This window comes from Mycolicibacterium sp. XJ879, assembly GCF_053483935.1.
In genome coordinates, this window is sequence record NZ_JBEFTH010000002.1 from 340,753 (window position 1) to 398,423 (window position 57,671).

General features: G+C 66.9%; 49 protein-coding genes, 2 pseudogenes and 1 riboswitch (2 of these 52 only partly in view). Of the genes and pseudogenes, 25 read left to right on the top strand and 26 right to left on the bottom strand.

Going from position 1 to position 57,671, the window contains the following annotated elements; genetic code table 11:
• Nucleotides 1-229, bottom strand: a pseudogene (locus tag ABQF13_RS05385) (ATP-binding protein) (its annotated part extends 74 nt beyond the left edge of the window); the annotation flags it as partial.
• Between the two features lie 273 nt (nt 230-502).
• Here ABQF13_RS05385 and ABQF13_RS05390 point away from each other — a divergent pair.
• The 5 genes from ABQF13_RS05390 to ABQF13_RS05410 all read left to right on the top strand — a co-directional run bounded on the left by ABQF13_RS05390 (nt 503) and on the right by ABQF13_RS05410 (nt 4,831).
• Nucleotides 503-898, top strand: a complete 396-nt coding sequence (locus tag ABQF13_RS05390) for an STAS domain-containing protein (protein WP_448391692.1) — start codon at nt 503-505, stop codon at nt 896-898.
• A gap of 100 nt (nt 899-998) precedes the next feature.
• Nucleotides 999-1,307: a hypothetical protein gene (locus tag ABQF13_RS05395; RefSeq protein WP_448391693.1), complete on the top strand. Its 309-nt coding sequence runs from the start codon at nt 999-1,001 to the stop codon at nt 1,305-1,307.
• Between the two features lie 58 nt (nt 1,308-1,365).
• Nucleotides 1,366-2,928 carry a S53 family peptidase gene (locus tag ABQF13_RS05400; RefSeq protein ID WP_448392021.1) on the top strand — a complete coding sequence of 521 codons (1,563 nt, stop codon included), beginning with the start codon at nt 1,366-1,368 and terminating at the stop codon, nt 2,926-2,928.
• Nucleotides 2,925-4,106 (top strand): zinc ribbon domain-containing protein, encoded by a 1,182-nt coding sequence (locus tag ABQF13_RS05405; protein ID WP_448391694.1) that lies wholly within the window; start codon nt 2,925-2,927, stop codon nt 4,104-4,106. The genes ABQF13_RS05400 and ABQF13_RS05405 overlap by 4 nt, the downstream gene beginning before the upstream one ends.
• Nucleotides 4,103-4,831: a hypothetical protein gene (locus ABQF13_RS05410; RefSeq protein ID WP_448391695.1), complete on the top strand. Its 729-nt coding sequence runs from the start codon at nt 4,103-4,105 to the stop codon at nt 4,829-4,831. The genes ABQF13_RS05405 and ABQF13_RS05410 overlap by 4 nt, the downstream gene beginning before the upstream one ends.
• 104 nt (nt 4,832-4,935) lie before the next feature.
• Here the strand turns inward: ABQF13_RS05410 and ABQF13_RS05415 are convergent, their stop codons facing one another.
• The 3 genes from ABQF13_RS05415 to ABQF13_RS05425 all read right to left on the bottom strand — a co-directional run bounded on the left by ABQF13_RS05415 (nt 4,936) and on the right by ABQF13_RS05425 (nt 8,108).
• A complete protein-coding gene (locus ABQF13_RS05415) occupies nt 4,936-7,125 on the bottom strand; it encodes an elongation factor G-like protein EF-G2 (RefSeq protein WP_448391696.1) in 2,190 nt (729 codons plus the stop codon).
• An 82-nt stretch (nt 7,126-7,207) separates the two neighbouring features.
• Nucleotides 7,208-7,615 (bottom strand): TIGR03668 family PPOX class F420-dependent oxidoreductase, encoded by a 408-nt coding sequence (locus ABQF13_RS05420; RefSeq protein ID WP_448391697.1) that lies wholly within the window; start codon nt 7,613-7,615, stop codon nt 7,208-7,210.
• Nucleotides 7,616-7,628: 13 nt separating this feature from the next.
• On the bottom strand, nt 7,629-8,108 hold the full coding sequence (locus ABQF13_RS05425) for a hypothetical protein (RefSeq protein WP_448391698.1): 480 nt from the start codon (nt 8,106-8,108) through the stop codon (nt 7,629-7,631).
• An 88-nt stretch (nt 8,109-8,196) separates the two neighbouring features.
• Here ABQF13_RS05425 and ABQF13_RS05430 point away from each other — a divergent pair, with 88 nt between their 5' ends.
• Complete coding sequence (locus ABQF13_RS05430) at nt 8,197-9,321, top strand: ABC transporter substrate-binding protein (RefSeq protein ID WP_448391699.1); 1,125 nt, start codon at nt 8,197-8,199, stop codon at nt 9,319-9,321.
• A 115-nt stretch (nt 9,322-9,436) separates the two neighbouring features.
• On the opposite strand, the gene ABQF13_RS05435 is transcribed toward ABQF13_RS05430, so the two are convergent.
• Nucleotides 9,437-9,934, bottom strand: coding sequence for a MarR family winged helix-turn-helix transcriptional regulator (locus tag ABQF13_RS05435; RefSeq protein ID WP_448392022.1), 498 nt, complete (start codon nt 9,932-9,934; stop codon nt 9,437-9,439).
• An 80-nt stretch (nt 9,935-10,014) separates the two neighbouring features.
• Here ABQF13_RS05435 and ABQF13_RS05440 point away from each other — a divergent pair, with 80 nt between their 5' ends.
• Together ABQF13_RS05440 and ABQF13_RS05445 are read left to right on the top strand one after the other, a co-directional pair.
• Nucleotides 10,015-10,545 carry a copper chaperone PCu(A)C domain-containing protein gene (locus ABQF13_RS05440; protein ID WP_448391700.1) on the top strand — a complete coding sequence of 177 codons (531 nt, stop codon included), beginning with the start codon at nt 10,015-10,017 and terminating at the stop codon, nt 10,543-10,545.
• Entirely contained in the window at nt 10,542-10,991 is a 450-nt protein-coding gene (locus ABQF13_RS05445) for a hypothetical protein (RefSeq protein ID WP_448391701.1), read from the top strand. Before ABQF13_RS05440 ends, ABQF13_RS05445 begins: the two co-directional genes overlap by 4 nt.
• Nucleotide 10,992: 1 nt before the next feature.
• Here ABQF13_RS05445 and pyrE read toward each other — a convergent pair whose 3' ends face one another.
• Nucleotides 10,993-11,562 carry an orotate phosphoribosyltransferase gene (pyrE, locus tag ABQF13_RS05450; RefSeq protein ID WP_448391702.1) on the bottom strand — a complete coding sequence of 190 codons (570 nt, stop codon included), beginning with the start codon at nt 11,560-11,562 and terminating at the stop codon, nt 10,993-10,995.
• A 15-nt stretch (nt 11,563-11,577) separates the two neighbouring features.
• Nucleotides 11,578-12,378, bottom strand: a complete 801-nt coding sequence (locus tag ABQF13_RS05455) for a HugZ family pyridoxamine 5'-phosphate oxidase (RefSeq protein WP_448391703.1) — start codon at nt 12,376-12,378, stop codon at nt 11,578-11,580.
• 80 nt (nt 12,379-12,458) lie between these two features.
• Between ABQF13_RS05455 and treS the strand changes: the two genes are divergently transcribed.
• Both treS and ABQF13_RS05465 read left to right on the top strand, forming a co-directional pair.
• Entirely contained in the window at nt 12,459-14,261 is a 1,803-nt protein-coding gene (gene treS, locus ABQF13_RS05460) for a maltose alpha-D-glucosyltransferase (protein ID WP_448391704.1), read from the top strand.
• The gene (locus ABQF13_RS05465; RefSeq protein WP_448391705.1) at nt 14,258-15,640 is read left to right on the top strand and encodes a maltokinase N-terminal cap-like domain-containing protein; all 1,383 of its coding nucleotides are present in this window, start codon (nt 14,258-14,260) and stop codon (nt 15,638-15,640) included. The genes treS and ABQF13_RS05465 overlap by 4 nt, the downstream gene beginning before the upstream one ends.
• Nucleotides 15,641-15,658: 18 nt before the next feature.
• On the opposite strand, the gene ABQF13_RS05470 is transcribed toward ABQF13_RS05465, so the two are convergent.
• A complete protein-coding gene (locus ABQF13_RS05470) occupies nt 15,659-16,732 on the bottom strand; it encodes a cellulase family glycosylhydrolase (protein WP_448391706.1) in 1,074 nt (357 codons plus the stop codon).
• 169 nt (nt 16,733-16,901) lie between these two features.
• Nucleotides 16,902-17,462 (bottom strand): TetR/AcrR family transcriptional regulator, encoded by a 561-nt coding sequence (locus tag ABQF13_RS05475; RefSeq protein ID WP_448391707.1) that lies wholly within the window; start codon nt 17,460-17,462, stop codon nt 16,902-16,904.
• A gap of 301 nt (nt 17,463-17,763) precedes the next feature.
• Between ABQF13_RS05475 and ABQF13_RS05480 the strand changes: the two genes are divergently transcribed.
• The gene (locus ABQF13_RS05480) at nt 17,764-18,120 is read left to right on the top strand and encodes a hypothetical protein (protein WP_448392023.1); all 357 of its coding nucleotides are present in this window, start codon (nt 17,764-17,766) and stop codon (nt 18,118-18,120) included.
• Between the two features lie 3 nt (nt 18,121-18,123).
• On the opposite strand, the gene glgX is transcribed toward ABQF13_RS05480, so the two are convergent.
• Entirely contained in the window at nt 18,124-20,235 is a 2,112-nt protein-coding gene (gene glgX / locus ABQF13_RS05485) for a glycogen debranching protein GlgX (RefSeq protein WP_448391708.1), read from the bottom strand.
• A 100-nt stretch (nt 20,236-20,335) separates the two neighbouring features.
• A riboswitch (cobalamin riboswitch) is annotated at nt 20,336-20,542 on the top strand.
• A 112-nt stretch (nt 20,543-20,654) separates the two neighbouring features.
• Between glgX and metE the strand changes: the two genes are divergently transcribed.
• Complete coding sequence (metE, locus tag ABQF13_RS05490) at nt 20,655-22,928, top strand: 5-methyltetrahydropteroyltriglutamate--homocysteine S-methyltransferase (RefSeq protein WP_448391709.1); 2,274 nt, start codon at nt 20,655-20,657, stop codon at nt 22,926-22,928.
• Here metE and ABQF13_RS05495 read toward each other — a convergent pair.
• From ABQF13_RS05495 to ABQF13_RS05560, 14 genes and pseudogenes are all read right to left on the bottom strand, one after another.
• Nucleotides 22,921-23,472 (bottom strand): isochorismatase family protein, encoded by a 552-nt coding sequence (locus ABQF13_RS05495; protein WP_448391710.1) that lies wholly within the window; start codon nt 23,470-23,472, stop codon nt 22,921-22,923. The two genes, metE and ABQF13_RS05495, sit on opposite strands and share 8 nt — an antisense overlap.
• Before the next feature lie 18 nt (nt 23,473-23,490).
• A complete protein-coding gene (locus tag ABQF13_RS05500; RefSeq protein ID WP_448391711.1) occupies nt 23,491-24,789 on the bottom strand; it encodes a hypothetical protein in 1,299 nt (432 codons plus the stop codon).
• On the bottom strand, nt 24,786-25,205 hold the full coding sequence (locus ABQF13_RS05505; protein ID WP_448392024.1) for a hypothetical protein: 420 nt from the start codon (nt 25,203-25,205) through the stop codon (nt 24,786-24,788). Before ABQF13_RS05505 ends, ABQF13_RS05500 begins: the two co-directional genes overlap by 4 nt.
• Nucleotides 25,199-25,360 carry a hypothetical protein gene (locus tag ABQF13_RS05510; protein ID WP_448391712.1) on the bottom strand — a complete coding sequence of 54 codons (162 nt, stop codon included), beginning with the start codon at nt 25,358-25,360 and terminating at the stop codon, nt 25,199-25,201. The genes ABQF13_RS05505 and ABQF13_RS05510 overlap by 7 nt, the downstream gene beginning before the upstream one ends.
• A 4-nt stretch (nt 25,361-25,364) precedes the next feature.
• The gene (locus tag ABQF13_RS05515) at nt 25,365-27,206 is read right to left on the bottom strand and encodes a hypothetical protein (RefSeq protein WP_448391713.1); all 1,842 of its coding nucleotides are present in this window, start codon (nt 27,204-27,206) and stop codon (nt 25,365-25,367) included.
• 87 nt (nt 27,207-27,293) lie between these two features.
• Nucleotides 27,294-28,778 (bottom strand): aminotransferase class I/II-fold pyridoxal phosphate-dependent enzyme, encoded by a 1,485-nt coding sequence (locus ABQF13_RS05520; RefSeq protein WP_448391714.1) that lies wholly within the window; start codon nt 28,776-28,778, stop codon nt 27,294-27,296.
• A gap of 18 nt (nt 28,779-28,796) precedes the next feature.
• Nucleotides 28,797-29,975, bottom strand: a complete 1,179-nt coding sequence (locus ABQF13_RS05525) for a zinc-dependent alcohol dehydrogenase (RefSeq protein WP_448391715.1) — start codon at nt 29,973-29,975, stop codon at nt 28,797-28,799.
• 234 nt (nt 29,976-30,209) lie between these two features.
• On the bottom strand, nt 30,210-31,859 hold the full coding sequence (locus ABQF13_RS05530) for a DUF222 domain-containing protein (protein ID WP_448391716.1): 1,650 nt from the start codon (nt 31,857-31,859) through the stop codon (nt 30,210-30,212).
• Between the two features lie 81 nt (nt 31,860-31,940).
• Nucleotides 31,941-32,765, bottom strand: a complete 825-nt coding sequence (locus tag ABQF13_RS05535; RefSeq protein ID WP_448392025.1) for an EspK C-terminal domain-containing protein — start codon at nt 32,763-32,765, stop codon at nt 31,941-31,943.
• Nucleotides 32,766-33,818: 1,053 nt separating this feature from the next.
• A pseudogene (locus tag ABQF13_RS05540) lies at nt 33,819-34,145 on the bottom strand (WXG100-like domain-containing protein); the annotation flags it as partial.
• A 6-nt stretch (nt 34,146-34,151) separates the two neighbouring features.
• Entirely contained in the window at nt 34,152-35,096 is a 945-nt protein-coding gene (locus ABQF13_RS05545) for an ESX-1 system-associated protein (protein WP_448391717.1), read from the bottom strand.
• 164 nt (nt 35,097-35,260) lie between these two features.
• Nucleotides 35,261-36,079, bottom strand: coding sequence for a PE domain-containing protein (locus tag ABQF13_RS05550; RefSeq protein WP_448391718.1), 819 nt, complete (start codon nt 36,077-36,079; stop codon nt 35,261-35,263).
• Between the two features lie 718 nt (nt 36,080-36,797).
• A complete protein-coding gene (locus tag ABQF13_RS05555) occupies nt 36,798-37,655 on the bottom strand; it encodes an LLM class F420-dependent oxidoreductase (protein WP_448391719.1) in 858 nt (285 codons plus the stop codon).
• A 20-nt stretch (nt 37,656-37,675) separates the two neighbouring features.
• The gene (locus ABQF13_RS05560; RefSeq protein ID WP_448391720.1) at nt 37,676-39,172 is read right to left on the bottom strand and encodes a potassium/proton antiporter; all 1,497 of its coding nucleotides are present in this window, start codon (nt 39,170-39,172) and stop codon (nt 37,676-37,678) included.
• Nucleotides 39,173-39,313: 141 nt separating this feature from the next.
• Between ABQF13_RS05560 and ABQF13_RS05565 the strand changes: the two genes are divergently transcribed.
• The 12 genes from ABQF13_RS05565 (at nt 39,314) to ABQF13_RS05620 (ending at nt 54,850) form a co-directional block, all read left to right on the top strand.
• Nucleotides 39,314-40,009: a potassium channel family protein gene (locus ABQF13_RS05565; RefSeq protein WP_448391721.1), complete on the top strand. Its 696-nt coding sequence runs from the start codon at nt 39,314-39,316 to the stop codon at nt 40,007-40,009.
• A gap of 90 nt (nt 40,010-40,099) precedes the next feature.
• A complete protein-coding gene (locus ABQF13_RS05570) occupies nt 40,100-40,435 on the top strand; it encodes an ArsR/SmtB family transcription factor (RefSeq protein ID WP_448391722.1) in 336 nt (111 codons plus the stop codon).
• Nucleotides 40,432-40,911 (top strand): NADH-quinone oxidoreductase subunit B family protein, encoded by a 480-nt coding sequence (locus ABQF13_RS05575; RefSeq protein WP_448391723.1) that lies wholly within the window; start codon nt 40,432-40,434, stop codon nt 40,909-40,911. Before ABQF13_RS05570 ends, ABQF13_RS05575 begins: the two co-directional genes overlap by 4 nt.
• Before the next feature lie 68 nt (nt 40,912-40,979).
• Nucleotides 40,980-42,872 (top strand): proton-conducting transporter transmembrane domain-containing protein, encoded by a 1,893-nt coding sequence (locus ABQF13_RS05580; RefSeq protein WP_448392026.1) that lies wholly within the window; start codon nt 40,980-40,982, stop codon nt 42,870-42,872.
• A gap of 5 nt (nt 42,873-42,877) precedes the next feature.
• Nucleotides 42,878-43,831: a respiratory chain complex I subunit 1 family protein gene (locus tag ABQF13_RS05585; protein ID WP_448391724.1), complete on the top strand. Its 954-nt coding sequence runs from the start codon at nt 42,878-42,880 to the stop codon at nt 43,829-43,831.
• Nucleotides 43,828-44,490 carry a hypothetical protein gene (locus ABQF13_RS05590; protein WP_448391725.1) on the top strand — a complete coding sequence of 221 codons (663 nt, stop codon included), beginning with the start codon at nt 43,828-43,830 and terminating at the stop codon, nt 44,488-44,490. Before ABQF13_RS05585 ends, ABQF13_RS05590 begins: the two co-directional genes overlap by 4 nt.
• On the top strand, nt 44,490-45,956 hold the full coding sequence (locus ABQF13_RS05595; RefSeq protein WP_448391726.1) for a proton-conducting transporter transmembrane domain-containing protein: 1,467 nt from the start codon (nt 44,490-44,492) through the stop codon (nt 45,954-45,956). The genes ABQF13_RS05590 and ABQF13_RS05595 overlap by 1 nt, the downstream gene beginning before the upstream one ends.
• The gene (locus ABQF13_RS05600) at nt 45,953-47,434 is read left to right on the top strand and encodes a hydrogenase large subunit (protein ID WP_448391727.1); all 1,482 of its coding nucleotides are present in this window, start codon (nt 45,953-45,955) and stop codon (nt 47,432-47,434) included. Before ABQF13_RS05595 ends, ABQF13_RS05600 begins: the two co-directional genes overlap by 4 nt.
• Before the next feature lie 41 nt (nt 47,435-47,475).
• Nucleotides 47,476-48,051, top strand: coding sequence for a TIGR03086 family metal-binding protein (locus tag ABQF13_RS05605; protein WP_448391728.1), 576 nt, complete (start codon nt 47,476-47,478; stop codon nt 48,049-48,051).
• Nucleotides 48,052-48,068: 17 nt separating this feature from the next.
• Complete coding sequence (locus ABQF13_RS05610; protein WP_448391729.1) at nt 48,069-49,073, top strand: PHP domain-containing protein; 1,005 nt, start codon at nt 48,069-48,071, stop codon at nt 49,071-49,073.
• A 406-nt stretch (nt 49,074-49,479) separates the two neighbouring features.
• Nucleotides 49,480-54,360, top strand: a complete 4,881-nt coding sequence (locus ABQF13_RS05615) for an Ig-like domain-containing protein (RefSeq protein ID WP_448392027.1) — start codon at nt 49,480-49,482, stop codon at nt 54,358-54,360.
• A gap of 58 nt (nt 54,361-54,418) precedes the next feature.
• Nucleotides 54,419-54,850 carry a hypothetical protein gene (locus tag ABQF13_RS05620; RefSeq protein WP_448391730.1) on the top strand — a complete coding sequence of 144 codons (432 nt, stop codon included), beginning with the start codon at nt 54,419-54,421 and terminating at the stop codon, nt 54,848-54,850.
• Here ABQF13_RS05620 and dinB read toward each other — a convergent pair.
• On the bottom strand, nt 54,847-56,055 hold the full coding sequence (gene dinB, locus ABQF13_RS05625; RefSeq protein WP_448391731.1) for a DNA polymerase IV: 1,209 nt from the start codon (nt 56,053-56,055) through the stop codon (nt 54,847-54,849). The genes ABQF13_RS05620 and dinB overlap by 4 nt on opposite strands.
• Nucleotides 56,056-56,085: 30 nt before the next feature.
• The gene (locus ABQF13_RS05630; RefSeq protein WP_448391732.1) at nt 56,086-56,733 is read right to left on the bottom strand and encodes a TetR/AcrR family transcriptional regulator; all 648 of its coding nucleotides are present in this window, start codon (nt 56,731-56,733) and stop codon (nt 56,086-56,088) included.
• A gap of 75 nt (nt 56,734-56,808) precedes the next feature.
• Here ABQF13_RS05630 and ABQF13_RS05635 point away from each other — a divergent pair, with 75 nt between their 5' ends.
• On the top strand, nt 56,809-57,671 hold the 5' portion of the coding sequence (locus ABQF13_RS05635) for a flavin-containing monooxygenase (RefSeq protein WP_448391733.1). The gene runs 607 nt beyond the window's last position; 863 of the gene's 1,470 nt are visible here — the first part of the coding sequence; its start codon is at nt 56,809-56,811; the stop codon falls past the right edge of the window.

A 57,671-nucleotide genomic window follows, 5' to 3' on the forward strand; every position in this document is an offset into this window, starting at 1 on the left:
GGTCCATCAGCCTGCTGGCTCCCGGCAGGCCCAGCCCCAACCCGCGGGCCGTGGAGTAACCATCCTCCATCGCGCGTTCGACGCCGGCGATTCCGGGCCCGTCGTCCTCGGCCTGCACCACCAGCGCCTGCCTGCCGTCGCGGAACTGCACACCGATACGGATCTTCCCGTTCGCCGCGTAACTCATGATGTTACAGGCGATCTCGGCGATAGCGGTGGCGACCGTCGTCGGAGCCGCTGGTCTGGACGACAACGTCAAGCGCCACTCTCACTCCCCGCTCGCCGGGTCCGAACCGCACACCCTCGGATCAGCCGGTCAGCCCTGCGCGGTTCGGCTCGACGGACGGATTCGACATCCAACCTCCCAGCTCTGGCACCGGCTCGGCGTTTACGTACGCACGGGTCTTACCGCGACACTAGCCTGCAGGTTAGGTCGGGGAACCGTCGAAGCGTTGATCTGCATTCGGGGGCAAGCGCTAAGCTCTGCGCACTGCCGTCGTCCATGGCGGCGCTCACGAACCGAAGGACCGCTGTGCCAGGTAATGACCCGATCACCGCGTCGGTCTCCCACCAAGATGGGATCGCCGTGGTAGTGGTCGGCGGCGACGTCGACGTGGCCACCGTCAGCACTCTCGAGGAGGCGATCACCGATGCGTTGGGCGCCGAGCCCACCGCGTTGGTGATCGACCTGACCGACGTCGAGTTCCTCGCGTCGGCGGGCCTGCAGACGCTGGTGGCCACCAACGAAGCCGTCATCAAGAACACCGGCTTTGCTGTCGTCGCCAACGGTCCCGCAACCAGCAGGCCAATCCAGTTGACCGGCCTGGACCAGGTCTTCGCCATGTATCCGACGCTGGCGGAGGCGATCGCCGCGCTGAGCGCTGCTTCACAGAACTAGTCGACGCGCGCGGACCCGCAGATTCCACTAAAGTTGCACTTCGCCGGCGGTGATCTTGGTACGCCCTCGGTGCTGGGTCACAACAGAATGGGATCAAACTATGAGGCCAGGCCGTTTGGGGTGCCGTATCGCCTCGGTCGCCGGTGGCGCCGCGGTCGCGGCGACCGTGCTGTTGACCGCGTCGTGCGCCGCCGAAGAGGAATCCACGCCGGAAGACACCACCACGACAACCACGACGACAACCACGTCCACCACGACGACGGCACCGCCCGAGAGCCCGCCGCCGCCCGCCCCGGGCGACCCCGGCCCGCCGACGGAGAAGGCGCCGCGCATCGATCCGGGACCCAACCCGTTCTCGCCGACGGTGAAGGCACCACCTGCGCCGACGGCCATCCCGGGCGATCACTGAGCGTCGATTCGATCGTTCTCGACGGACGCTGACGTCCGTGGGTGCGGGGCGACTCGGCATGCTCGCGCTGCTGGCGGCGAGCATGCTGATGTTCGCCGCCGACCTGCGCCCGTCGGCCCAGCACGACGGCACCATCACCGGGCCCTACGCCCATCTGCTGGCCAGCTCGACCGACCTGGGACCCTCGCAGGACGGCGACGCCCAGCTGACCCTGGCCCTGCACCGCCGTGACCGCCCGGCCGCGGTGTTCGCCTGGGCCGGCCACGCGGGTCTGGCCGTCCGATGGCAGCAGGGCGACAACTGGGCCGTCGTCGAGGGCACGGCGCAGCACCTGGCGCGCGCCTTCGACGTCGAGGTGCGCGACTACCGCGGCCGGCGCGGGCAGGTGTTCTATGCATCCCCGCAACAGCCGCAGCTCCCCGAGGCGCTGCGCGGCGATGTCGCGGCGGTCGGCCGGATCCTCGGCTACATACCGCACCACACCTCGCAGCTGCCGATGGTGCCGCTGGACGTGCCGGACAAGGGGCTGTCGCCGGCCGCGCTGCGCCACGCCTACAACGTCGACCCGCTGACCGCCGACGGCTACACCGGCAAGGGCGTCACGATCGTCTTCTTCGCGTTCGACGGTTTCGAACAGGCCGACCTGGACCTCTTCGCCGACACGTTCGGGCTGCCGCGGTTCACCCCGGAATTGGTCGGCGGCGAACTCGACGCACCGCGCGGCGAAACCACCATGGACCTTCAGGTAGCCCACGCCGTGGCGCCCGATGCGCGCAAGGTCGTCGTCAGCGCCCGACCGACCGTCGCGGGCGACGGCACCTTCGAGAAGGTCGGCCAGATGTTCGCCGAGACCGCCCGCCGCTTCCCCGGCGCGGTGTGGAGCCTGTCGATCGGCTGGGGGTGCGACAAGCTGGTCACCGCCACGGACCTCGCGCCGGTGCGCTCGGCGTTGGCGGCCGCGCAGGCCGACGGCACGACGGCGTTCAACGCCAGCGGCGACCTCGCCGGGTTGGAGTGCAAAGGCGGCGACGAATGGTCCGCGCCGCCCGGGCAGGCCGATATCGGGCTGGACACCGTGGCGTCGCTGCCCGAGATCACCGACGTCGGCGGCACCACGCTGTCCACCGACGCCGACGGCCGCTGGCTGGCCGAACAGGCCTGGTTCGACGTGCCGCTGTCGGTGGGCACCGGCGGCGGGGTCTCGTCGTTGTTCGAGCGGCCCGATTGGCAGCGCGGCGTGCTGCCCGACCAGAACCCCGGCCGCAGGCTGACCCCGGACGTCGCGGCGGTGGCCGACCCGTTCACCGGGGTGCGAATCGTATTCAAACAGACCCAACTCGTCGGCGGCGGCACGTCGCAGTCGGCGCCCATCTGGGCCGGGTTGGCCGCGGTGATGAACCAGTACCTGCTCGCCAACGGCGGACAGGCGCTCGGTGAGCTCAACCCCAAGCTGTATCGCATCGCCGCGGGGGCGGCACTGCCGGCGTTTCGCGACGTGACCCTCGGCGGCAACGCGGTGGCCGACGCCGCCGCGGGTTACGACCTGGTGACCGGGCTCGGCACCCCAGATGTCGACAACCTGGTGCGAAACCTATTGGCGCTCGAGGAGTCCGGCCAATGAGCGACGACGATCAGGTGCCCACCGCCGAGTGCCGGGTGTGTCAGACCGACGTGCCCGCCGGTCAGTACTGCGGGTTGTGCGGATGTCATCTGACCCCGCGCCGCGGTGAGGGACCCGACTGGCTGCGGTTGCGCGATTTCGGTGCCGCGCCCGACGAACACCTGCTGGCGCCGTCGCCGACCAGCTCGCTGTTTCCGCATCTGCCGCAGCGCTCCCGCACCGCGTTTCGGTGGGGCCTGGCGGTCCTGCTGGTGACGCTGGCCGCTTTCACGCTGCTGCGCCTGCCCGCCGCGCTGGTCACCGTGGCCGCACTGGGACTTCCGGTGCTGTTCGTCATCTATTTGTGGGAGTCAGATGCGTTCCGCGACTTCGGTGTTCGCACGTTGGCGCTGACGGCAGTGCTGGGTGTGGGACTGGGCTTGGGTTGGGTCCTGCTGACCGAGGCGACGATCACCCGCTCGTACGAGTCGGGGCTCACCGAGGGTGTCGACTGGGACCGGATGCTGCGTGACGGGATCGCGATACCGCTCGGCGGTGTGCTGCTCATGCTGGCGCCCGCGGTGATCGTGCGGATGCTGCGGCCACCGACGCGAGAAGCGTTGGACGGCTTTGTCGTTGGCGCGCTCGGGGCGCTGTCGTTCACCGCTGCGTCGACATTGGCGCACCTGGCGCCGCAGTTCGGGACGGGCGTGGTGAGCAGGCAGCCGATGCAGAGCCTGCTGGTGGAAGCCGGCATCAGGGGCGTGGCCGAACCCGTGACGGCGGCGGCTGCGGGCGGGTTGATCGGTGCGGCGCTGTGGTTTCGGCGTCCGCCGAGCAAGCAGCAGCAGCGCCCGATGCTGGTGCGCGGTGTGCTCGTCGGGTTCGCGGTCGCGGTGCTGACGGTGTGTCTGGCGCTCGGGGTGGTCGATGCGGCCGCGCCGGCCCAGTTGCTCTTGTTGGCGATGCATCTGCTGTTGGCGGGTGTCGCGTTGTTCCTGTTGCGCGTCGGTCTGCATCTGGCATTGCTGCACGAAGCGCACGACGAAATCCAGGCCGACGAACCGCTGCTGTGCCCGCACTGCGGCCATGTGGTGCCCGATATGGCGTTCTGTCCGGCGTGCGGGGTGGCGACCAGGGCGTCGTCGCGGTCGTCGCGCAGATCCCGACGGACGATGCGGCCGGTGCGTGAGCCATGAGCGCGCCGACGGATTTCTTTCCGGGATACGCGGTTCCGGTCGGCACTTACGCGGCGCCCGCGCCGCGGCGGACGTCGCGGCGACGGCTAGTGGTGACCTGGCTGCTGGCGATCGTCGTGGTGGCCGCCGCCCTGGTGGCGTGGTCGGCGACCATCAGCAAACCCCCGGCGCGCTACGCCTGTCCGCCCGACTGTGGACGCCCGCCCACCGGTACGCCCGTCGAGGTCAACCCACGTTTCACCGCGGCCGACGGGGCGTTTTCGGTGAGCCACCCGACGCCGAGTTCGGCGTATCGCATCACCACCCAACCCAACGGGGTGACTGCGCAGTTTCTGGCAGGCGACGGCGGCACCATGCGGTTGTTCGGTCAGCCTGCGGGCGACCGTTCGGCCGAAGACATCGCCAAGGCGGTGGTGCAGAAGGCCTTCCCCGATACCCGCACCGTGTATGAGATTCCGAACGCGATGGTCGGTTACCAATCGGGCTACGGCGAGGTGGCCGACTGCTGGCCGCAGGGCGCCAACACCAGCTACTCGAGGATGCGGGTGATGGTGATGGTCGCGGTGAAGAACGATCTCGCGCTGGTGGCCGCGGCGGTGGGCCCCTACCACGAGTTCGGCCCTGACTTCGGGTTCGGCAAGCCGTCGGGCGCCAACCTCCAAATCGCTTTGGATATGGGCAAATACGTCAACAGCTTCAGTTGGCGAGGGGACCCCTCGCGGTAGGCGGTGTTGGGGCGCCGAAAGGTACGATTTGGTGGATTCGCCCGACCGGAACCGACCAAAACGTACCTTTCGGCGGGCTAATGTGCGCCGCATAATCCGCTGTCTCAGGCCGGGGCCATCACCTTGGCGGCGGCGTGCTCGGGCATCGGCTCGTAGCGGGCGAAGGCCCTGGTGAACGACCCGGCGCCGTGGGCCATCGAGCGCAGGTCGATCGCGTACCGGGTGAGCTCCACCTCGGGGATCTCCGCCTTGACCAGCGTCCGGTCCTCGCCGACCTTCTCGGTGCCCAGCACCCGCCCGCGTCGACCCGCCAGATCGCCCATCACGGTGCCCACCAGGTCGTCGGGCACCAGCACCGACACCTCGTCGACCGGTTCCAGCAGGTTCACCTTGGTGGCCGCGGCGGCTTCCCGCAACGCCAGCGCGCCGGCCATCTGAAACGCGAAGTCGGAAGAGTCCACGCTGTGCGCCTTGCCGTCGAACAGCGTGACCCGGATGTCGACGACGGGATAGCCGGCGCCCACCCCCTTTTCCATCTGCGCCCGGACCCCTTTCTCGACGCTGGGGATGAACTGGCGCGGCACGGCGCCGCCGACCACCTTGTCGACGAACTCGAAGCCCGACCCCTCCGGCAGCGGTTGCACCTCGATGTCACACACCGCGTACTGCCCGTGCCCGCCGGACTGCTTGACGTGTCGGCCATGGCCTTTGGCCTTGCCGCCGAACGTTTCCCGCAACGGCACCCGTAACTCGACGGTGTCGACCGCCACCCCGTAGCGGCGCTGCAACCCGTCGAGCACCACCCCGGAATGGGCTTCACCCATGGTCCACAACACGATCTGATGGGTTTCGCGGTTCTGCTCGATGCGCAGCGTCGGATCCTCTGCCGCCAACCGCTGCAATCCGACCGACAGCTTGTCTTCGTCGGTCTTGGCGCGCGGCTCCACCGCGACCGGCAACAGCGGTTCTGGCATGGTCCACGGCTTGAGCACCAGCGGATCGGCCTTGTCCGACAACGTATCTCCGGTCTCGGCGCGACTCAACCGGCCGATCGCGCAGATGTCGCCCGCCACCACGGACGGCGCCGGACGCTGTTGCTTGCCCAGCGGAAACGACAGCGTGCCGATGCGCTCGTCCTCGTCGTGATCCTCGTGGACGTTGGATCCGTTGTGGGCCGGCGCGCCGAAGAACGACGTGAAGTGACCCGAAACATGCACCGTCGCATCCGGATTGATGGTGCCCGAGAACACCCGCACCAGGCTGACCCGGCCGACGTACGGGTCCGAGGTGGTCTTGACGACCTCGGCCAGCAACGGACCCTGAGGGTCACACGCCAGACCGTCCCGCGCCTTGCCCTGCGGCGTGAACACCTCGGGCAGCCGATGTTCGGGTGGTGACGGGAAGGCGCTGGTGATGATCTCCAACAGTTCCAGGGTGCCGACGCCGGTGCCGCTGCAGGCCGGTATCACCGGAAAGAACGACCCGCGCGCGACGGCCTTTTCGAGATCGTCGATCAACACCGACTGGTCGATCTGTTCGCCGCCGAGGTAGCGCTCCATGAGCGTCTCGTCCTCGGACTCCTCGATGATCCCCTCGATCAGCGTGCCGCGCATCTCCTCGATCGCCTCGGCGTAGGAGGCGTCGGGCGCATGGGTGGCGGTGCGCTTGCCGTCGCCGTACTCGTAGTGCGTCTGCGACAGCAACCCGATCAACCCGGTGCATGGTCCGCCGGCGGTGCCGGCAATTGAACCGGAGTCGGCAGGCAGGTACAGCGGCAGCACCTTGTCCCCGAACGCCTGCTGGGTGGCGTCCAGCGCGGCGTCGTAGTCGGCGCGGGCGTGGTCGAGTTTGGTGATCACCACCGCGCGCGGCATGCCGACCTGGCTGCACTCTTGCCACAGCGATTTCGTCGGCTCGTCGACCTGCTCGTTGGCTGCGATCACGAACAGCGCGCAGTCGGCGGCGCGCAGTCCCGCCCGCAGTTCCCCGACGAAGTCGGCGTAGCCGGGAGTGTCGATGAGGTTGACCTTGACCCCGTCGTGTTGCAGTGACGCCAGCGCGAGCCCGACCGAACGCTGCTGGGAGATCTCGGCCTCGTCGAAGTCGCACACCGTGGTGCCGTCGACCACTGAACCGGGTCGGTTGATCACCCCGGAGGCGACCAGAAGAGATTCGACGAGTGTGGTCTTGCCGCCACCCGATGGTCCCACCAGCACCACGTTTCGGATGGCGGCCGGACTGTCCGCGGTGGGGGCGGCTCCGGCACCACCAGAAGTTGTCGTTTTGTCAGCCATGGCGTCGCCTCCTGACGGTGGTGCCTCCCACCATTCCCCGAACCGACACCGAGCACAAGGGATTCGGCGAGGTTTGACCAAGTCACGCGTGCCAGCACACCCATCGGTCGACGGCGACGGTCACCACCGGCCCGTCCAACGCAATCCGCTCGTACTGAACGTATTTGCTGCGCAGCAAGGCATAGCCGACGGCGCGGGCCGCACCGCTGTGATGCACCTCGGCCAGCCCGTCGGCGCGCACCCACCACAGCTGCGTCCAGTCGTCGTCGTAGTGATCGACGATCAGGCTCACCCGCGGGTTGGCCTCGATGTTGGCTAGCCGCCGCAGCCGTTGGGTGGATTTTCGTTTGGCGTCGACGGCGGTGTAGACGACGCCGTTGTGCACGCCGAAGACCACGGGCACCAGGTGCGGGGCGCCGTCCGCCCCGACGGTGCCCAGGGTCGCCACTGACGCTTGAGCGAACCTGGCCACGGCCTCCGAGTCGGCCATGGGTCCAGCTTATTCACGGCCGATTCGGCGCGACGCTGATCGGCCGGCGGGTCTCCTTGGTGCGGGTCACCCCGAACTCGGGTTCCTTGGTGGCCCGCGTCGACGGTGGCTCCTCGGCCGTCTGCGCGGGTGCGGTGACGATGGGTTCCGCGGTGATCTCGGCGGGCGGTTCGGCCGGCGGCGGTGGCGCTTCGGCCGGCGCGGGCGGTGGCGGCGCGGGCGCCGACGTTTCGACGCTGGTCGCCGCGGGCGTGGATGCGGCGGTGCGCGGTGCGCTGGGAGCGGGAGTCGCGGTGGGTTCTTCGGTGTCGGTGCCGGACCCGTCGAACACCAGCAGCACCCCCGAGACGACGATGGCCGCCGACGCGGCGGCGACAGCGATCCCCGCGGTCAGTGTCAGCCTGCGCCGATACCACGGCGCGGGTGCGGGTTCGAAGCGCCAGGTGTCCGGATCGAATGCGTCGAACGCCCCCGCTCCTTCGCGCTCAGCCATCCCCCGATGCTAACGCCGGTACCAGCGCCGACGTTGGCCGCGATAGGGTGCCATCGCGCTTCCCGACCACCGGAAGGTTGGCCACGATATGAAGTTCCACCTGGCGGCCCTGGCCGCCGCCGCGGTCCTGCTCGCAGGCGCGGTCGCCTGCGCCGCACCGGAGGAAGAGAGCGCAGGACAGGAAACCCAGCCCGGCGTCAACGCCGGTGAGGCCACCTCCGCGGCGGACTTCGGCGGCATGGACGGGCTCATCGCAGCCGCCAAAGCCGAAGGCGAGCTGAATGTCATTGCGCTGCCGCCGGATTGGGCCAACTACGGCACCATCATCGAGACGTTCTCCGACAAGTACGGCATCAGGGTGAACTCGGCGCAGCCGCACGCCTCCAGCCAGGAGGAAATCGACGCCGCCGCCCAGCAGAAGGGCACAAACACCGCGCCCGACGTCTTCGACCTCGGCCAGTCGGTCGCGCTGGCCAACACCGACATGTTCGCGCCGTACCGGGTCGCCACGTTCGACGACATCCCGGCGGCCTTCAAGGACCGCGAGGGCAGGTGGGTCAACGACTACGGCGGCTACATGTCGATCGGCTACGACTCCGCCAAGGTGCCCGAGGTCACCAGCGTCGACGACCTGCTCAAACCGGAGTTCCGCGGCGCGGTCGCGCTCAACGGTGACCCCACCCAGGCCGGCGCGGCCTACTCCGGGGTGCTGATGGTCGCCCTGTCGCAGGGCGGTTCGGTCGACGACATCGCGCCGGGCGTCGAGTTTTTCCGAAAGCTCAGCGAGGCGGGCAATTTCCTGCCGGTCAACCCGACGCCGGCGACCATCGAATCCGGTGAGACGCCGGTGGCGATCGACTGGAACTATCTGAACGCCACGCAGACCCAGAAGCTGCCGTCGTGGCGGGTGTTCGTGCCACCCGAGTACGCGGTGGCCGGCTTCTACTACCAGGCCATCAACAAGGACGCGCCGCATCCGGCCGCGGCCCGGCTCTGGCAGGAGTTCCTCTACAGCGACGAGGGCCAGAACCTGTTCGCCGCAGGCGGTGTCCGGCCGGTGCGCGCCGACAACATGATGACCGACGGCACCCTCGACGAGGCCGCGGCCGCCAGCCTGCCGGTCATCGACGGCCCGGTCACGGTGCCGAGCCCCGGTCAGACCGAGCAGGCCACGGCGTACCTGTCCGCGCATTGGGCCGCCGCGATCGGCTGACCGTCGGCGTCGACTGTCCGGTGTACTTGCGGTGGCCGGCGGATCACAATTAGCCCGTCATCAGCGGCGAATGCTTGCGCGCGCGCAACCGCTGTGGGTATCACAGAGGTATGACTCAGGGCGCCGGGGGCCACATCAGGGCCAAAGTCCTGGCATCGTCCTCGGGTTCGCCGGCTGCCGTGGCGAACGCGGCCATCGCCGCGCCGACCGCGGTGCGCTCACCGGGCGTCATCGTCGACAGCACCCGCTCGATCTCTTTGCGCCGCCGTCTGGTCACCTTGTCGACCAGTCGACGCCCGGCCGGGGTCAGGGTCAACGTGATGTTGCGCCGGTCGACGGTGGATTCGCGCCGGTCGAGCAGGCCGGCGTGGATGAGCCGATCACAGGTGCGGCTGGCGTTCGACGGGTTGACCCCGAGCCCGGCAGCGACCGCCCCGAGGTTCAGCGGCCCGCGTGTGTGCACCATCACCAGCACGCGCAGTTGCGGCACGGTGACGACTTCCTCGATTCCGGCCAGCGACGTCGCGACGATGCCGACGATCGCGCGGGAGGCCCGCAACACCTCGTCGACCTGGCTGGTCGACGCATCCTCGCCGCTGTGCACCGAAGTCATACCGAGAATCCTGCCGACAAGGGTTGCGCCGCCGCAACCGGGAACGGCAGCCACGACTTCCAGGTCATGGTAGGACCGCCGTGCGCAGCCAGGCGACGTCACGCGCGCTGTGCGCGGTGGGTGCGATGGTGCTGATCACGGTCACCGGCTGCACGCATGGCCCCTCGGGTCCAGCGTCGGGTTCACCCGAGGGGTCACCCGCCGGTTCACCCGGTCAGGCCACCGCTGTGGAGCACGCCTACATCGTCCCGCAGTTCATTCCCGGCAGGTGTTCGATATCGGTGGGCGGACAGGCCGACCTGCGGTTCACCGTCACCAACAACCGGCCGAGCGGAATCGAGCGGCTGCTCGACATCTCCACCGCCGCCGCCGACACCGTGCAGTACTCCTCGGAGGAGCCCGTCGAGATCGGGCCCGGCGCCTCGGTGGCGTTCGGGCAACGTCAGGTGCAACCCGTGGGCGCCAATCGGTTCGCGATTCCCGCGATCGAACTGCAGGGGTTGAACGCCGACGCGCGGCCCGGCACGTCGGTCGACGTGACGTTCGGGTTCGAGCGGCTCGGTGACGTCGACGTCCGAGTGCCGATTCAGCCGTGCCGGTCCGAGGCATGACCCAGGCAACCACCACGATGATCACGGCGGCCGCAGCCGTCCTGACGCTGGCGCTCGGCGGATGCGCCGAACCGGCAGCGCCCACCGGCACGGCGCCGGTGACCAGCTCGGCGGACAGTCAACCGCTGGGCGCCGCGACCGAACGCAGCGGCGCCGCACCGGCACTGACCGCCGACGACGTGATCCGCGCGCTCACCCGCGCGGGGCTGACCGCACCGCACCCGTTGGACACCACCGCCCAGGAGTGCGGCGTCGCGCAGTGCGAACAGTCCGTCGTCACCGACACGGTGCGGGTCAAATCGTTCGCGACCGCGGGGCAGGCGATGCGTCACGCGGTGCCGCGTGGTCTCAAACACGTTGGGCCGGTGACAGTTTCGTTCCCACCGCATATGCCGCAGGCCGAGCGGCAGCGGTACTGGTCGGTGATCACCGCGCTGATGCGCTGAGCTAGACGTCCTTGACCGGTTCGATGCCCAGATCCCGGTAGCTCACCAGCGCGACGAACGGGACACCGCGCTTGGCGAAGCGGCCGGCCGCGACGTCGCCGCGATCCACCATCGGGATGACCCCGGCGACGACGGCGCCCGCGGCGGTCACCCGGTCAAACGCGATCTCGGTGGATCCGCCGGTGCTGATCACATCGTCGACGAGCAGCACGCGGGTGCCCGGCTGCAGCCGGGTGCCTTCGATCCACTGCTCGCGGCCCCGCTGCTTCTGCTCCTTGCGTACCGAGAACCACGCCTTGCCGGTCACCATCGCGACCCCGTGCGCCAACGGGTCGGCACCCATCGTGAGCCCGCCCACCGCGTCGAACTCGATACCGTGCCCGGCGGCCAGATCGGCGACCGCGCGGCTGACGATCGTCAACCGCTCGCCGGTGTCGATCGCGTACTTACCGTCGATGTAGTCGTGGCTGAGCTGACCGCTGGCCAGCCTGAACGGCTCGGCGCGGTGCTCGTAGCCGCGGGTCTTGATGAGGTCGAACGCCGCTTGCCAGGTGTCGGGACGCCAGGACATACCGGTGATGGTATTTCAGGGCTGCCGGGCCCGACGCGTCAACTCCACGGCGGCCGCACGCAATTCGCCTACCGAATCGATCGGGGCGGCGTAGCCGATGCGGGTGTAGGCCATCCCGCGTTCGGTGGTGAGCCGCAAGTCGAGGCCGTAGCGGTCGGCGCCCGTGCAGGTCGCAGCCGTGGTGTCCGGGTAGCCGCCCAACGCCTGAGCCATCGCGACCAGCGTGTCGGCGTGGTCGGCGTTGAGGTGGGCGACGGCGCCGGCCGCGTGCGGCGCGACGGGATCAGGTTCGGCCGCGGCGTAGGCCGCACCGGTCGCCGAGTCCATCCGCCCGTAGCCGCCGACCCAGCGGACCCGGCTGACCCGCAGCACCCACAGCGTGAAGTCGCTGTAGTCGATGTAGTACTTCGCCGACGCGACGGCAGACAGGTGCGCTTCGCGGGCCGCGGCCCGTTCCTCGCCGGTCGGCGCCTCGGCGACACCCGCCAGCGTGACGCGACCGCTGGCCAGCGGGTCGGATTCGGCGTCGGGCGCGACGATCGCGATGCTCGCCCTCGGATCGTGGCCGAGGTTGCGGCCGTGCTCGGCGAGGTTGGAGACACACAGCACCGGGGCGCCGTCGAGCAGACCGTACGTCACGAACGACGCCCACGGATCGCCGTCGACGGTCAGCGTCGCCAGGGTGCCGGCGTTGGTGGATGCGGCGATGGTGCGCGCCTCCTCGGCCGCCGAAGGACGCGCGGAGTTCACGACTTTGGTCAGCGGAGGCGGGACCGAGGGAGCGTCACCCGGATCGCCATGATCACGAAGGGCCACGCCGGTACCCTACCGCCGTCGCGGCAGTCCACCGCCGGCCCGATTCGTTTTTCGCGGACGTGGGTACGTTTGAACTCGGTATGGATCAGCACAGCGGTGGACACGAACACGACCCATCCGACGGCAGCCATGTCGAGGAGGGTCCCGACGGCCGGACCGTCGAGCACCCCACCGCCGACGACTTCGGCCACGCCCGGGTGCTGCCCGAGGACCGGACGTGGTTCAAGCGCGCCGTGTTCTACGAGGTGCTGGTGCGGGCCTTCTACGACTCCAACGGCGACGGCTTCGGTGATCTGCGCGGTTTGACCGAACAACTCGACTACATCAAATGGCTTGGCGTGGACTGTCTTTGGCTGCCGCCGTTCTACGACTCCCCGCTGCGCGACGGCGGCTACGACATCCGCGACTTCTACAAGGTGCTTCCCGAGTTCGGCACGGTCGAGGACTTCGTCGACCTGCTCGACGCCGCGCACCGCCGCGGGATCCGCGTCATCACCGATCTCGTGATGAACCACACCTCGGATTCACACGCGTGGTTCCAGGAGTCGCGCCGTGACCCCGACGGGCCGTACGGCGACTTCTACGTGTGGAGCGACACCAGTGACCGCTACCGCGACGCGCGGATCATCTTCGTCGACACCGAGGAATCCAACTGGACGTTCGACCCGGTGCGTAGACAGTTCTACTGGCACCGGTTCTTCTCCCATCAACCCGACCTCAACTACGACAACCCCGCCGTGCAAGAGGCGATGATCGACGTCCTGCGGTTCTGGCTCGATCTCGGCATCGACGGCTTTCGGCTCGACGCGGTGCCCTACCTGTTCGAGCGGGAAGGCACCAACTGCGAGAACCTCCCCGAGACACACGCCTTCCTCAAACACTGCCGCAAGGTGATCGACGACGAATATCCCGGCAGTGTGCTGCTGGCCGAAGCCAACCAGTGGCCCGCCGACGTGGTGCAGTACTTCGGCGATCCCGACACCGGCGGCGACGAATGCCACATGGCGTTCCACTTTCCGCTGATGCCACGGATTTTCATGGCGGTGCGGCGCGAATCCCGGTTCCCGATCAGCGAGATCCTCGCACAGACGCCCGATATCCCGGAACTGGCGCAGTGGGCGATCTTCCTGCGCAACCACGACGAGTTGACGCTGGAGATGGTCACCGACGAAGAACGCGACTACATGTACGCCGAGTACGCCAAGGATCCGCGGATGAAGGCCAACGTCGGCATCCGCCGCCGCCTGGCGCCGCTGCTGGAGAACGACCGCAACCAGATCGAGTTGTTCACCGCGCTGCTGTTGAGCCTGCCGGGTTCACCGATGCTGTACTACGGCGACGAGATCGGCATGGGCGACATCATCTGGCTCGGTGACCGCGACGGGGTGCGCACCCCGATGCAGTGGACCCCGGACCGCAACGCCGGGTTCTCCACCGCCACACCGGGCCGGCTGTATCTGCCGCCCAACCAGGACGCGATCTACGGCTATCAGGCCGTCAACGTCGAAGCCCAGCGCGACACCTCCAACTCGCTGCTGAACTGGACGCGCACCATGCTGGCCGTGCGTCGGCGCCACGAGGCGTTCGCCATTGGCAGCTTCCACGAACTGGGCGGATCGAACCCGTCGGTGCTGACCTATGTCCGCGAGATCAACCGCGACGGCGGATCCGACACGGTGCTCTGCGTGAACAACCTGTCCCGCTTTCCGCAACCCATCGAGCTGAATCTGCAGGCCTACAGCGGGTACACCCCGATCGAGATGACCGGCTACGTCGAGTTTCCGTCCATCGGTCAGCTGCCATATCTGCTGACCCTGCCCGGCCACGGGTTCTACTGGTTCTCGTTGCGTGCTCCCGAACCCGAACCGAAAGACCAACCATGACCTTGCCGTTCGACGAATGGTTACCGCAGCAACGGTGGTACGCCGGGCGCAACCGCGAGTTGGCGTCCGTCGAACCCGCCGTCGTGGTGGCGCTGCCCGACATTGCTAATCCGGCTGCGGGTCTGGACCTCGAGCTGATGCTGCTCGACGTGTCCTACGCCGACGGCTCTGCCGAGCGCTATCAGGTGATCGTCTGGTGGGACGACGCGGGCGCTGCCGGCGGTGGCCCGATCGCGGAGTTCCTCAACGTTGCCACCATCGGCTCCGCCGCCCACGACGGTGACCGCACCGGATACGACGCGCTGTACGACCCCACCGCGGCCAAGGCGCTGCTGGCGCTCATCGACAGCTCGGCCACCGTGGGCGACGTCCGGTTCAGCAAGGAACCCGGCGTCGAGTTGCCGCTGGATTCGGTGGCGCGGTTGTCGAGCGCCGAACAGAGCAACACCAGCGTGGTGTTCGAAGAAGACGCCATCCTCAAGGTGTTTCGTCGCATCAGTCCCGGCATCACCCCCGACATCGAGCTGAACCGGGTGCTGGCCGACGCGGGCAACCCGCACGTGGCCCGGTTACTCGGCTCATACGAGGCGCGGTGGAACGGTGAACCGTATGCGCTGGGCATGGTCGCCGAGTTCGCCGCCAACTCCGCCGAGGGCTGGAATATGGCCACGACGAGCACCCGCGACCTGTTCGCCGAGGGTGACCTCTACGCCGACGAAGTCGGCGGCGACTTCGCCGGCGAGTCCTACCGGCTCGGTGAGGCGGTTGCGTCGGTGCACGCGACGCTGGCCGACCGGCTGGGCACTGAGACGACCGTGTTTCCGACGGATGCGGTGACCGCGCGGCTGCACGCGTCGGCCGAGGCGGTGCCCCAACTGCAGCAGTATGTTTCGTTGATCGAGGAGCGGTACCGCAAGCTCGCCGACGAGCCGATCACCGTGCAGCGCATCCACGGCGACCTGCACCTCGGGCAGGTGCTGCGCACCCCGGAACGCTGGCTGCTGATCGACTTCGAGGGGGAGCCCGGCCAGCCGTTGGAGGAGCGCCGCCGGCCCGACTCCCCGCTGCGTGACGTGGCCGGGATCCTTCGGTCCTTCGAATATGCCGCCTACCAACGCCTGATGGACCAGTCCTCGGAGTCCGGCGCCGAGGACCGCGACCGCCAACTGGCTGCGCGCGCCCGCGAGTGGGTGGACCGCAACGCCGCGTCGTTCTGCGACGGCTACGCCGAGCACGCCGGCGCCGACCCGCGCGACTCGGCGGCGCTGCTAGCGGCCTACGAGCTGGACAAGGCCGTCTACGAAGCCACCTACGAGGTGCGGCACCGGCCGAGTTGGTTGCCGATCCCGCTCAAGTCGATCGCCAAGATCGTGAGCTAATCCCAGCTCTTGGCGGGTCTAGGCGAGGCTGCGCAGCACGTCGGCGGCCGGTTTGGGTGTCCAGTCCGTGCGGTAGACGCCGTAGTTGTCCTGCGGGTCGGCGCTACCGGTGCTGCGGTCGCGGGTGGTGTAGATGAACGCCGGACCCGCGCCCGGCAGCGTGCGCCACGAGACGATGAAGTCGCGGATGCGGTCCGCCTGGGTGGCCTCGCTGACCTTCGACGTCGCCTCGCCGAACTCGGTGGCCCAGATCTGCTTACCGCCGTCACCGTTGGCCCCCATCACACCGCGCAGCTGGTCGTAGAGGCCGCGCGGCGAGTTCGCCTGACCCGTGGAGAACCGGGAGGCCTCGTTGTTGGTGAACAGGTACGGGTGATAGCCCACGGCGTCGAAGTTTCCACCGCCGCCGGCCGCGTACACGCCGTTGAGATAGTCCACCGGGTTTCTGGTGATCGAGAAGAAGTTGATGGTCGGTGACAATCCGCCCAGGACCACCGTGGCGTTCGGATCGGCGCCCTTGATCGCCGGGTAGGCGGCCTTCAGCAGGTCCGCAAACCGGTCGGGCTGCGGACCCTGCGGCCCGGCCCAGAACTGCACGGCGTTGGCTTCGTTCCACAGTTCATAGGCGGCGATGCGCCCGGCGAAGTGCGATGCCATCGTGCCCGCGAACGTGCCGAACGCCTCGGCCGACGCCGGCGGTGCGGCGATCGCCGGTCCACCGCCGGTGGCCCAGCCGGGCGTGGAGTTCAACAGCGCGACGACGGCGATGCCGCGTGCGTTGGCGGCGTTGACGATGAGGTCGGCCTGACCCCAGTTCCACTCCTGCGGGGAGGGCTGGATGCCGGCCCACGGCATCATGATCCGCGCGCTGCGCACCCCGGTGTTGACCATGAGGTCCAGTTGACGGTTCACATCCTCGGGCGATAGAAACCACAGCCACGAGTCGGCGAACCCGAGCGAGGAGACGGCAGCGGTCTCGGTGACGGCATAGCTGCGGCTGTTGTCCGCGTCGGGACGAAGCATGTGGGTGAGGCCTGCCGATACCACCACCACGGCCACCAGCGCGAGGACCGTCTGTAAGAGTTTGCGCACGTTTTTCCTATCTCGGAGCTGATCTTGTTAGGTGTATCGGGATTGCCCGTGAGGAAGTTAACCAAAACCCGGCGGCGCCCAAACGGGCGGACGTCAATACCGGGATGATTGACGTTGCCGCTGATTATTGCGTGGTACGCGCCCGGTTTGCTGGCTGCCCGCGATCAGGTTACTGGCGCAGCATCAGGTCCAGCACCCGCTCACGCAGCGATGCCGACATTTCCTGGCTCGACGTCGCCTCGTGCAACAGGCCGACACCGGCGGCGAACAACACCGTCGCGCGCAAGTCGGCCTCGTCGCGCTCGAACCCGTAGTCGACGAAGGCCTGCCGGACCGCGCACAGCACGCGTTCGTCGCTGCGTCGAACGCTCGCCAGCACCGCGCCGTCGGTCAGCGCCCAGACCCGCATCGCGCGTTCCAGCGCCCAGTGGTCGGGACGCATCAGCGTCTGCAGCATCGCCGACAACCGTTGGCGCGGATCAGCTTCGAAGTTCTCCTCGAACCGGCGCCGTCGTTGGTCGTGGAGGTTGCCCCAGGCGTGCGTCAATGCCGCCCGGTATTCCGGCATATCGGTGAAGTGCCAGTAGAAGCTGCCTTTGGTGACCGACAGCCGGTCGCACAACCGGCTGATCCGCAGCGCGGCCGGACCCCCCTCGGCGAGGACCGCGAAACCGGCCTGAATCCAGTCGTCGGCCGTCACCCGCCGGCCAGCACCGGTCGGCGCCGTCATAGGGCGAGCATACGCTGGTTATTGACACCGACGAATATATTCATTGTGGCAACCGCGGCCGCCTGGTAGGCGCCGCCGCTCGTCGGCTCCTACTCCGGCCCGCCCGACCGGAGGCACCCGTTTTTAAAACCCTCGTGCCAGCGCGGCGGCCACGGTTGCTATAGCTGGGGACCATACCATACGGGCTGGTACGGAATGGCCGGTTTTGCACGGAAGTCTGCTGGCGCACAACGCTTCTGACGCCGCGCCCGACCCGGCTGCCCATCCCGGGCGTTTAGCGGCTCCGCGAGTGGGCAACCGGATGTGCGTGGAGCCCGATAACACCGAATTCGACGCCTCGCCCAACGACGCCGGCGGGGTCGACGACACCCTGCGCCCGATGGAGGCGACCGATTCCGACGACGTCCGCAACGACGAAGGCGATGAGGTGGTCGATCCGCCGGAGGAGTGGGCGGCCGCCGACCACATCGCCGCCGAACCCGACGGTGAGTCCCTCGACGAGAAGCTGGCCGCCGAGCGGCCCGACCAGACCCCGAGGCCGTCCCCGCAAGGCACCGACGACGTCGAGCGCATCGACCCCGAAAGCCACGGCCGCAGCGAGGGCGATGTCGACGGCGCGCCGGAGGATGGCAGCTCGATCTTTCCCGTCGTCGAGTAGCGGTCAATCCGTCGGGGTGCGCAGCACCAGCATCGAGCGCGCCTCGACGGTGACCTTCGCACCCGCCGCGACCTCGGCGCTCTCGTCGTCACCGCCGGCTGCGGTGTCGACGACGGGAAGCCACGCCGGTGCGTATTTCTTGGCCGGGAGGGCGAACTCGATCGGCTCGTGGTGCGCGTTGAAGCACAGCAGAAACGAGTCATCGAGCACCCGCTGACCTCGCACGTCCAGATACGGGATGCCCTGGCCATTGAGGTACACCGCGATCGACTTGGCGAACCCGCTCTCCCAGTCCTCGTCGCTCATCTCCGAACCGTCGGGCGCCAGCCAGGCGATGTCGGGTAGACCCCCGCCGCCGCGCCGGCGTACGGGGTCCCCGGAGAAGAACCGTCGCCGCCGGAACACCGGGTGGGCGGCGCGCAGCGCGGACACCGTGCGGGTGAACTCCATCAACTCGGTGTCCGCGTTGGCCCAGTCGATCCAGGACAGTTCGTTGTCCTGGCAGTACACGTTGTTGTTGCCCTGCTGCGTGCGCCCGAGTTCGTCGCCGTGGCTGATCATCGGCACGCCCTGAGACAGCAGCAGCGTAGTCAGGAAGTTGCGCTGCTGGCGTGCCCGCAGCGCGTTGACCTCCGCGTCGTCGGTCGGGCCTTCGGCGCCGCAGTTCCAGGACCGGTTGTGGCTTTCGCCGTCGTTGTTGTCCTCGCCGTTGGCCTCGTTGTGCTTTTCGTTGTAGGACACCAGGTCACGAAGCGTGAAGCCGTCGTGTGCGGTGACGAAGTTGATGGAGGCGACGGGCCTGCGCGCGGTGTGCTCGTAGAGGTCGGCCGAGCCGGTCAGCCGGTAGGCGAACTCGTCGATGGTCGCCGGCTCACCGCGCCAGTAGTCGCGAACCGTGTCGCGGTACTTCCCGTTCCACTCGGTCCACTGCGGCGGGAAGTTGCCGACCTGGTAGCCGCCGGGTCCGACGTCCCACGGCTCGGCGATCAGCTTGACCTGGCTGACCGTCGGATCCTGCTGCACGAGTTCGAAGAACGTCGACAGCCGGTCCACGTCGTAGAACTCGCGGGCCAGTGTGGAGGCCAGATCGAAGCGGAAGCCGTCGACGTGCATCTCGGTGACCCAGTAGCGCAGCGAATCCATGATGAGCTGCAGTGAATGCGGGTGTCCGACGTTGAGGCTGTTGCCGGTGCCGGTGTAGTCCATGTAGTAGCGCTTGTCGTCCTCGACCAGCCGGTAGTAGGCCGCGTTGTCGATACCGCGGAAGCTGGCCGTCGGGCCCAGGTGGTTGCCCTCGGCGGTGTGGTTGTAGACGACGTCGAGCAGCACCTCGATGCCGGCTTCGTGTAGCGCACGCACCATCGCCTTGAACTCCTGCACCTGTCCGCCGGGGTTGGGGCTGGAGCTGTACTTGGCGTCCGGGGCGAAGAAGCCGATGGTGTTGTAGCCCCAGTAGTTGGTGAGGCCCTTCTCCAGGAGCGTGGAGTCGTTGGCGAAGTGGTGCACCGGCATCAACTCGAGCGCGGTGACCCCCAGCGAGGTCAGATGCTCGATGATCACCGGATGCGCGACGGCCGCGTAGGTGCCGCGGATCTGTTCGGGGATGTCGGGATGCGTCTGGGTCAGCCCCTTGACGTGGGCTTCGTAGATGACGGTGTCGGCGTACTCGTAGCCGGGCGGGCGGTCGCTGCCCCAGTCGAAGAACGGGTTGATGACGACGGACTTCGGCATGGACGCCGCCGAGTCGTCGTCGTTGCGGCTGTCGGGTTCACCGAAGGTGTAACCGAACAGCGCCTGGCCCCAGTCGAAGTTGCCGTCGATGGCTTTCGAGTACGGGTCGGCCAGCAGCTTGTTCGGGTTGCAGCGCTGTCCCTCGGCCGGGTCGTAGGGGCCGTGCACCCGGTACCCGTAGCGCTGGCCGGGTTCGATGTTGGGGATGAAGCCGTGCCAGACGAACCCGTCGACCTCGGGCAGCGTCAGCCGGGATTCGGTGCCGTCAACGTCGAACAGACACAACTCCACCTTGTCGGCGACCTCGCTGAACAGGGCGAAGTTGGTGCCGGTGCCGTCGTAGGTGGCGCCGAGGGGATATGCCTTGCCGGGCCAGACTTCCAAGATTGCACTCCAGTGATCGGTGAACGAGACGATACGGGGGATGCCCAATCGCGGCGCATCGCAACCGTGGTCCGTCGGATAGGGTGGGCGGTGCAGTTGGTCTGTTGGCGCTGAAGTTTGGCGTCGGCATCGAGCCACATGTGTGGCGAGAGGGAACCCGGTGAGAATCCGGGACTGTCCCGCAGCGGTATGCAGGAACGACTGCCGTCATCAGCACTGGCCCACCGGGGCCGGGAAGCGACGGCCACTAGGTGCACTTCGGTGCGTGCCTGCGAGTCCGAAGACCTGCCAGCTGTGCCGGACGCGCCGCGTCCGGTGGTTCATCGCCTCGTGGAATGGGCAGTGGCCGAAGCGGTGAAAACCCGTATTCGGTGCGCGTCCCCGGCGATGACCATCCGCCGTAGCAAGAGGACCACGTCATGAACACCACCGCTTTCAACGCCACCATTCTCGGATCTCCCCGCATCGGGCCGAACCGCGAACTCAAGCGCGCCGCCGAGAAGTACTGGGCAGGCAACTCCGATCGCAGCGAGCTGGAATCGGTGGCCGCGCAGCTGCGCCGCGACACCTGGGAAGCCCTCGTCGCCGCCGGGCTGGACTCCGTGCCGGTGAACACCTTCTCCTACTACGACCAGGTGCTCGACACCGCGGTGATGGTCGGGGCGCTACCGCCACGCGTCGCGGGGGTGGCCGATGATCTGGACCGCTACTTCGCCGCGGCCCGCGGCAACGACGAGATCGCACCGCTGGAAATGACCAAGTGGTTCGACACCAACTACCACTACATCGTGCCCGAGCTGGGCCCCGACACCAGGTTTACGCTGGATCCGGCCAAGGTGCTGGCCGAGCTGAAGGAGGCGCAAGCCCTCGACGTGCCCGCGCGCCCGGTGCTCGTCGGCCCGATCACCTTCCTGGCGCTGTCCAAGGCCGTCGACGGAGCCGCCGCGCCGATCGATCGGCTGGACGAGCTCGTCGCGGTGTACGCGGAGCTGCTCGGGGAGCTGACCAATGCCGGCGCGGCGTGGGTGCAGTTCGACGAGCCGGTGCTGGTGACCGACATCCTCGACAACACCGCGGAGTTGGCCCAGCGGACGTACGCGACGCTGGGCCGGTTGACCAGACGGCCGGCGCTGTTCGTCGCGACCTACTTCGGCGAGCTCACCGCCGCGTTGCCCGCGCTGGCCCGGACACCGGTGGAGGCCATCGGGGTCGACCTCGTCGCCGGGGGAGTGTCGGCGGTGGCGGCGGTGCCCGAGCTGGCCACCAAGACCCTGGTGGCCGGCGTCGTCGACGGCCGCAACATCTGGCGCACGAACCTGGAGTCCGCGCTGGCGACGCTGGCGACGCTGATGGGCCTGGCCGACCACGTGGCGGTCTCGACGTCATGCTCGACGCTGCACGTGCCGTATTCGCTGGACGCCGAGGAGGGGTTGGACGCGCAGTTGCGCAGCTGGCTGGCGTTCGGGTTCGAGAAGGTCGCCGAGGTGGTGGCGCTGTCGCGGGGCATCACGACCGGGCGCGACGCCATTTCGGCCGAGGTGGCCGCGTCCAACGCCGCCGCCGCGTCGCGGCGCTCCGACCCGCGCCTGACCAACGAACAGGTGCGGTCGCGGATTTCCTCGATCGCCGCGTCGGGCGCCAAGCGGGGACCGGCCGACAAGCGTCGCGCCGCCCAGCAGGAGCGGCTGAAGCTGCCGGTGTTGCCGACGACCACCATCGGGTCGTATCCGCAGACGTCGGCCATCCGGGTGGCCCGCGCCGAGTTGAGGACCGGCAAGATCGACTACGCCGAATACGTGCGCAGGATGAAGGCCGAGATCGCCGAGGTGATCAAGCTGCAAGAGGACCTCGGCATCGACGTGCTGGTGCACGGCGAACCGGAACGCAACGACATGGTGCAGTACTTCGCCGAGCAACTCGACGGCTTCTTCGCGACACAGAACGGCTGGGTGCAGTCCTACGGCAGCCGGTGCGTGCGCCCGCCGATCCTGTACGGCGATGTCGCGCGGCGCCAACCGATGACCGTGGAGTGGATGAGCTACGCGCAGTCGCTGACCGACAAGCCGGTCAAGGGCATGCTCACCGGTCCGGTGACGATCCTGGCGTGGTCGTTCGTTCGTGATGATCAGCCGCTGGCGGAGACGGCGGCGCAGGTCGCGTTGGCCATCCGCGACGAGACGGTCGATCTGGAATCGGCCGGCATCGGCATCATCCAGGTCGACGAGCCGGCGCTGCGCGAGTTACTGCCGCTGCGGTCGAAAGACAAAGACGCCTATCTGCGGTGGGCGGTCGATGCGTTCCGGCTGTCCACGTCGGGTGTCGCGGACGCCACCCAGATCCACACCCACCTGTGCTATTCGGAGTTCGGTGAAGTGATCGGCGCGATCGCCGCGCTCGACGCCGATGTGACGTCGATCGAGGCGGCGCGTTCGGATATGGAGGTGCTGGAGGATCTCAACGCCGCGGGGTTCGCCAACAGCGTCGGGCCAGGTGTCTACGACATCCACTCGCCGCGGGTGCCCGGCACCGAGGAGATGGCGACGTTGCTGCGCGAGGCGCTGGAAGCCGTTCCGGCAGAGCGGTTGTGGGTCAACCCGGACTGCGGGCTCAAGACCCGCAGGACCGATGAGGTGACGGCGTCGCTGCGCAATATGGTCGCGGCAGCGACGCAGGTGCGCGGCTCGGCTAGCTGACCTGCACGCCGGCCGCGCGCAATTCCTCGAGGGCTGTGGCGGTCGAATCCGGGGCCACGCCCGCGGTGAGATCCAGCAGCACCCGGGTGGTGAAACCGGCGGCGTTGGCGTCGGCGGCGGTGGCCCTAACGCAGTGGTCGGTGGCGATCCCGACCACGTCGACCTCGTCGACGCCGCGCTGCCGTAACCAGTCGGCGAGCGCGGTGCCGTCGTCGTCGGTGCCCTCGAACCCGCTGTAGGCCGCCGAATAGTGGCCCTTGCGGAAGACGGCTTCCACGGCGGTGGCGTCGAACTCCGGGTGAAACTCCGCGCCGACGGTATCGGCGACGCAATGCCTGGGCCAGGACACCTTGTAGTCGGGGTTGTCGGAGAAGTGGTCACCGGGATCGATGTGAAAGTCCTTGGTGGCCACGATATGTGCGTAGTCGGATCGGTCGGCGAGGAGGCGGGTGACGTTGCGGGCCACCTCGCCGCCGCCGGTCACGGCCAGCGAACCGCCCTCGCAGAAGTCGTTTTGCACGTCGACGATGATCAGCGCCTTCATACCTCAACCGTAGCGCCGTCATCCGCCGAAGAGCAGATACAGCCCGGTGAACGTGTAGCCGACCATCACCAGCATCATCGCGAGCTGACCGGTGAGCTGGTGGTCGGCGGGCAGCAGCCGCAGCGCGCGGTCGTGCGCGGCGATCACCCCGGCGACGTGGCCGGCCAGTACGCTACCGACCTTGATGGTGGCCAGCAGCGAAGGATGAAGCGACAGTACGTAGTTGACTTCCGCGTCGAGCCCGAACAGCAGGATGATCGTCTGCTGACCGCGTTCCACCAGGTAGGTCAGGTAGTGCGCGAAGACATAGCCGATCACGATGGGGATCAGCGAATGCGCCATCTGTCCGGGCAGCGCGCGGCGCTGTTCGCGGTCGACGCCTCCGGTCGCAATTGCGGCCAGCCAGAACGTGCCCGCGACCACCCCGATGAACAGCAGCAGACCTGCCGTGCGGATCAAGGTGGCGGTCAGGGTGGACGTGGAGTTCTCGTCGACGAAATCGCGCCAGCGCGGCATCGCCGAAAAGCTGTCGAACGCAGTCGATCCCAGCAGCACGGCCATGACCGCGACGATCCCGGACCGGATCGGCAACGACGGCAGGTGATCGAACGGATTGCCGAACGCGACCAGCCCGCTGCGCGGGTCGCGCCGCCACGGCGACAGCCGCGACACCACCACGCTGTATACCTCGAACGGATCGGCCCGGCCATACCAACGCGGACCACACAGCAGCCCACCTGCCAGCGTGATCACCAGATAGATCAGCAACCAAATCCGGATGGCGCCAAGCGATCCGGGGTCGGGGCTGGCGAGCTCCAACCACACGAACGCGAACAGGCCCAGCGCGGCAGGCCAGTATCCCAACGCCGCCGGGTAGGCGCGGCCCAGAGAGCGCCAACCCCCGAGCCGATGCACCGCGCGAACGGGTGAGATCGCCCGCCACACCGGGCCGGCCACCAGCGACAGCGCCACCACGCCGACCCAGATCAGCACATAGAACACGCCGGGTAACGGGTTGTCGGCGTCCTGTGGTCCGATGATGGACGCCACCGCCACCCACACGGCGAACGCCAAACCGGCCAGCGCGACGACCCACCGGGTGACGGGTGCGTCGATCACCGTCGTCACCCAGCGCGGCAACGCGTGTGCGGGCTTGTCGGGATCGAAGCGGGGTTTGCGCCACGCGAACGCGACGATGGCGAACGTGAAGGTCAGCGTCCAGGCGGCGCCGATCAGGGCGTAGGTGAACGGGATCGGCAGATCGGTCGAGCCGCCAAGGCCGTGCGCCAGTACGGCCAGCGACGGGTCGGTTCTCACCGCACCTGGATGGTCGCGACGGTCTTGTTCGCGTCGTGCAACTCCACGTCGACGCGACCGGGCACGTCGACGGTGAACTGAAACTGCTGGCCCGGTTCCGCCTTGACCGGGAAGGTGTGTTCAGGGGTGGAGTGCACGTGCAGTTCGTCGGGGGCGTCGCTGTTGACGCGGATGACGATCGGTTCGCCGACCTTGGCCTCCAACTGGGCGTTGGTGGGATCGACCTGGCCCCCTTCGATGGTGACGTCGAGGGTTACGCGATCGGTCGGGCGCTGCTGGTCGGTCATGTCCGACGGGTTGACGGTCGTCGCCGGCGGCGAGGTGCCCTCCGCGGTGTCGCCGTCTTGTGAGCCGCATCCGACGGCGACAACGGCGGCAGTGGCCAGGACGACAAGTGCCTTACGACTGATCACGATCCTCCATCTTTGTTCTCGCGTTTGCGGCGATTCTTCACGGCGATGTACACGACGACGGCCGCGACCACGATCGCCGGAGCGAACGCCGGCACGGCGAGCCAGATCGGATGGTCGGCCAGGATGACGACGTTCGGGTCGTTGGGGACTTCCGTCATGCCGTCACGCCTGCACTGTTGGTCGCAATTCCGCCTCGCTGCCGGTCGGTTCGTGCCTGTTGATCCGGCCCCCGCCCCAGGTGACGCCGGCGACCATGGCCAACGTGCAGAACAGCACGATCAAGCAACCGATCAGCCACAACGCCTCGGGGATGTCCGGGCTGCGCTCACGCTGCAGGATCGTGATCTCGGCGACGAACGGACGCGTCGTCTGAGCCTCGGCCGGCACCTCCTCCGCACCGATACCGGGGTCGCCGGCCAGGTAGAGCGGCACCGCGGCCAACGTCTTACCGTCGTGCACCCGAAGCAGCGTCTTCCACGAACCCGAAACCGGCATCGGCTTCGTCGAGCGGTAGTGGCCGGGGCCGACCTCCTCCAGGTGGTCGATGAAGAGCCCGCGCTGATTGGCGATGCCGCCCTGCCAGCCCAGCACCGACACCCAATTGGGATTGTCGCTGAGCAGGTTTGCGGGGGTGAGTTGGATGTCGGCGGTGGCCTGCTGTTGGTCGCCGATACTCGGCGCCTCGGTGAGAGTGATTGTTGCGGTGGCGCTTTCCGGAACGTTGTAGCGCAGCCCGTTGGCTGTGGCGGCGCCGATGACGACGACGGTGAGTGCGACCAGCCCGATTCCGAGGGCGCGTCGCGGCAACCGTTCACCGCAGAGCACCATGCCGAGCAGCGCGCCGCAGGCGCCGGTGAGCACGGCGACCGGAACCGCCATCGCCAGCCCCTCGGCCCACAGGCTGGTCTCCCACGGGTAGGGGTAGACGGCGTTGATCCACAGCGACTCCAGCCAGAGCCCGACGGTGCCGATCGCCAGGCCGCTGACCAGGCCGAACACGATCGGCCGCTTCAGCAGTGGGGTCAGCGCGATCAGTTCGACGAGCACCGCCGCGCCGAGATAGAGCGGGAACCAACTGTTCGGCGCGTCGAGCACCGGCCCGACCGCCAGGGAGACCAGTCCGCGCAGCCCGATCGCCAGCAGAGCGGCGATGATGGCTGCCCCCTTGCCCATAAAGAGCCGTGCGCCGACCAGGGCGAAGGCGGCCGCAGCGGCGATGAGCATGGGCTGGAACGCCTGGCGGAACTGCTGTACGCCGAAGTCGAACTCGATCTGGTAGACCGACATACCGATGAGCACCCCGGCGAAGGCGAGGTACTGGACGAACTTCAAACCGATGCCGTCGGGCGGCGTGTCCGCACTGGCCGCCCGCCGCCCTTCGTGTTCGAGGTAAAGGGCCGCGATGGTGGAAAAGCCGGCGCCGCCGATCATCATCAAATGCGTTGGGCCCCAGAGGGTTACATCCTGACCGAAGATACGGTGCCAGACGTCGTCGAGCGGGAACCCCAGCAGCGCGTACAGACCGCAACCCGCCATCACGATGCCGCCGACCGGTGCGTACCAGGTGTCGGTGATCCGCACCGCCGACGGTCCGGGCTTGTCTTCAGCGCCCCCGAGGGGCAGGACCATCGCCAGGCAGCCCGCGACGAAGATGAAGAACAGGCCGGCCAGGATGAAGTAATGCGCCGGGTTGGCCAATGGGCCTTCGTCGCGGCCCGCGCCGATGTGCAGGCTGACGTCCCAGATGAAGCCGAACAGCGCGCAGATGATCGCCGTGATGAACACCGCGATGGGCAGTGCCACCCACGACGGGCGTTTGAAGCGGCGCCCCGACCAGTCGGCGAGGCGGGTCAACCAGCTGATCTTGCGGCTGCGATGCAGCCAACCGATCCACAGCAGCAGGGCGGTCACGACCGCCGCGAAGATCGACAAGCCGATCACTTCGTCGAGCGCGGCGCCTCCGCCTTCGTCCTGCGCAAGGAGGGAAATTTCCGTCGTGTCCATCGTGTGCCCTACCCGGTTGATGTCGGAGGAAACTTCTTACTGTGCAGTAATGTTGCCAGAAATCCGGGTGGCCAAACCAGGCGGGCACTAGGCCACCACCCGGAACGTCTCCAGTGTCGGATCGGCGGCGTCGGGAAGGTTCATGCCCGCGCGCAACCCCGAGCGCAGATAGTCGATCACCGCGTCGTTGAGGCGCTCACCGGGGACGACGGCGGGAATGCCGGGTGGGTACGGCGTGATCTGCTCGGCGGCGATGCGGCCGCCGGCCTTGACGGCAGGCACCGATTCGGTGCGTCCGAAGAAGGCGTCGCGCGGCAGCTCGACGGTCTCGAGCTCGATCTCCGACGGGGAGGGCAGCCGCATCGGTGGTGGCTTGTCGAAATCGTTGGCGGCCTTGCGCCACGTCCACAGCGCGTCGAGCAGGCGTTCGGAGGTCGCCTTGTCGTCGGCGAAGGACATCGTCGCCAGGACGCGGCGGTGATCGCTCATGCCGAGGTCGATGTGGCGGTGGTCGCGGAGCCAGTCTGCGACTTGGTAGCCCGTCGTTCCGACGGCCGACACGTCGATCAGCACCTGCAGGCGGTCGAGGTCGTGTGAGGCTTCGACGCCGAGAAGTTCGTCGTCAAGCACCTCGACGCCGGGGATGAGTTCGATGTCGTCGCGCAGACCCCAGGCCAGTTCCATTGCAGCGCCGAGCAAGTCGCGGCCGTGCTCGACCATCTGTCTGCGCCAGCCGTCCATCGCGGCGTAGATCGGCACGCTCGGACTGGTGGTCATCAACAGGTCGGCGCAGGCCGACAGCCGGTCCTGGTCGATGAGATCACCTTGGAGGTGAAAGACCGAGCCCTGTTCGAACCCGGCACCCATCTTGTGCACGCTGACCACGCAGACGTCGGCGCCGGCATCCATCGCCCATGTCGGAAGGTTCTCATGGAACGGCAGGTGAGCACCCCAGGCCTCGTCGACGACCAGCGGCTTGCCGCGAGCGTGGCATACCTCGGCGATGCCGGCGATGTCGGCGCAGGTGCCGTACGGGCTCGGGCTGACGACGAGGGCGCCGGCGGCTTCGGGGTGGGCGTCCCAGGCCCGTTCGAATTCGGCGGGCGACGGGGGATGGGAGATGTGCTGTTCGGTGTCCCAGCGCGGGGTGACCCAGTGCGGCTGGACACCGGAGAAGATCAGGCCTGCGACGATGGACTTGTGGCTGTCGCGGGGCACGATGAGGCTGCCGCCGCCCGATGACGCGGCGGACTGGTCCGGACCGCCCGCGACGGCCATCATCGCGGCCTTGACCGACAGTGAGCTGCCGCAGGTGGAGAACCAAGCGACTTTGGCGCCGACGGCCTCAGCCATCAGGTCTTCGGCCCGCCGGAGGTATTTGTTTTGTGAGCGGCGGTCGTCGAGGCCGCCGTTGGCGAGCAGGTCGTCCCGGAAGGCTTCCTGCCCGAGCACGGCGAGGACGCGTTCGTCGACGCCGCGGCCTTGCCGGTGACCGGGCGGGCTGTATCCGTAGCGGTCGCGTTTCCGGTAGTTGACCAGCGCATCCAGAAGTGGCGCTTCGGACTGATCCATTTGGGCGGAATACCCCGGTTACGGGGTAAGCACCACCTTGACCATGCCGTCCTGCTTTTTCTGGAATTTGGCGTATGCGTCGGGCGCGGCCTCCATCGGAAGGCGGTGGGTGGCGAACTGTTCGACGCCGAGCGGATCGTCGGCGGTCAGCAGCGGCATGATGTCGGGCACCCACTTCTTGACGTTGGCCTGACCCATCCTCAGCTGAATCTGCTTGTCGAACAGCGTCATCATGTTGATGGGGTCGGCGGCGCCGCCGTAGACGCCGGACAGTGAGATGGTGCCGCCGCGGCGCACCAGCGAGATGGCAGAGTTCAGGGCGGCGAGCCGATCGACGCCGGCGCGTTTCATCATGAGCCGTCCCACCGGGGATGGCAGGTAGCCGCTGGCGGTCTGTGCGACCTCGGCGACCGGGGATCCGTGAGCCTCCATGCCGACGGCATCGATCACCGAATCCGCGCCGCGGCCCTGGGTGTGGCTCTTGACCATCTCATCGGCGTCGTCTTTACGGAGATCGATGACCTCCGCGCAATAGTCGCGGGCACGGTCCAGGCGCTCGTCGACCAGGTCCACACCAATCACCTTGCAATCCTTACGATGTGCTGCGATCCGGCACGCCATGGATCCGATCGGGCCGAGGCCGAGCACCACCAGCGTGCCGCCGTCGGGCACGGCGGCGTACTCGACGCCCTGCCATGCGGTGGGCAGCACATCGGAGAGGTAGACGTAGCGTTCGTCGGGTCCGTCGTCGGGCACCTTGATGTGGGTGTACTGGGCCTGGGGGACGCGCAGGTATTCGGCCTGGCCGCCGGCGACCTCGCCGTAGAGCTTGGAGTAGCCGAAGAGGGCGGCGCCGGTGCCCTGGTCGCGGTTCTGGGTGGTTTCGCATTGGCTCTGCAGGCCTTGGTCGCACATAAAGCAGTGCCCGCAGGAGATGTTGAACGGGATGACGACGCGGTCGCCGACCGTGAGGCCGTTGACGTCGCGTCCGACTTCCTCGACGACGCCCATCGCCTCGTGACCGAGGATGTCGCCTTCGCTCATGAACGCGCCGAGCACTTCATAGAGATGCAGATCGGAGCCGCAGATGTTGGTGCTGGTCACGCGGATGATCGCGTCGTTGGGTTCCTTGATCGTCGGGTCGGGCACGTTGTCGACGGAGACGTTCCGCCGCCCCTGCCAGGTCACTGCGCGCATGGGCATCCTCCTCGTCGTTCTTGCCTTACAACGTGCCCGTTGAGGGGCCGGCCAAACACTGAAGATGAATTCGTGGTTGGCGCGGGTCGTGGCGGAGCTGCGGGTTGGGCGGAATACTGTTTCTGGCCGCAGCGGTGGTGCGGTCGAGTTCCGCGGCGCTCCAGGTTGTTTGAACGGCGGGGCTCACCGCGCTGGGTGGTGAGGTTGCCGCCAGCAGTCGGCAACCCGCGACGGTTAGGGATAGGACCGCGGCGTCGTCGCGTTGAGCTTGCGTTCGGCGTTGACGCGTGCGTCGTTGTCGGCGGCGCGGGTGCGTCGTCGTCGCGGCATCTTCAGCGCGCGCCGCGCCGAGGGTGGGGGCGCGTTGGCCGGCGGTGGCAGATCGGCGGTGGTGGTGTCCCAGTGCGGGAAGTACAGCCGGCTCAGGGGTTGGGTGCGGTAGGTTCGCCCGCTGGGCGCGGTCCAGATGACGGTGCCATCGGGGCGTTGTTCGTCGTGCCAACCACAAAACGTTTTCAGCAAATGATGAAAACGGCACAGACACTTTAGGTTTGACGCATGGGTGGGCCCACCCGGATACGGAACCGTGTGGTCGACATCGCAGTATTCGGCGGGGTGCTCACAGCCGGGGAACCGACACGTCATATCGCGCATGCGCACGAACCGCTCACAGGATCGTGACGGGCGATAACCCGGATCGGCGATGTCGGGGGGCCGATACACGCTGCGCACCTTCGCGCCGTTGTTGATCAACTCAGCCAACAACGCCGGCGGGATCACCCCGCCACCGACAATCAACGCCGCCGACATCGGGTTATCGGGCTGGGGCGCCCACAGATTGGCCCCCGAGACCGCTGCGGACTTCGGCGGCGACACCGGCTCGGTCTCCGGCTGCGAGGCCGGCTCGTCGGCCACCGGCGCGGGTGTGGATTCCGGCGGCGCGGCCAGCTCGTCGGCGACCGGCGCCGGCTCGGATTCCGGTGCGGGCGCCACCTCGATCGGCACATCCGGGGTCGGGGTTTCGGTGGTGGTGTTCGTGTCGCGGGAAAGGCCCGCGGTGGACTTGTTGGTGTTCGCGGGGGTGGTGTCGGTGATGGCGTGGATGACGAACGCGGTCGCGCGCGGATCGTCTTGACCGGCCCACGGGCATTGCGGGCTGCGGCATTGGCACTTGAGTCGATCAGCGCCGGCGGCCAACGCGCCCAGCGCATCGGCGCGACGCTGGCCTCTGTTGCGCGGATCGTCCTCACACACCCCGGCGATCATCTCGGCCAGCCGCCGTTTGAGCAGTTCGGCGTCGGTGGCCGAGAGCCGCCCGTAAACCGATGCGGTGCCGGTGGCGTCATCGGGCTTGCCGACCTGCACATCGCGCCGCCGGGCGGCCTCATGAAAACGCCGTTGCGCATCCGGGTCATGGGTTTCCACCACCGCGTCCACGGCCAACTCCAGCCGCTCTTGGCCCAATGCCCCCCACGACGCGGCCCGCTGGGCGATCTCGGCATCGACGCGGGCCAGCGGTTCGGTACCGAGCACCAGATGGGTACGCCAGGTGATCGTGGAAATCACCTTGGCACTGATCATTCCCTCGCTGAACAGGGCGGCGACCTTGGGCAGCCGATCACGCAGCGCCAACCCGATCGCCATCTCCTGACCGGCCCGATAGCGGCTGATGCCCATCGCGGCGGCCACCTCGGCTGCCGCGCAATTCCACAAGTCGACCACCCAGCGCTGGCGTTCCTCATCCTCCGGCTCGCTAGCGCGTGCCGCCAATTCGCCGATCGCGGCCAACCGCCGCGCCGCCGTGCTCGCCTCAGTGCGAGCGCACGCCTCGATCTCGGCGACCAGCGCGGCCTCCTCGGCCGACCGAAACTCCGAAGCGAACATACGTTCGATTTTGCCAGAAGGGTACGACAGTTTTGAAGTTGGTCCACAGGCGCTCTAAAGGAGTGTTTGCGGCTTTCGATGTCAGACGCCGGCGCGTGCGGCGCTCGCGTCCGCCATGAGGACGCCTAGGTGTTGCCAGTAGATCCAGTCGGCGATCGCGGCGCGCTGGTCGGCAGCCTCGGTCGCGACGTGGGCGCGGTGCAGCGCCAACTCCTGGGCATGTTCGGCGTAGGCGACGAAGGCCTCGAGTTGCGCCTGTCCTCGGTCCGGTGCATTGCTGAGTAGCGGCCGAAACACTTCGAACCACAACGCCGATTGCTGATCATCCGGAGCTTTGGCATCCGTAGGTGCCGGAGGCAATACTTCCGAAAGACCGCCGCCGCTGAGGGCAGCGAGCTTTCCTGCGGCGTCGGGAGCGATTACCTGTAGTCGGTGGCGGCCCTCCATCTCACCGCTTTCGGGGATGTCGTCGGGACGCAGAACGATCTTGGGCGCACCGGGGTCAAAGCCCTTGAACTGGTCCTCGGTGGCGATGACAGCGCGCAGATCGGTGTTGTGGTGTTGCGCCCAACCATGAAGGGCAAGAATGGGATACGTCGCCCAAGTGCCGCGGAGGGTGGGCGGGATGGATTCGTCGGCGGTCGCCATCTTCACATGGTCTGGCAGATTGACGCCGTCGGGGATGTAGCCCAGCCCATAGTTGTTGGCGACGACGATCGTGCCGTCCTTGGCCAGGCCGGTGATCCAGAAGAAGCCGAGATCGGTGATACCAACGTTAAGGGCCGCGGCGATGCGGTGGGCGACTTGCGTCGGGTCGGTGGACGACGGACGCCGAAGAGATGCGGCCGCGATGGCTTCACGTTCTGCACGCGCAGCCGAGACCGGCACCGGTGCAGGCGCGCCCACAGTGCTCGAGCCTGGTGCCGCCGCAGCTGGTGCGACCGTAGGGCCGGTGGGACTCGCGGGAGCGACGGGCGCTGCCGGTGGGGGTGTAGGAGGTGGACCCAATGGAACTGCGCCCCCGGGAGGCGCGCCACCGGCGGGTGGGGGTGCGACGGGAGCCGGAACGGCGGCACCAGTGCCCGCACCCGCAGATGAATTGGGTGCGGGCGGAGCGGGATTCGTCGGGGTGTCGGGTACCACGGGTGCAGCGAGCGGTTGATGAGCAGGCGCAGCGTTCATTGGTGCCGCGGTCGGCTGAGGAGGTGGAATTGGTGTCTGCGCAGCGGCTTTCGCTGCGGCCTCGGCGACGGAGCGTTGGAACTCGGCCATCTGGGTCTGATTGGCTGCTGCCGCCGCAGGAGTCGCGGTGCTCGGTGCGCTAGGCGCGGATGTCGATGGTGCCGATGCGCCGGATGTGCCGGATAGAGGGGTTGCCGGTGTGCTGATCCCTGGAGTGGGTGGTGGCGCAGAAGCTCCTGAAAAGGCCGGTGTGCCGGGCGATGTCGAAGGGTAGCCCGATGGGACAGGTGTGGACATGCCGGGTCCAAAGAGTGCCGGAGGTCCGGGATTGTCGACGCCCGTCGGCACATCTGTATTGTCTGGGACAGTGAAATCCGTCGGAGTACCAACCGGCGCACGATTTTGAGGATTGTCGCTGTTTGCGGGCGGTACCGAGACTTCAGGCTCAGCGACTAGCGGCGCATGTCGTCCCGCGATGATTGGGGAATTTGGGTTGTCGTGACCAATAGTCGCCAGTGGCGCTTCGTTGCGAACAGGGACAATTGGTGCATCTTTCGTTCGGTCATGATCAAGAAGTCGAACTCCATCGGTTGGTTCTTGCGGCAGATCGGTTGATGATGGCCCTGAAATGCTGGCGGCTGCCGTAATGACTGTATCGACGTTCTCACTGCGGATTGCATTTACGCCCGCTTGAATTGCCGCGTCCTTGGCCTCATCCGTGAATTCGGGGTGGTTTCGGATCCAATCTAGAATCTTATTGGCAGTCTCGACGGTGTTGATAATTTGAGTCTTGGTGTTGGTGGCTACGCGCGCCGAGTCGTTGAAAAGCTTGGCTGAGTTGTCGAGATTCTCCTTGACTGATTCCAAGTCGGCAATTCGTGCGGCAAGCGCACCGCCAGCGGCCGTCGCGCCACCACCCGACCAGATCCCGACGCCGCTGAACATTTGGGCACGTTCTTGTTTCGTCGACTCCAATTTTGCACCCACAGTTTGCGCCACGCTGTTAAAAGCGTCTCCACAACTACGAAGAACCTCCTCGTCCACTTCCGGCCAAGCAGGCGAGACCGTCAGATCGTATGGATCATGAGGTCTACCGATACCCATGTCGCCCTAGTTTCCAACCGCTTTGCACGCTTCATTGATCGCCGTACTAGCTCGGTTTGATGCCCTCGATAGATATGAGTCCGCTGGCGTGTAATTCGGTAACGTCGCGACATATGCTCTTCGATACTGGGCGGCGAAAACCGCGAAATCCTGGACTATCGGGTTGGCGCTGCTACGTCCGAGATTCTCAAGTTCGTTGGCGTGCTGAGACATCGTCGGAGTGACTGCGTCGATCACTGCACGTTGTTCCGCTGTCCATGAAGACGCAGGAATATTCGGGTCAAGGGACTGCCACTCTAAAGTTTCATTTGTGTACTGATTCAAAAGTTGATCCCATTGTGAACAGATTGGGTCTTCCCCTTTGAGGAATCGCTGTGGATCGTTGGGATCGCTCAGGCCGGCAAGCTTCGACGGAGGCGCAGGGGCAGGGATTAAGGGCGCCCACGTTTGGGCTGAATCCCACTCAATTGCGGTGCATGCGAAAGTCACTGCGCCCGAGGTTGTTAGAGCAACTCCGACTAGGTGGTTGTCTGCAGCTGTATATGTCGGGAGCACGTCGGCGTAAGCGCGCGCGTAGGCGATGAATTGCTCATACAACTCGCGTACCACACGGTGAGGCGTCAACTTGGCTAACTGCACAGTTTGGTCAGCAGCGTTTCGCAACGCCTGCCCAGCCGCTTCGTATTGCGAGCGTTCTTCCGGCGTCCACTCTGCGGCGGGGACAGAAGGATCACGGTTTCCCCACTCCTTCTGTGACTCGGCGAGGTTCGCGTTGGTTCTACGCCACGCCGCGCACGTCGGGTCTTCGGTGATGATGTTGGCGGGGCCTTTGTCATCCGCGCTTGCTAAGCCATAGGTGTTGCCCGATGGATCGGCGCCGTTACCGTTTTCGTCACTTATCACCGAAATCGTCACCGCGACTGTCACTCCGATAACTGCCAGCAATGCCACCGCGCCCAGCGCCCACTTCCACCCATTGCCGCGCTTTTTCGGCGGAGGGCCCGGCGACCACTGCTGCGGAGGCCACGGCGGCTGTTGCGGCGGGGGACCGTACTGCCCCGGCGTACCACCCTGCGGCGGCGGGTGCGGCGGATTTCCCGGCGGCGGCGGAAAACTCACAACGCGATCTCCGGTGACGCCGCAGCCGGCCGCGTCGGCGCGGGCTTCGGCGGTGCCTCAGGCGCCTGTGGTTGCGCTTCCTGTGCCTGCGGTTCCGGCACTCTCCCACCACCGGAACCCGGCGCCGCTCCCTCGACCTGAGGCTCCTTCTCTTCTTGTGGCGGCTTCTCGTCTGAAATCTCGGTTGGATTGGGTTCTTCCGCTTCGGGTTTCAGCTCATCTTCGACACCCGACAACTCCGAGAGCTGGCCGACCTGCTGCAGGGCGCTCTGCATTCCCTGCATCATCGCCGCCGGAATCGCGCCCGCCATACTCGCCAATTGCATCGGAATCTGAGCCGCCTGCTGCGCCATTTGCATTGGCATCTGCATCATTTGGCCCATCTGCCCGGCCGGGTCGGCCGCACCAGCGCCCGTCGTCGCCGCTCCCACGCCCGTCGTCGTCGCGCCCGTCGCACCACCGGCGCTGCCCGCTCCAGCGCCACCACCGGCCGACCCCGCACCGGTCCGGCCCTCATCGAACTCACCCAAGCGCTCCAGAATCTCCTCGGCCAACTGCCGGTCGGTCGCGTCGTACATGCCCGCAGCCGTCAACACGTTCTGCGCGTATCGCGTCAGTTCTTCCTTAGTCACCGGCAACTGAGCCAGGACCGGATCCACCACTTCGGCGACCTTGCCCGCGATGGCGAACGACAACGCGTCAGCCCCCGCTGGGCTGAACGCGGCCGGCGGCGGCGGGATCGCGGCAGCCAGCGCCTGCAACCGGCTTCCCGCCTGCTGCACCAGCGGCGCGTCGATCCGCAAGGTCTCAGTCATTGTCACTCCGCACAGTCGCCAATCCGGCGCTTAGCAACTGGCAAGCCCATTCAGGCGTCACCACGGAAATGTTACCGGAACAGCAACCCCGCCAATTGCACGAATTTGTGCACGCATACGGCGCCAACCGGGCCGCCCGACGCACCGGCTCACCAGCTAAAAGTCACTAATCTCCACGTCGGAGAGTTATTAGACCGATCGACGCCAACCCCCCGACTTTCCCAGGAAAAACGTCCACACACCGACAAGCCAGCAAACACATTCGGACCATTATTGGCGGGCGGGGCGCTCCGGGCCAACAGGGAGTGGCCGTCAAACCCCTACAGGGGCCTATACCCGGAAACCACACCAGCCACAACTGCCTCAGAAAAAACATCAGATGATATCTCGGCGCGCCTCAGACCGTTTGCCCGGCCAGCGGGATTTAATGACTTCAGTGAGCGCACTGCGATAGGGTGGGCCCCGATCAGCTATCTGTATCGACGCAGGAGTCAGTTCCGTGTACCTCAACCCGCTTTCTCGGTCACGGGTGAGTCGAATCGCCTGGTCATTTTTCCGTCATCCCTTGAAGAGCCGCGGTTTTCCCGCCAAGGCGGAGCGGCTGATAACCGCCGACGAGATGCTTCGTTACGGCATCTAGCGAACTCGCTACCCACGGCCCGCCACGCGTGATCGAACGGTCACGCTCGTTTGCCGAATCGTTACCTCTTCGTGATCCTCAGCCCTTGCCGTCGAACAGACCAGACGCCCGGATCTCCTGCGCCAGCGGTTCCAGAACCGCCGGATCGTGCGGCGGCGGCAGATACACGATCGCCAGGTCCAGCCCTTCCCTGCCCAGCGCCGCGGCCTCTTCGACGACCGCGCCGTAATTGAGGTCCGAATTCAGCCGCACGTGCGCCGACAGCGTGATCTCGCTGGGGTCGCGGCCGACGTCCGCGCAATGCGAGGCCAGAACATCGCGCTTGCGTGCGAACAAATCGGGCGGACCGCCGACGAAATTCCAGTGCTGGGCGTACTTGGCGGTGATCTTGAGCGTCCGCTTCTCACCGTTGCCGCCGATGCAGATCGGCGGGTGCGGCCGCTGCGGGCCCTTCGGCTCGCAGCGCGCGTCTTTGAGTTGGTAGAACGTCCCGTCGAACGTCGTCGTCTGCTGGCTCAACAGCCCGGTGAGCACCTCGCAGGCCTCCTCGAAACGGTCGAACCGTTCCTTCATGGTGCCCAGCTCGATGCCGTAGGCACCGGACTCCTCCTCGTTCCAGCCGGCGCCGATGCCGAGTTCCAGCCGGCCGTTGGACACGATGTCCAACGACGCGGCCATGTTCGCGAGGACGGCCGGATGACGATAGTGAATGCCGGTCACCAACGTGCCGAGTCGCAGGCGCTTGGTCGCCTGGGCCAACGCCGTCAGCGTGACCCAGCCTTCCAGGCATGGTCCCGTCGAGTCGGAGAAGATCGGGTAGAAGTGGTCGAAAGTCCAACCGGACTCGAAGATTTCGATGTCGTCGGCGGCCTGCCAGACGGCGAGCATGTCTGCCCAGGTGGTGTTCTGCGGGGAGGTTTTGAAGGCGAATCGCACCCGGTTGAGCGTAGTCGCCGTTATCCCGCCTCGCCGTACTCGTTGAACCAGTGCGCCAGTTTTCCGCGACGGCTGACCGCCCGCAGTCGCCGCTCGGTGGCCTCCCGCGTCTTGCTCGTGGTGACGATGAGCAGTTCGTCGTCGATGGCGATTCGGGTGTCCGGCTGAGGCACGAATGTGTGGCCGTCGCGGATGATCAGGGTGATCACGCTGGGATCAGGTAGTCGCAGTTCCCGCACCGTGACATTGTGCAAGCGCGACGGTGCCTGCACCGTCATCGTGAGCAGTTCGGCTTCCAACACATCCAGCGGCGCCGATTCCACCTGGATCTCGCGGGTGGCTTCCTTCGAGACCAGCCCCAACCGCCGGCCGACCCAACCCAGGCTGGGACCCTGCACCAACGTGAACACCACGACCAGGATGAAAACGATGTTGAGCAGCCGAATGCTGTCGGGTATTCCGCCAACGATCGGGAACGTGGCCAACACGATGGGGACCGCGCCGCGCAAACCGGCCCAGGATACGAAAAGTTGCTCCCGCCAAGGTATTCGGAACCCAACAAGCGAAACCGCAACGGACAGCGGCCGCGCAATCAACAAGAGGACAAGCCCTATCGCTATCGCGGGTAGTATCTCGGCGCCCAGGTCGCTCGGGTCCACCAGCAGGCCGAGCAACACGAACAGGCCGATCTGCGCCAGCCAGGCGAGCCCTTCGGCGAATGAACGGGTCGCCGAGCGGTGCGGCAGCCCGGAATTGGCGAGCACCAGCCCGGACACATACGCGGCGAGGAACCCGCTGGCATGTGCCGTGCCCGCCGCCGCGAAGGCCACCATGCCGAGGCCGAACGCCGCAAGCGGATACAGGCCCGACGCCGGCAGTGCGATGCTCCGCAAGCCGAAAGCCCCTACGACGCCGAAGATCACGCCGATCACACCGCCCGCGGCCAACTCGTAGATCACTTCGACGAACGTGTGCACCGGAGACAACTCCAGCGGCGTGACGCTGAACAGCAGGACGAAGATGACGGCGGGGGCGTCGTTGAACCCCGACTCGGCTTCGAGCAGACCCGCGACGCGGCGCGGCAGCGGCACCACCCGCAGCACCGAAAAGACCGCAGCCGCGTCGGTCGAGGAGACGATGGCGCCCAGCAACAGCGCTAGTTGCCAATCCATGCCCAGCAGCAGATGCGCGCCCGCGGCGGTGACGACCATGCTGATGGCGACCCCCAAGGTGGCCAGCACACCGGCGGGGGCCAACAGCTGGCGCACGTCGGCGAACCGGGTCGTCAGACCGCCTTCGATGAGGATGATCGCCAGGGCCACGGTGCCGAGGTGATCAGCGAGCAGGTAGTCGTCGAACTGCAGGCCAAGCCCGTCCTCGCCGACGATGACGCCGACCGCCAAGAACAACAACAGGCTCGGTAGACCGATGCGACTGGCGGCCCGGGTGGCGACGATGCTGGCCAACAGCACCAGCCCGCCCGCCAGCAGCACCAGATAGAGCTGCTGCAGGGTCATTTCTTCCCCGTTCGGGACCGGATGGCTGGCGCGGTCTGCAGTACAGACCTACCACGGCAGTGGATACGTCAGTATGAACTCGTGTTCCGTCTCAGGAAGCGACCTTTTCAAGCGTCGGGTCGCACCGAGGAACGTCGGTCGATGCGCATCGGCATCGCGGGCGCGGGCGCGATCGGTCGCTCCGTGGCCCAGGAGCTGATCGGCTACGGCCACAAGGTCTTGCTGATCGAACACAGTGTCCGCCACTACGAACCACACACGGTGCCCGAAGCCGACTGGTTGTTGGCCGACGCCTGTGAGCTCACGGCGTTGCAGGACGCCGGGCTTCAGACCTGCGATGTGGTGATCGCCGCGACGGGCGACGACAAGGTGAACCTGACGGCCTCGCTGTTGGCCAAGACGGAGTTCGGCGTCGACCGGGTGGTGGCGCGGGTCAACGACATGCGCAACCAGTGGTTGTTCAACGACGCGTGGGGCGTTGACCTCGCTGTGTCCGCGCCGGCGGCTCTTGTCGCGGCCATCGAGGGGGCCATCGACATCGGCCACGTGGTCCGGTTGATGGAACTGCGGCAGGGCCAAGTCAGCTTGGCGAAACTCACGTTGCCTGAAGGGGATCCGTTGGTGGGGCGGCGGGTGGCTGAGTTGCCGTTGGCAGAAAACACCGCGTTGGCGGTCATCATCCGGGAAAGCGGAATCGTCGTCCCCCAACCCGACGACGCGCTCGAAGCCGGCGACGAGATGCTGCTCTTCACCGGCGGCGGAGACAACAACGCCGTCTCGGCCCTGGTCCAGGGCGCCATCAAACCCCTCGGCGAACAGGCTCCCCCCGCCCGCTGAGAACGCCGAGTTGAAACGCCCCACTGATTCGGTCTACTATCTGAAAAATCTTTCAACTGACAAAATCGACAGTTCTTCAGGAGCCCCGGGGTGCAGCCGCTGTACAAGCTCAAGGGCGAGTTTTTCAAGACGCTCGGCCATCCAGCCCGCGTGCGGATCCTGGAACTGCTGGCCGAGAAGGACCTGTCCGTCGGAGAACTGCAGCCCGAGGTCGGCCTCGAGTCATCGAACTTGTCCCAACAGCTGGGCGTGCTGCGCCGTGCCGGGGTTGTGACGGCCCGCAAGGACGGCAACAACGTCATCTACTCCATCGCATCACCAGACATCGCCGAGTTGCTCGCGGTCGCACGCAAGGTGCTGACCACGGTTTTCAGCGACCGCGTTGCGATGCTGTCGGACCTGCACGATGCCGGAGGTGAGCAATGAGCTGGCTACGCAAGATCTTTCGAGTCGGGCGAATCGTCGAACCGTCCGGCCCCGCGCCGCAGCCCGCTGTCGAACCGCCGGCGGGCGTGCGGGGTTCGTTGCAGATCCGCCACGTCGACGCCGGCTCGTGCAATGGCTGCGAGGTCGAGATCGGCGGGGCGTTCGGCCCGGTCTACGACGCCGAGCGGTACGGGGCGCGGCTGGTCGCCTCACCCCGGCACGCCGACGCTCTGCTGGTCACCGGCGTGGTCACCCGCAACATGGCCGAACCGCTGCGCAACACGCTCGCGGCCACTCCCAAGCCGCGGGCGGTCATCGCGTGCGGTGACTGTGCGCTGAACCGGGGTGTCTTCGCCGACGCCTACGGGGTCGTCGGCGCGGTCAGTGACGTGGTCCCCGTCGACGTTGAGATCCCGGGCTGCCCGCCCACTCCCGATCAGATCGTCAGCGCGCTGCGATCGGTGACCAACAAGTGACCGCCACGTTATCGGCTCCAATCCATACCGCACGAAAACCGGTGTCCCACCGATGGTTCAGCACCGCAATGGGGCTGAGCACTTCGGGCGTCGGTGTCATCGGTATGTGGTTGGGTGTGCTCGGGCTGTTCGGGCCCGCCCGCGAAGTGCGCATCGGCTGGTTGCTGCCGTTGGCCGGGGTGCAGCTACAACTCGATCCGCTCGGCGGGCTCTTTCTGATCCTGATCGGCGCCGTCGCGGTGCCCGTCGGCATCTACGCGATCGGCTACGCCCACCATCTGAGCCGCACCGCCATGGCCGTGCTTCCGCTGTTCGTGGCCGCCATGCTGCTGGTTCCCGCGGCGGCATCGGTGACGACATTCCTGCTCGCCTGGGAGCTGATGGCGCTGGCATCACTGGTGCTGGTGCTAGCCGAGCACGCCCGGCCCCGGGTGCGCTCGGCCGCGCTGGTGTACGCGGTGATGACCCAGCTGAGCTTCGTCGCCATCCTCATCGGGCTAATGGTGCTGTCCGCGGCGGGCGGCGCCGACCGCTTCGCCGACCTGACGGGCATGTCCGACGGCACCCGCACGGTGGTCTTCCTGCTCACGCTGGCGGGTTTCGGTTCGAAGGCCGGCCTGGTTCCGCTGCACGCCTGGCTGCCGCGGGCACACCCCGAGGCGCCCAGCCCGGTGTCGGCGCTGATGAGCGCGGCGATGGTGAGCCTGGGCATCTACGGCATCGTGCGCATCGACCTGCAACTGCTCGGCCCAGGGCCGCGGTGGTGGGCGCTGACACTGCTGGCGGTCGGTGCGGCATCCGCGCTATACGGTGTGCTGCAGGCGTCGGTGGCCACCGATCTCAAACGGCTGCTTGCCTATTCGACTACCGAGAACATGGGCCTGATCACGCTGGCGCTCGGCGCAGCGACGTTGTTCGCCGACGCCGGTGCGGCCGCGCCGGCCACCATCGCGGCGACCGCGGCGATGCTGCATCTGCTCGCCCACGCGGTGTTCAAATGCCTGGCCTTCATGGCGGCGGGTTCGGTGCTGGCGGCGACGGGGCTGCGTGACCTTGACCGGCTTGGCGGGTTGGCCCGCCGGATGCCAGCGACGACGGTACTTTTCGGCGTGGCAGCCCTCGGGGCGTCCGGGCTTCCGCTGGGTGCCGGGTTCGTCAGCGAGTGGCTGCTGCTGCAGTCGCTGATCCGCGCCCCGGGCGCCGACGCGGTGGTGGCGCTGGTCGGTCCGCTGGCCATGGGAGCCGTCGCGCTGACGGTCGGTCTCGGGGTGGCCACCATGGTGAAGGCGTTCGGTATCGGTTTCCTGGCGCGGCCGCGTTCCGAACCAGCCTCCGCGGCAGGCGAATCCCCACGCACCATGATCGTCGGTATGACCATCGCCGCCGTCGGTTGCGCGGTGATCGCCGTCGTGCCCAGTGTGATTGCGCCCGCGCTGCGCCGGGTCCTTGAAACACTGCCCGCCGCGCAAAACGTCGCGTTCACCGATTTCGGCACGTTGATCCGGCTGCCCGGTGTGCCGGGTTCGATCGCACCGGGAGTGATCGCAGCGACGCTGGTGGCCGCGATACTGGCCGTGGTGGTGGCCAGCCAATGGCGCTCACGGCGCCGACCTGCCGCCGAGAGGTTACCGCTGTGGGCCTGCGGTGCAGGCGATTTGACGGCCCGCATGCAATACACCGCAACATCGTTCGCCGAACCGCTGCAACGAGTCTTCGACGACGTCCTTCGGCCCGACACCGCCATCGAGGTCACCCCGACCGCAGAATCGCGCTACATGGCCGATCGTGTCACGTACCGCAACCGCATCGGCGACGCCATCGAGGAGCGGTTGTACACGCCGGTCGTGCGGGCGGTAGCGGCCGCGGCCGGCGTCATGCGTCGGGCCCACACCGGCAGCATCCACCTCTACCTGGCCTACGGGGCGCTGGGTGTACTGATCATCTTGGTGGTCGCCACATGACCCCGATGTCCTATCTTGCCGGCGTCGCACAACTCGCCACGGTGGCCCTCGGCGCGCCGCTCGTGATCGGGTTGATGCGACAGGTCCGCGCGCGCTGGGAAGGTCGTGCCGGCGCCGGGGTGCTGCAGCCGTGGCGCGATCTGCGCAAACAGCTTGGCAAACAACAGATCACACCCGAGAACACCACGCTCGTCTTCGCCGCCGCGCCCGTCGTGCTCGCTGCGAGCACGCTGTTGATCGCGGCGATCATCCCGGTGGTGGCCACCGGTTCACCGTTGGACTCCAGCGCCGACCTGTTCGCCGTCGTCGGGCTGCTGTTTCTCGGCACGGTCGCGCTCACCCTCGCGGGCATCGACACCGGTACGTCGTTCGGCGGCATGGGCGCCAGCCGTGAGATCACGTTCGCGGCGTTGGTCGAACCCACGATCCTGGTGGCCGTCTTCGCGTTGTCGATACCGGCCGGGTCGGCCAATCTTGGTGCGCTGGTGTCCAATACGTTGGAAGACCCGAGCCGGGTGATCTCGCTGGCCGGGGTGTTGGCGTTCGCGGCGCTGGTGGTCGTGATCATCGCCGAGACCGGCCGGCTGCCGGTGGACAACCCCGCCACCCACCTCGAGCTGACGATGGTGCACGAGGCGATGGTGCTCGAATACGCCGGACCGAAGCTGGCACTGGTGGAATGGGCATCGGCTATGCGGCTGACCGTGCTGCTGGCGCTGCTCGCGAACCTGTTCCTGCCGTGGGGAATTGCCGGCGACAATCCAAGCGCGCTCGCCGTGGTTGTCGGGGTGGCCGCCGTCGCGGTGAAGGTCGCCGTGCTGGCGATGCTGCTGGCCAGCGTCGAGGTGTTCATCGCCAAGCTGCGGCTGTTCCGGGTGCCCGAGTTGCTGGCCGGCTCGTTCCTGCTCGCGCTGCTCGCGGTGACCGCAGCCAGCTTTTTCACGGTGGGGGCCTCATGATCGACGCGAACTTCATCACGCTCATCGGGTTCGCCGCCGGCGGGCTCACCCTGGCCGCGGTGCTCATCGTGTGGCGACGTGACCTGCGCGCCATCGTGCGCCTGCTGGCATGGCAGGGCGTGGCGCTGGCCGCGATCCCGGTCGTGCGCGGTCTGCACGACGGCGAAATGGCGATGGTCGCCGTCGGCGCCGCGGTGCTGGTGTTGCGTGCCGCCTTGCTGCCGTGGCTGCTGGCGCGGGCGGTGGCCGCCGAGCCGGAGGCGCAACGCGAGGCGACGCCGTTGGTGAACACCGCCACCTCGCTGCTGATTGCCGGCATCCTGACCGTCGTCGCGTTCGCGGTTACCAGTCCGCTGGTCGACCTTGCGCCCGACCCGGTCGTCAACGCGGTTCCCGCGGCTTTCGCGGTGATCCTGATCGCGCTGTTCGTGATGGCCACCCGACGGCACGCCGTGTCGCAGGCGGCAGGATTTCTGATGCTGGACAACGGGATCACCGCCGCGGCGTTCCTGCTGACCGCGGGTGTGCCGTTGATCGTGGAGCTCGGCGCGTCGCTGGACGTGCTGTTCGTGGTGTTGATCATCGGGGTGCTGACCGGGCGGCTGCGCCGGGCGTTCGGCGGCGCCGACCTAGATCGTCTGCAGGAGCTGCGGGACTGATGACCACACTGCTTTTCGCGCCCGTTCTCGTTCCCGCCGCCGCGGCACTGGTGAATCTCGTCGTCGGATGGCGACGTTGGACCGCTGCCCTGTCGGTGGCCTCGGCCACCACGGTGCTGGTCTGCGCCATCGTGCTCGCGGTGAAAGTCGGATCGACACCGCGCCTGGCGCTGGACGGTCTGCTGCGCGTCGACGCGCTCTCGATCACCATGCTGATCGTCATCGGCGTCGTCGCCACGCTGAGCACCTGGGCCAGCATCGGCTACATCGGCGCCGAACTCGACCACGGCCACACCGATGCCGGCGGCGCGCGGCTGTACGGCGTGCTGACCCCGGCGTTCATCGCGTCAATGGCACTTGCGGTGAGCGCCAACAACATCGGCATCATCTGGGTCGCCGTCGAGGCGACCACCGTGGTCACCGCGTTCCTCGTCGGACACCGCCGCACCCGGGGTGCCCTGGAGGCCACCTGGAAGTACGTGATGATCTGCTCCGTAGGGATCGCAGTGGCACTGCTGGGCACGGTGCTGATGTATTTTGCCGCGCTGCACGCGGGTGCGCCCGAGGCGTACGCGCTCAACCTCGACGTGCTGGCCGCCTACGCGGCGAACCTCGATCCGGGCGTGGCCCGGCTGGCCGGTGGGCTGCTGCTGATCGGCTACGGCGCCAAGGTCGGGCTGTTCCCGTTCCACACCTGGCTCGCCGACGCGCACAGCCAGGCCCCGGCGCCGGTGTCGGCGTTGATGAGCGGCGTGCTTCTTGCCGTGGCGTTCTCGGTGCTGCTGCGCATCAAACCGATCGTCGATGCGGCGACCGGCCCGGGCTTCCTACGGACCGGGCTGATCGTGCTCGGACTGATGACGCTGCTGATCTCCGCGCTGATGCTCGTCGTCACTGGCGACGTCAAGCGCATGCTCGCGTACTCCTCGATGGAGAACATGGGGCTGATCGCGATCGCCGCCGCGGCCGGCACACCGCTGGCGATCGCGGGCCTGCTGCTGCACGTGCTCGCGCACGGAGTCGGAAAAACGGTGCTGTTCCTGGCCGGTGGCCAGTTGCAGCTCGCGCACGACTCCACGGCGATCCGCGACATCAGCGGTGTGGTGCGCCGATCGCGGTTGGTCGGCGGGTCCTTCGCCGTCGGCCTGCTTGTGCTGCTGGGGTTGCCGCCGTTCGCGATGTTCGCCAGTGAGATCGCCATCGCCCGCTCGCTGGCCGACGCCGGCCTGGCCTGGGCGCTTGCCGCGGCGTTGGCTCTGATTGCCCTGGCATTCGCAGCGCTCGTGCGCAATTCGGGCCGCATGTTGCTAGGTGACGCCCCGACAGGAGCACCCGCCATCGCGGTGCCCGGCTCGGTGGCGGCGGCGCTGCTGGTGGGCGTAACCGTCTCGATCGTCCTCGGTGTCACTGCTGGCCCGCTGACGGCTCTGTTCACCGAGGCCGCCAACATCCTCGGAGCGTTGTGATGAAAGAGTCTGTACGCCACCGCGTCTCACGAGACACTTTGCGCGATAAGGCCGAAGAGCTCTTCGGGTCCGGTTTCCGGTTGGCGTTGGTGGCGGCGCACGATGACGGCGGCGGCGTGCTGCGGGTGGTGTATCTGTTTCTCGCCGGTCGGCCCGACCGCCGTGTCGAACTCGAATGTGTTCTGCCGTCGGACGATCCCGAGGTGCCGTCGCTGGCGTATCTGTCGTTTCCGGCGAGCCGCTTCGAGCGGGAGATGGCCGACCTGTTCGGTCTCCGCCCGGTCGGGCATCCGCGCCCACGACGGTTGGTGCGTCACGCCCATTGGCCGGATGATTGGCATCCCATGCGCCGCGAGGCCGGCCCGCCACCGCATTTCGAGCCCCGCGGACGCTTTCCGTTCGTCACCGTCGAGGGCACGGGCGTGTACGAGATCCCGGTCGGGCCGGTGCACGCCGGGCTGATCGAACCGGGCCACTTCCGGTTCTCGGTGGTCGGCGAGACCGTGCTTCGGCTGAAGGCCCGGTTGTGGTTCGTGCACCGCGGCGTGGAGAAGCTATTCGAGGGCCGACCCGTCACCGACGCCGTCGCGCTGGCCGAACGCATCAGCGGCGACACCTCGGCCGGACATGCGTTGGCGCACAGCCTCGCCGTCGAGGACGCCGTCGGCACCCGGCTGCCGGACGAGGCGCACCGGCTCCGGGCACTGGTCGTCGAACTCGAACGGCTCTACAACCACGCCGCTGACCTCGGCGCGTTGGCCAACGACGTCTCGCTTGGAATCGCCAACACCCACGCGCTGCGGATCCGGGAACGCCTGCTGCGAATCAACGCCGAGGTGACCGGCCACCGGCTGCTGCGCGACGCCATCCGTCCCGGCGGAATCATGCTGAAAGCGCTGCCCGAACCCGCCGTGCTGCGTGAGATCGCCGTCGATCTGGCCGAGGTGGCCGAGCTGACGCTGCGCAACAACGTCGTCTACGACCGGTTCGCCGGCACCTCGGTACTCACCAGGGACGACGCGCAGGCCCTGGGATGTCTCGGCTACGCCGCCCGCGCCAGCGGGTTGCGCACCGACGCCCGCGTCGACCATCCGACGACCGATCTTCCGGTCACCGAGGCCGGCGCCACCACCGGAGATGTGCTCGCGCGCTACACCGTGCGCCGCGACGAGTTTGCCGCCTCGGTCGAGTTGGCCTGTGCGCTCATCGAATCCCACAACGGACCGCTCGACTACCAGGAACCGGTCGACGGGTTCCGCGGTCCGTCCAGCGGCGTCGGCATCGTGGAGGGCTGGCGCGGCACCATCGTGCACCGCGTCGAGGTGGGCGCCGACGGAAACCTCGCGCGAGCCAAGATCGTCGACCCGTCCTGGTTCAACTGGCCGGCCCTTCCGGTCGCGATGGCCGACACGATCGTCCCGGACTTCCCGTTGACCAACAAAAGCTTCAACCTGTCCTACGCGGGAAACGATCTGTGACGCCGCGATGAGTTCCGGCCGCCCCACGGGTCGATATCGACATGATTGACTTGACGCCGGCCTGCCGACGCACCACCGATGTGTTGGCGTCCGTGACCGACGACCAACTGAGCGCGGCCACGCCCTGTGCGGACATGCGCATGGACCAACTGCTGGGCCACATCGGTGGGCTGGCGTTGGCGTTCACCGCCGCGGCGCGCAAGGACTTCGGGCCGCTGACCGACACACCTCCCGAGGTGGGTGCGCACCCTCTCGACGATGACTGGCGCACGTCGTATCCGGCCCGGCTCACCGAACTGGCCGCTGCCTACGCTGACCCGTCGGCCTGGGACGGCATGACGCGGGCGGGAGGCGTCGACTTCCCCGGCGAAGTAGGCGGGTTGATCGCGCTCACCGAGATCGTCGTCCACGGATGGGATGTGGCACGCGCGACCGGACAGCCCTATGACGTCGACGCCGCCACCGCGGCCGCCGTGTTGCCGCACGTCACCAACAGCGCCGCGGAAGGACCGGTCGAGGGATTGTTCGGGCCGGCGGTTCCCGTCGCCGACGACGCGCCGGTTCTGGACCGCATCATCGCGTTGACCGGGCGTGACCCGGCATGGCGCGCGACCTGACCGGGCACACTGGAGGTATGGACCCGGTTATCGCCCTGCGCCAGATCGCCTACTACAAGGACCGCGCGCGTGCGGACCCACGCCGGGTGATGGCCTACCGCAACGCCGCCGACATCGTGGAGGGATTGTCCGAGATGCAGCGGGAACGGCACGGCGCGGCCAACTCCTGGCAGTCGCTGCCCGGAATCGGACCCAAGACCGCGAAGGTCATCGCGCAGGCATGGGCCGGGCGGGAACCCGACGCGCTCGTCGAACTGCGCTCCAACGCAGCAGATCTAGGTGGGGGCGACGTCCGCGCGGCGTTGCGCGGTGACCTGCACCTGCATTCGAACTGGTCGGACGGATCGGCGCCGATCGAGGAGATGATGCTGGCGGCAAGGGATTTGGGTCACGAGTACTGTGCGCTGACCGATCACTCACCGCGGCTGAAGATCGCCAATGGGCTGTCGGCTGAGCGGCTGCGCCAGCAACTCGACGTCATCGACGAACTGCGCGAGACGGTAGCGCCGATGCGAATTCTCACCGGTATCGAGGTCGACATCCTCGAGGACGGGTCGCTGGATCAGGAAGAGGAACTGCTGGAACGCCTCGATGTGGTGGTGGCCAGCGTGCACTCCAAGCTGTCGATGGACGAAGCCGCGATGACGCGTCGGATGCTCAAAGCCGTGGCCAATCCGCACACCGATGTGCTCGGGCACTGCACCGGCCGCCTGGTCAGCGGCGGGCGCGGTATCCGCCCCGAGTCCAAGTTCGACGCCGAGAAGGTGTTCACCGCCTGCAGCGACAACGACACCGCCGTCGAGATCAACTCCCGACCCGAGCGGCGCGATCCGCCCACCCGGCTGTTGAAGCTGGCACTGGACATCGGCTGCCTGTTCTCCATCGACACCGACGCGCACGCGCCCGGACAACTCGAGTTTCTCGGGTACGGAGCTCAGCGCGCGCTTGACGCGGGCGTGCCCGTGGAGCGGATCGTCAATACGTGGCCGGCCGAGCAGTTGGTGGCCTTTACTAATGCATAAATCGACGCTAGCGTAAGTCGGATCGCTATCGGGTCGCTCGGGGGATATGCAACCTGCGCCGCTAGCTAATTAAATTGTGGCCGGACGCGGGCCAATCTTTGCATGTAATAGCCGGAACTCTCGCGGTGGTTCAGCGCGAAATGAGTTCGTGATGAATTTGCGTAAACAATTTTTCGAAACTGTTACCGCAGTTCACACAAGTTGTTATGGTCACGCCCTGAATGCATTCCGCCGATGGCCAACCGCTTCGCTGAATTCGCGATCGGACAGAAGGGATAACTCGATGGCGGCCGCAGCAAGGTATGAGTTTGGCTCCAGCAACCGCAAGCCGCTGTTTTCCGGGTGTGCGAAAGCGGTGAATTCCACCGCCTACGCAACCTATGTCGGTCGAGTTGGCGCATTGGCAGTGGCGCTGGGTGTGGGCGTCGCCATCGCGACCGGAGGGTCGGGGTTGGCGTGGGCCGACGCTGGTTCAACCGGTGATTCGCAAAGCGCCGGGACATCGGCGGGGCAGGGCGGCGACGGGGACTCCGCGGCGCCTTCGCCGGACAGCGGCAGCGCCGACGACGCCGAGACGGGCGGGGATGGCGGCGACGATGATGCGCCCGAAGCTGACGCCCCCGACGGTGATGAACCCCGGACGAGGTTCGGTAGTTCGGGTTCGGTCGATACCTCGGTCAATGACGCCGGGCAGTCCACCGACACCACCGTGCTTACCGACGAGGAAGAGGGCGACGAGTCCGACCTCGGCGACGAACTGGAATCGGACGCCGATGACGAGGACGAAGGCGACGGCGAGGAAAGTACTTCGGGCACAACGGAACCGGCTGTTAGCCAACGCGATTCAGGGCCGCAATCCGGCGTTTTGGATGAGAGTGACGAGGACTCAGGACGTATCGACGACGTGGCGGCCGTCGTCGAGGACGTGGTGGAGCGCGACGCCGACGACGTGACCGAGCAGCAGGCGCCGCCAGAGTCGTTGACGAGCCAGGTGGTGCTGGCCGTCGAGAACTTCGTCGACGAGCGTCAGGTGTCGACGACAGTGGTCAGCGAGGAGCCGGAGGCGGCGCCGACGTCGACGGAGGTTCCGGACACCATCGTGAGAGCCGCGAGCACGGTTGTGGCCGCGTTGCTGTCGCCGTTCCTGGCGCCGCGCCCGGTCGCGCCTGCCGAACCGCCGTTGGCGTGGGCACTGCTGGCGTTTGTGCGTCGCGAGTGGCAGCACATGCTGTTGAACCGCACCCCTCAGCCGGTGGTTGACACCGTCACTACGTCCGAGGACACCCCGATCACCGTTGACGTGGTCACCGGAACCGACCCCGATGCGGTCGCCGGTGACGTGGTGACCGTGACCGAGGTGACCCAGCCGCAAAACGGGACGGTGACCCTCGATGGCGGCACGCTGACCTACACCCCCAACGCCGACTTTCACGGCACCGACACCTTCACCTACACCATCTCCGATGAAGAAAGTCCGTTACATCTTCACGGACTGAAGGGGCTGTGGGCGGCCATCTTCGGCGGCGACGCCGGACACGCCACCACCGTCACCGTCAGTGTGACGGTCACACCGGTCAACGACGCGCCGGTCGCGGTTGATGACGCGGTGACGGTGGACGAGGACTCCGGGGCCAACGTCATCGACGTGTTGGGCAACGACACCGATAGCGACGGTGACCAGCTGGCCGTGACCGAGGTCGGCGCGGCCTTCAACGGCACCGTTACGTTGACGGACGGTGTCATCACCTACACACCGGACACAGATTTCTCCGGCACAGATTTGTTCACCTACACCATCTCCGACGGTAACGGCGGCACCTCTACTGCCACCGTGGCCGTCACCGTCGCCGCCGTGCAGGATGCGCCGGCGCCGCAAGATGACGCCTACACCACCGAAGAAGACTCGCCGCTGACCATCCCCGCACCGGGGGTGTTGGACAACGACATCGACGTCGACGGGGATAGCCTGTCAGCGCACCTGATCAACTCGCCCGTCCATGGGTCCATCACGCTCAACGGCGACGGGTCGTTCACCTACACACCGTTCGAGAATTTCCACGGGTTGGATTCGTTCACCTACGGCGTTTCCGACGGTAACGGTGGAACCGTCAGTGCCACTGTGTATGTGAGGGTCACTCCGGTCAACGATGACCCGGTGGCCGTCGATATCGGAGTAGTCACCTCCGAGGACGAGCCGGTGACGGTCGACGTGCTGCGCAACGCCACCGACGTCGATGAAGATGACCTTTCGGTGACGGAGGTCGTAGCCCCGTCCAGCGGCACGGTCACGGTTTCTGACGGGAAGATCACCTACACCCCGAACGCGGACTTCAACGGCACGGATTCGTTCACCTATACCGTTTCTGACGGGAACGGTGGAACGGCCACGGCCACGGTGTATGTGAGGGTAAGCCCGGTCAACGACGCTCCGGTTGCCGTTCATGACGAGTTGACGGTCTACGAAAACTCCACAGCCAATGTGATCGATGTGCTGGGAAACGACATCGATGTTGACGGTGACGTGCTCACGGTGACTGATGTCGGCTCCGCGCACAGGGGCACGGTCACCATGATTGACGGTGTCATCACTTACACCCCGGACGCCGACTTCTACGGCTCGGATTCGTTCACCTACACCATTGCCGACGGCAACGGCGAAACGTCCACTGCCCGTGTGCTTGTGCAAATTATTTCGTCGAACACCCCTCCGGTCGGCAACGCCGACGAAGCGTTCACCGAAGAGAACACGCCGGTCGTTATCGACGTGCTGGCCAACGACGTCGACCCTGACCCGGAAGACGTGCTGCGGCCGTTCTTGTTCAATGCACCGGCCTTCGGCAATGCTGTCGTCAACGACGACGGCACAATCACCTACACGCCGTTCCCAGGCTTTAAGGGCACTGACACGTTCTATTACCGGGTTAACGACCGCCACAGTACAAGCGACCTGACCGCCGTGACGATCATGGTGCATCAGGCACCACTTGTCGCCAACGACGACGATGTGGTCACCGACGAGGACACCCCCGTTCTCATCGACGTCTTGGCCAACGACTCCGATCCCACCGGCGACACGATCACCGGCATCACCATCGAATATGACGGCGACGGTGCTATTGACCTGCGTGATCCTGAGCGGTTCACGATCACCTACATTCCTCGGCCGGACTTCTTCGGTACCGACACGATTACGTACTATTTGCGCGACGCCGATGGCCGCGCCAGCGACGTCGCCACCGTGACCATCACGGTAAATCCCGTCAACGACGACCCAGAGGCGTCCGATGACATCGTCACGGTCAGGGCGAACTCCGGCGCGACTGTGGTCAACGTGTTGGGCAACGACACCGATGTCGACGGCGACGATCTTCTGGTGACCGACGTGGGGACCGCGAACAACGGCACCGTCGACCTTTCCGGTGGCGTAATCACCTATACGCCGAGCGCGGATTTCGTTGGCAGCGACTCATTTACGTACACCGTTTCGGACGGCAACGATGGGATCGCGACCGCGACTGTGCATGTGTGGGTCGACAACCCTCCGGTCGCCAACGACGACTTTGCGTCGACGGAGGAGGGCATACCGGTCGTAATCGACGTGCTGGGAAACGATTTCAACCCCACTGGAGGAGAACATCTTTCAGTGCGGATCATCGGCCAACCCCACATGGGCACCGCCGAACTGAACGACGATGGCACGATCACCTACACGCCGACCGCCGACTACCGTGGCTCCGACCAGATCCGGTACGAGATCAGCGTCGACACTGGTGTCGGCGCTAGCGCCGTCGTCCACATTGATGTGCGTGAGCGAACGCTTGTTGCCAACGACATCGCGGCGGACACCGACGAGAATAACCCCGGGCTTATCCGTATATCTGTAATAGACACCCGCCCCGACGGCGAGACCGACATCACCATTAGGGTCGACAATTCCGAGAATGGTGTTGTTCGACTGGTTGAACAACGCGAACAGCAGTTCACGCTGGAGTACACGCCCCGGCCGCACTTCATCGGCACCGACAGCTTCACCTACCAACTGGTGGGCGCCGACGGCCGCGTCAGCCACCCGTATACCGTCACCATCACGGTCGACCCTGTCACCGGCGGCCCGAGGGCTATCGATGACACCGTCGTCGTCGATGCGAACTCAGATACCGTTGAGATCGATGTGCTGGCCAACGATTTCGAGGTTAACGACCAGGAACTGGCCGTGGTCCAGGTGAGCGAGGCCCGAAACGGCACTGTCATGGTGAACGACGGTGTCATCACCTACCGGCCGAACTCCGGCTTCGATGGTGTCGACTCGTTCACCTACACCGTCGCCAACGGCGTCGGCGCAGCCGCCACCGCCACCGTGGCGGTTACGGTCGAGGACGCAGACCCGATTACCTTTGACGACGCAGCGCAGCTGTCGGAAGCGTTCTTCCCCGACTTCACGCACCGAATCTACGTGCTGGCGGATGACGAACTGCGAATCGTCGACCCTGTCACGCGGGAGTGGCTCAGCACCGTCGAACTCGGCGCGACGCCATCGAGCGTCGCGGTGAGTCCTCGCGGAGATTACGCCTATGTCGCCACGAAGGACGCCACCGATGTCTCGGCCGTCTCAAAGGTCGATCTCCGCTCGGGCACCTCGACTCCGGTCGGCGAGGTCGGCGAAGCCACGGCGATGGCGCTGGACCGCTATGGCGACACCCTGTACGTCGCGGACTATCGGGACGCCACCGTGAAGATGATCGACAGGGCGACCGGGGAACAGCAGATCCTCGACATAGGTCTTCGAAGCAACGCCATCGCGGCGAGCGAATACACCGAAACCCTGTACGTCGGCAGTATCAACAACGAAGTGTGGGCGGTCGACGTTGAGACCGGGTCCAAAGAGGTTGTGTACAGCGGCGCCTGGGATGAGACCACCGTCGCGGATCCGAGCATCACCGTCGCGGGCGACTTCGCATATGTGGCCGATGGACTCAACAACAGGGTGGCCGTCATCAACACCTTCACCAACGAGACCTACGCCGTTTACGACGTCTGGGCAACCCCGACGAGTGTGGCCGCCACGCCCTACAGCGAGGTGTTTCTCGTCGCATCCGCCGCTGAGAACAAGGTCACGGTGATCAGCCTCGAACTCGGCGTGCTGGGCGAGTTTGCGGTCGGCGACGATTTCGTCGACATCGATTTCGCGGATGTTCAGCAGCCGGAAGTTTATGTCACTAAGCGCGAGGGCATTTCGAGGGTACCGGCCGAAAACATCAACGCACTCTTCCGAACCGACCCGCGTTAAGCGCCTGTGTGCGTGGGCCGCGGCTAAGCCGCATACTGCGGCGGCTTAGACTCCGCGCATGCGCGCTGACCTTGGCATCGACACGACGATCACGCTGCTGGCCGCGGGCCTGATCTTCCTGCTGGCCCTCGTGCTCGGCGTGTGGAAGTACCGGCAGATGGCAACGTCGGAGAACCACCTTGCGCACCCCTACGTCGACATCGCGCACCGCGCGGCGCTGCTGTACTCGTTCGCGACGTTGCTGATCGCTGCGTTTGTCGAGCTGAGCCGGTGGCCCACCTGGGTGAACCTCACCGCGGCGATGGTGCTGGTGTTCTTCTTCGTCGTGGCCATCGCGAGCTACATCACCCACGGCGCCCGCCGCGACACCACCAACCAGTTCGAGCACCCCAGCTCGGCACTGCACGGCGGCATGGTGGCGCTGATCATCGGTGAGATCGGCGGCTTTGCGGTCCTGCTCGCGGGATTTGTGGCCGCACAGTTCTTCTAGTCCGGCAGCAGCGGCATCTCCAGGCCCGCATCCCGCCCCAGCAGAACCCCGCGGGTGACCGCGGCATTGCCATAACGCTGTCGCACCCGGTCGATGGCGGCGTCGATCGCGAACGGATCGGTCTGTGCCTCGAACGGCAGTTCCAGCTGTTGGGCCCCTTCACGGTCGATACCCGACACCGCGAACCCGACCAGCGTCAGGCCCCGTTCGGCGATCAGCGGCGCAGCCGCCGTCACCAGCGCCCGCGCGGTGTCCAGGATGACGTCCGTCGACGCCGTCGCGCGCGGCATCGTATGTGAGCGGGTGGCCCGGCTGAAATCGTCGAACCGCAGGCGCAACACCACCGTTCGGCCGGTGCGGCCGGCCTTGCGCATCCGGCGTGTGATCCGGTCGACGAGGTTGACCACGACCGCGTCGACCTCGGCCTCCGACATCGCGTTACCCGCCCGGCCGAGCGCGCGTTGGGCGCCCACCGATTGGCGGCGCTGCCCCGTCACCACCCGGCGTCGGTCGACGTTGTGGGCCAACGCGTACAGCCTGCTGCCCATCGCGCCGCCGACCAGCGAAGCCAACGTCGACTCACCGAGTTCGGCGACATCGGCCACCGTGTCGATGCCGTAGGTATGCAGCTTCTCGGCCGTCTTGGCACCGACGCCCCACAACCGGCGCACCGGCAGCGGGTGCAGGAACGCGAGCTCGCGGTCGGGCGGCACGAGAAGCAGTCCGTCGGGCTTGGCCTCCTGGCTGGCCACCTTCGCCAGGAACTTGGTGCGCGCGATGCCGACCGTGATGGGCAGGCCTACCCGGTCGCGGACCTGCTCGCGTAGCCGCGCGCCGATCTCCACCGGCGTTCCCGACACCCGCCCCAGCCCCGAGACGTCTAGGAAGGCCTCGTCCACGCTGAGCGGTTCAACGACCGGTGTGGTGTCCGCGAACACCTCGAACACCGCCCGGCTGGCCTCGGTGTACGCCGCCATCCGCGGCGGCACGACGATCGCGTGGGGGCACAGCTGGCGGGCCTGGCGCCCGCCCATCGCGGTGCGAACCCCGTAGGCCTTCGCCTCGTAGCTGGCCGCCAGCACGACGCCGCCGCCGACGACCACCGGCCTGCCGCGCAGCGCGGGGTCGTCACGCTGCTCAACCGAGGCGTAGAACGAATCGAGGTCAGCGTGCAGGATGGCCGCGACCGACGAGGACACGAACATATGTTCGCATCGCGGGCGGACAATCTGCGGTCAGTGCGCGGTATCGCCGTAGATGCTGGTGACCCAGACGTGCGCGAGGGTGTCGACGAGCTGACCGGGGGCGACGGCCGGCTGCTCATCGGCGAACGCCGCCAGCATCGTGCGTTCGTTCATCAGGTTGAGCGAGGTGGCCAAATCGGCCGAGTCGATGGTGTCCGGCGCTGCGCCGCGGGCGCGCTCGGCGTCGATGGACGCGGCGGTGTGGTCGATCCACTTCTGCATGAACCGCGACCACAGCGTGCCGATCTCGGCATTCGCCGGCCGCGCCGCCGCACCGGCAAGCGTCACCGCTCGATGCGAGCCAAACGTACCGAACAGCGCGTTGATCGCCTTCCACACACCGGCGGGGTCCACGGAAGCGTCCATACCGCCCATCGCTTCATCGGCGTTACGGTCTGCCTCATTGATCACTTGCCGGACGAGCGCCGCCAGCACCGCATCCTTCGACGGGAAGTAGAAGTAGAACGTCGGCCGGGAGATACCGGCGCCTTTGGCGAGATCGTCGACCGAGATATCGGCCAGCCGGCGCTGCTCGAGCAACCGCTCGGCAGTGTCGAGGATCGCCTGCTCGCGTTCGTCGCCGGAGGGCCGGTTCGTGCGACGGGCTCGGGCGGCGCGGGGCTGGCTAGTGGTTGTCACCAGCGCGACTTTACACGATGTCGAGTTTTCGACACACCGTTGACTTACTCGACGGTGTGTTGATAGCTTGACAGCATGACTGAATTTGTCGACGTCGTAATCGTGGGTGCCGGCATCTCCGGTATCAGCGCCGCCTGGCATCTGCAGGACCGCTGCCCCGGCAAGAGTTACCTGGTGCTGGAGCGCCGCGAGAACCTGGGCGGCACCTGGGATCTATTCAAGTACCCGGGCATCCGCTCGGACTCCGACATGTTCACGCTCGGTTTCCGGTTCAAGCCCTGGACTTCGGAGAAGGCCATCGCCGACGGCCCGTCGATCATGGCCTACCTGAAGGAAACCGTCGCCGAGTACGGCATCGACAAGCACATCCGCTACGGGCACCGGGTGCTGGCCGCCGACTGGTCCGACGAAGAGGCCAAGTGGACGGTTCGCGTCGAACGTGACGGCCAGGAAGTCGAGATCAAGTGTTCCTTCCTGTTCGCCTGCAGCGGCTACTACAACTACGACGAGGGCTACCTGCCGAAGTTCGCCGGCTACGACGACTTCGAAGGCACGCTGATCCATCCGCAGCACTGGCCCGAGGACCTGGACTATCAGGGTAAGAAGGTCATCGTGATCGGCAGCGGTGCCACCGCCGTGACTCTCATTCCCGCGCTTGCTAATTCGGGCGCCGGACATGTCACGATGCTGCAGCGATCACCCACCTACATCGGGTCGCTGCCCGACGTCGACCAGTTCACCGTCCGGATGAACAAGACGCTGCCCGAGGAGCTGGCCTACGTGGTGAACCGGTGGAAATGCATTCTGGTGCAGTCCGGGCGCTATCAGTTCGCCCGGCGCTTCCCGAACGCCATGCGCAAGGTCTTGATGAAGATGGCGGAGCGCCGCCTGCCCGAGGGCTATGACGTCGACAAGCACTTCAGCCCGTCGTACAACCC

What these genes read in the sequence shown, in the direction of transcription:
- ABQF13_RS05530 (WP_448391716.1), bottom strand. Translation starts at nt 31,859, where the DNA reads ATGTTCGCTTCGGAGTTTCGGTCGGCCGAGGAGGCCGCGCTGGTCGCC.
- dinB (WP_448391731.1), bottom strand. Translation starts at nt 56,055, where the DNA reads ATGTTCGTGTCCTCGTCGGTCGCGGCCATCCTGCACGCTGACCTCGAT.
- treS (WP_448391704.1), top strand. Translation starts at nt 12,459, where the DNA reads ATGGATCAGCACAGCGGTGGACACGAACACGACCCATCCGACGGCAGC.
- ABQF13_RS05565 (WP_448391721.1), top strand. Translation starts at nt 39,314, where the DNA reads ATGCGCATCGGCATCGCGGGCGCGGGCGCGATCGGTCGCTCCGTGGCC.
- ABQF13_RS05560 (WP_448391720.1), bottom strand. Translation starts at nt 39,172, where the DNA reads ATGACCCTGCAGCAGCTCTATCTGGTGCTGCTGGCGGGCGGGCTGGTG.
- ABQF13_RS05605 (WP_448391728.1), top strand. Translation starts at nt 47,476, where the DNA reads ATGATTGACTTGACGCCGGCCTGCCGACGCACCACCGATGTGTTGGCG.
- ABQF13_RS05395 (WP_448391693.1), top strand. Translation starts at nt 999, where the DNA reads ATGAGGCCAGGCCGTTTGGGGTGCCGTATCGCCTCGGTCGCCGGTGGC.
- ABQF13_RS05515 (WP_448391713.1), bottom strand. Translation starts at nt 27,206, where the DNA reads ATGGACACGACGGAAATTTCCCTCCTTGCGCAGGACGAAGGCGGAGGC.
- ABQF13_RS05415 (WP_448391696.1), bottom strand. Translation starts at nt 7,125, where the DNA reads ATGGCTGACAAAACGACAACTTCTGGTGGTGCCGGAGCCGCCCCCACC.
- ABQF13_RS05525 (WP_448391715.1), bottom strand. Translation starts at nt 29,975, where the DNA reads ATGCGCGCAGTGACCTGGCAGGGGCGGCGGAACGTCTCCGTCGACAAC.
- ABQF13_RS05420 (WP_448391697.1), bottom strand. Translation starts at nt 7,615, where the DNA reads ATGGCCGACTCGGAGGCCGTGGCCAGGTTCGCTCAAGCGTCAGTGGCG.
- ABQF13_RS05430 (WP_448391699.1), top strand. Translation starts at nt 8,197, where the DNA reads ATGAAGTTCCACCTGGCGGCCCTGGCCGCCGCCGCGGTCCTGCTCGCA.
- ABQF13_RS05390 (WP_448391692.1), top strand. Translation starts at nt 503, where the DNA reads ATGGCGGCGCTCACGAACCGAAGGACCGCTGTGCCAGGTAATGACCCG.
- ABQF13_RS05510 (WP_448391712.1), bottom strand. Translation starts at nt 25,360, where the DNA reads ATGACGGAAGTCCCCAACGACCCGAACGTCGTCATCCTGGCCGACCAT.
- metE (WP_448391709.1), top strand. Translation starts at nt 20,655, where the DNA reads ATGAACACCACCGCTTTCAACGCCACCATTCTCGGATCTCCCCGCATC.
- ABQF13_RS05405 (WP_448391694.1), top strand. Translation starts at nt 2,925, where the DNA reads ATGAGCGACGACGATCAGGTGCCCACCGCCGAGTGCCGGGTGTGTCAG.
- ABQF13_RS05580 (WP_448392026.1), top strand. Translation starts at nt 40,980, where the DNA reads ATGGGGCTGAGCACTTCGGGCGTCGGTGTCATCGGTATGTGGTTGGGT.
- pyrE (WP_448391702.1), bottom strand. Translation starts at nt 11,562, where the DNA reads ATGTCCTGGCGTCCCGACACCTGGCAAGCGGCGTTCGACCTCATCAAG.
- ABQF13_RS05480 (WP_448392023.1), top strand. Translation starts at nt 17,764, where the DNA reads ATGTGCGTGGAGCCCGATAACACCGAATTCGACGCCTCGCCCAACGAC.
- ABQF13_RS05475 (WP_448391707.1), bottom strand. Translation starts at nt 17,462, where the DNA reads ATGACGGCGCCGACCGGTGCTGGCCGGCGGGTGACGGCCGACGACTGG.
- ABQF13_RS05590 (WP_448391725.1), top strand. Translation starts at nt 43,828, where the DNA reads ATGATCGACGCGAACTTCATCACGCTCATCGGGTTCGCCGCCGGCGGG.
- ABQF13_RS05495 (WP_448391710.1), bottom strand. Translation starts at nt 23,472, where the DNA reads ATGAAGGCGCTGATCATCGTCGACGTGCAAAACGACTTCTGCGAGGGC.
- ABQF13_RS05520 (WP_448391714.1), bottom strand. Translation starts at nt 28,778, where the DNA reads ATGGATCAGTCCGAAGCGCCACTTCTGGATGCGCTGGTCAACTACCGG.
- ABQF13_RS05435 (WP_448392022.1), bottom strand. Translation starts at nt 9,934, where the DNA reads ATGACTTCGGTGCACAGCGGCGAGGATGCGTCGACCAGCCAGGTCGAC.
- ABQF13_RS05595 (WP_448391726.1), top strand. Translation starts at nt 44,490, where the DNA reads ATGACCACACTGCTTTTCGCGCCCGTTCTCGTTCCCGCCGCCGCGGCA.
- ABQF13_RS05550 (WP_448391718.1), bottom strand. Translation starts at nt 36,079, where the DNA reads ATGACTGAGACCTTGCGGATCGACGCGCCGCTGGTGCAGCAGGCGGGA.
- ABQF13_RS05610 (WP_448391729.1), top strand. Translation starts at nt 48,069, where the DNA reads ATGGACCCGGTTATCGCCCTGCGCCAGATCGCCTACTACAAGGACCGC.
- ABQF13_RS05575 (WP_448391723.1), top strand. Translation starts at nt 40,432, where the DNA reads ATGAGCTGGCTACGCAAGATCTTTCGAGTCGGGCGAATCGTCGAACCG.
- ABQF13_RS05410 (WP_448391695.1), top strand. Translation starts at nt 4,103, where the DNA reads ATGAGCGCGCCGACGGATTTCTTTCCGGGATACGCGGTTCCGGTCGGC.
- ABQF13_RS05425 (WP_448391698.1), bottom strand. Translation starts at nt 8,108, where the DNA reads ATGGCTGAGCGCGAAGGAGCGGGGGCGTTCGACGCATTCGATCCGGAC.
- ABQF13_RS05620 (WP_448391730.1), top strand. Translation starts at nt 54,419, where the DNA reads ATGCGCGCTGACCTTGGCATCGACACGACGATCACGCTGCTGGCCGCG.
- ABQF13_RS05465 (WP_448391705.1), top strand. Translation starts at nt 14,258, where the DNA reads ATGACCTTGCCGTTCGACGAATGGTTACCGCAGCAACGGTGGTACGCC.
- ABQF13_RS05400 (WP_448392021.1), top strand. Translation starts at nt 1,366, where the DNA reads ATGCTCGCGCTGCTGGCGGCGAGCATGCTGATGTTCGCCGCCGACCTG.
- ABQF13_RS05585 (WP_448391724.1), top strand. Translation starts at nt 42,878, where the DNA reads ATGTCCTATCTTGCCGGCGTCGCACAACTCGCCACGGTGGCCCTCGGC.
- ABQF13_RS05445 (WP_448391701.1), top strand. Translation starts at nt 10,542, where the DNA reads ATGACCCAGGCAACCACCACGATGATCACGGCGGCCGCAGCCGTCCTG.